Origin of the sequence: Mesorhizobium salmacidum (SeqCode) (assembly GCF_037179605.1) — a bacterium.
Lineage (GTDB): Bacteria > Pseudomonadota > Alphaproteobacteria > Rhizobiales > Rhizobiaceae > Mesorhizobium > Mesorhizobium salmacidum.
On the sequence record NZ_JAPYKS010000029.1, the window covers coordinates 1 to 48,895 of the forward strand.

Genomic DNA, 48,895 nt, shown 5'->3' on the forward strand with positions numbered 1-48,895 from the left:
AAGCGAGGCAAGCTCGGCGCGCTCATCGCACAGTCGCTGAGCGAGAACGCCAAGGCGGAGTTCCATGTGACCTCCAGCGCTGACGAAGGCACCCGGGTCACAATCGTGTTCAAGCGCTCTGCCGCCGCAGCCTAGACTGGATACTGAAATGGCGCTTCACCCACGCTGGACCGGCCAGCCTGCCGTAACCTATCCGCAGCAAGGTTGCGAGCCGGCGGAAGGCTCGCAACAGACCGTGGCTTTCCGCTCTTCCTCCAGCCCAGCATCCGCGCCTGCGGGGTTCGTGGGCGCTCCCGGTCCGCCAGGAAGCCGGGATAGAATTTGATGGTCTAACGTTGGACTTGGTCTCCTCCGCCAAAACCGGCGACAACGGGATGACCAAGACTGGGTTTCAAGGACGGCCCACTTCGACGCCCTGTGATGGCCCGGCAGGGTTCGTGCTTGGCGGCGGGTCGCACTGGGACGACACGATCGCAGCTCCCGCTCGGATCGCGTTTTCTCTCTATATCCGGGTCTTTCTCAACCGATATGCGACCAGAGATAGTCGGGACGGCAATCTTACATGCTGTTTCGGCTGGCGCTGTGCGGAGCGCTCATGATCTTCAGCCCCGCCGACCATCTCCAGGCCTACAGTCTGGTGGTCATGGTCCTGATCTGGCTTGGGTCGTTCTGGTGGGGTCGCGCGCGCGGCTATCCGGGTTCCGGCGCAGAATGCCCTTTTTCTTCGGCAATATCTCTTACGCCATCTATGTGCTTCACCGATGACGAATTACGGTTTGGCTGTTGCGCGCAACCTTCCGGATTAGGTGGCGGCGAAGCAATCGGATGTTGCGATTGTTCGCCTTATAGTACACGTCGAAGATCGATCCGAGAATGGGCACACTTCCCACCACAGTATCAAACAGCACGTTCCCCAGCATTCGGGCCACCAACAGGTTTCCGGCGCCGCACTTGCGGGCTCGCAGGACAATGTAGGCCGAGACCAACCCGGTTGCTGCATCCCCCAGTACTGGCACTAGGCCCACTAAGGCATCCAATCCAAACCGAATTGGCGTTCCCGGGAGGCGCCATCGTGAATCAAGCAGAACGGCCAACAAGTCGAGCTCAGCAATTGCATTCGCAGTCTGACGATCCACAATAGGCTGCTCGCTTGTCCATAGCTTGGCGGCTGGCCTTTCGCTTGATCCGATCTCCGCGATAGCGCACTGCCCCTTTCAAGTCCGCCTCCGCCATCTGATTAGCTTTGCGTCGGCCGGGAAGGCACGTCATCGAGCAGCGTCGGCTCGCCCGAGGCATTCGTTTGGTGATCAGCTGGCAGGTTGCCGTTTGGGGTCATCTGGTTAATGGCATCCGGCAGATCCCTCGTGATCCTCGCAATCAGCTCCTCGCGCGAAAGGCCAGTCTGCCTCGAAAGAGCTTCCAGCGTCTGCACGTCAATGGCCCTTTCCACCTCGTGAGGCTCGATCGGCTCGTTCGGCCCGGTGCCAACCCAAGAGTCCACTTTCGCGCCTGCACCTGCATTTCTAAAACGGTCGAGAAGATCGCCGAGCGCGGTGCCGGAAACGCCCTTGGACACCTGGTCCAAAATCCCACCTTGCGGATTGTTTGGATCGCGCTCTCCCGCCCCACGGATCATCTCTGCGATCTTGTCGCGGTTTTGATAAGCCAGGACTCCCAGCATAGCGATCGCAAGTCTTCCAAGATTTGCCACTCGTTCCTCCTCTGGTCTCGACTATGGAAAAGGTCGCGCGCTGCCAAAGGTTCCGCAATTGGCCAGCTATGATCTCAAGACGCTGCAGATCGATCCAGTTGTCCAGGGCATCGATTTGGTCGTGTCCGGTCACTCGCATGTGCCGAGGATGGAGACAGTGGATGGCGTGCTTTATTTGAATCCGGGCAGCGCTGGCCCACGACGGTTCAAGCTGCCCGTCACCCTTGCGACGGTCGACATTACTCGGGACAGCATACAGCTCTCGATGCGGAGCTTAGTAAGCGGCTGAACCAATTCAGCGCACACTTAATATACGTCCGCGCCTATATCCGACTGTCTCCTGGTGGATGCTGCGGACCGAAATTGATGTTGAAATTTCGGACGGAATTCTCTGCCTCTCGCGGCTCGTTCAAGAGGGCCGCCTAACTTCCCCCCGAGCCGGTGGCTCCATTCGTCTGCCGGGCGGACATCGTTCCACCGGGGTCCGCCCGTCCAAATTTCGCCTCCTCCCCGACCGCCTCCACCAGCTGCCTGAGAAAGTTCACCAGGGCAGTCTGCGGATCATCGACGTCGCCGACGACCGCCGAAATGCCCCAGTGTCCAAGCACCGCCTCCTCCACGGGGTTTCGGCTCGCCATGAAGATGAACGAGGGAGGACGATCTTTTTCATAGCCGGATCGATGCCAGGTTTGCCAAAGGCGGTGCAACAGCAACCGGATGTTCGGGTCGGAAAGGCTATAGCCTATGAAGAGGATCGTGCTGCCAAGTGCATCGGCACGAAACCGCACATCGAGTGGGGAATTAAAGGAAAGCCGATCGAGGTAGTCCGTTTCGGTCAGGACAAGCGACGAATCATCGTCGAAGTCGCCATGGAATTTCACGATGTGGGTGACCCCCTGCCGGGCTTGCGCTACATCGCGTGCATTGGCCACTTTGACGTATCGCTGACCGTATATTTCGAAAGCCAGTTCCAGGTTACGGTCGTAGTTCGTGGTATAGATAATGGGGAAATTGAGCATCACAATGAGGCGATGCAACTCCGATGTCTCAATGCGGTCCCTGGCGACCGACCAGTTTCTGTCCATCCAGCTGCGCAGTGGTCCGATGCTGCCGTGCCTTATCCGATAGTACTCGGCCAGAGTTTGAAAACGGTCGCGCCGCATCGAAAACTCCTCATCGATCCCAAGTTCTTTTGCCATCTGCTCGATCAGCTTTTCCCAGGACGGAAGCCCAACGCTGATCGACACACCCGCTCCGACAAACAGGATCGCGCTACCGCGGCCGATCGCTTTTGCCAGTGATGCGAGCCCATCGGTCATAGACAGGAGCCGATGCTGGATGAGGCGCTCCAAGCAGTTGCAGCCGTGGCAGAACGCATTGACATTCTCTTTCGGATCACTGTCATCGTTCGTGACCAAACCAGCAGAGCGACGCTGTGTTCCCACGGTGCGGTCCGAAACTTGCGGTCGGGGCTGTCGCGTCTCGTCTGTTGGAGCAGGGCAGCCGTGCCTTGAGTAGTGGGACGATTACGTCGCGCTGAAGGCACAACCCGGAAGCCAGCAGAGATGTGAGGTTCCGATCAGAGGATCGAGCTTGTCCGTGGCCGAGCACCTTGGCTGATTATTCCTGGGCAAAAATTCATAGCCATTAACAAATCTAAGTGCGGGCGAGTTCTGTTCCTGTACATTCGCGAGGAAAGGAGGCTGCGATGAGCCAAAAGCACCGCGATCTGGACTATCTCATCCAGCACTATATTGAGTGCAGGAGAGGCAAATCTTGGCCGCTTTCGGTATCGGCGGCCGTCGTCGCGATACGCACAGTTTTCCGGGGTTGCCTCGCTTCTGATTATGAACTGGCCACGCTCATTGCAAGAGCTGCGGTCAGCCGAGGCCAGATTGTCGATTTCGACCTCAATGAGCCTGCACAGGCGGCATAGCGCCAGCAGGACGCAGGTTACCTCGACAAATCCGCACGATGTGACAGAGAGAGAGGTGGCTCTTCGGATGTGATGCGGATAGCTCGTCAAGAAGACCCCACGCCGCCCGTCACGCGAATACGAACATGGTCTGTGCCAATTCGGTCAATAGCGCGGCTGCCCTGTTGCCGTGGCGCTCAGCAATTCAAGGCCGGCTGACCAAGTCAAAGGCAGTGGCAGGTCCTGACCAGCAAGAACACGCCCACTGCGTAAGGGATCAACAAAAGCACGACGGCCAACCAGTAACCAGGCTGAGCCATCGCCGCCAAATCTGATCGAAGCTGCTCCATTGGCTATCCAACGCAGGGCAGTTTTGCTTGTTCCCTGGCTGCGATCATCAGAGTCCGGCGGTCAAGCCGGCCCTTCCGGTCACTGGCGCGCTGCAGAAGAGGAAAGATATGCTCTCACCAAGAGCGCTGAGGGCACCTGCATTGGCAGACCACTCAAGGGCAGGCCAGCCCCGGCTGCTTCGCGCGCCTACTGTCGCTCCACGCATCAGGAACAAAGCAGCTCCTTGTTCGTTCGGTGCCCAAGAGCGGATCAGCTCCCATGTAGAAGGTGTTTCGAGGAGCCATGGACCGTCGCCAGTTTCCCTTACCAGCTCTGTGCCTCTTGATCCTGACGATTGTCGGGCTGGCACAAAACCCTGCGCGAGCCCAAGCGCCGTGTCCAGCCGACCACGAGAAGCTGCTCGCAGCCTTGAAGGCCAATGTCAAGGCAAGCGGGGGCCCGGCGAATGGCGGCTTCGAGACCAATGAATGGGCGGCCGTCGTCGCCCGCGACGGGACGGTCTGCGCCGTCGCCTTCAGTGGACCTACCGTCGATGCGCAATGGCCGGGCAGCCGGCTCATCGCCGCCGAGAAGGCGAATACAGCCAATGGGCTCAGCTTGGCGAACATGGCGCTCTCGACCGCGAACCTCTATGCAGGGGTGCAGCCGGGTGGCCCGCTGTTCGGGCTGCAGGCCACCAACCCCGTCAACCAGGCGGCAGCCTATCCCGGCGATGCCAAGACTTTCGGTAGCGCCCAAGATCCGCTGCTAGGCAAGCCGATCGGCGGCATTGTCGTTTTTGGCGGAGGCCTGGCTCTATACGACGGCAAAACGATCGTCGGTGCACTTGGCGTCAGTGGCGATTCCTCCTGCGCCGACCACAATGTCGCCTGGCGCGTTCGCGCGGCGCTCGGCCTCGACAAAGTTCCGGCGGGCGTCAATCCCAATCGTAAGGATGCCATTATCTATGATCTCGATCCCGGTGGCAAAAGCGCCTCCGGGTGGGGCCACCCGCTTTGTGCCGGGCATGAGGCCGATGTCGCGGCCGAACTTGGTTCTGGCGTCGGAGGCTCGACGCCGAAATGAAGCGAACAGCCCAACCTGTCGCGCCCTGCGTTGTCGCGGTATGCGCCAACCACTCGGCGGCACCGAGAAAACGTCTTGCGAGCATCTTTGCGACGCTGCTGCTGGCTTCCACTCCCTTACTGATGGCCGCTTCGGAAGCTCCGTCAACGCCGGCGATCTCGCCGCCGCCTTCCGCCGCGCCGCCTGACGACGGGCAATGGACGATGCCCGCCAAGAACTACGCGTCGACCCGCTACAGCGAGCTCACGGAAATCAACGAAGGCAATGCCAAGGACCTGCAGGTGGCCTTCACCTTCTCGACTGGCGTCAATAAGGGCCAGGAAGCGGCGCCGTTGGTCGTCGGCGGCACGATGTACATCGTGAGTCCCTTCCCCAACATCGTCTACGCGCTCGATCTCACCAAGCCGGGTGCGCCGATGAAATGGAAGTTCGAACCCAATCCGGAACCCGCGGCGCAAGGCGTTGCCTGTTGCGATGTCGTCAATCGCGGCGCCGCTTTCGCGGACGGACGCATCTTCTTCAACACACTGGACGGGCACACCATAGCGCTCGACGCGAACACCGGTCAGCCGATCTGGAACGCCCATATCGGCAACATCAACATCGGCGAGACCATCACCATGGCGCCCTTGGTGGTGAAAGGCAAAGTGCTGGTCGGCAATTCAGGCGGCGAGATGGGCGTCCGCGGCTGGGTCAAGGCGCTCGACGCCGGCGACGGTCACGTCGTCTGGACGGCCTTCGCCACCGGGCCGGACAAGGACGTGCTTATCGGCCCGGACTTCAAGCCGCATTACGACATGGACAAGGGCAAGGACCTTGGCGTCACGACATGGCCGCCGGAGGCCTGGAAGATCGGTGGCGGTAACATGTGGGGCTGGATTTCCTACGATCCGGATCTCAACCTGATCTTCCACGGCACCGGCAATCCTGGACCGTGGAACCCCGATCTGCGGCCCGGTGACAACAAATGGACGTCAGGCATCTTCGCCCGCGATCCCGATACCGGCGCGGCGAAATGGTTCTATCAGTGGAGCCCGCACGACCTCCACGACTATGATGGGATCAACGAGCAGGTCCTGCTCGACATGAACTGGCAGGGCAAGCCGCGCAAGGTGCTGGTCCGGCCTGAGCGCAACGGCTACCTCTACATCCTCGACCGGACCACGGGCGAAGTGCTGTCCGCGAAACCTTTCGGCCCTGTCAATTCCAGCAAGGGTGTCGATCTCAAGAGCGGCCGTCTGATCGAAAACCCGGACAAGAAGACCGGGACCGGCAAAGTCGTCCGCGACATCTGCCCAACCGCGTCGGGGCTCAAGGACTGGCAGCCTTCCGCCTTCTCGCCGAAGACCGGGCTGCTCTATATTCCGCATAACAATCTGTGCATGGATGAAGAAGGCGTCGAGGTGAACTACATCGCCGGCACCCCCTATGTCGGCATGAACGTGCGCATGATCCCTGGGCCCGGTGGCAACCGGGGCGCCTTCACCGCCTGGGACATCGCTGCGCAGAAGCCCGCCTGGAGCGTCAAGGAGAACTTCCCGGTGTGGAGCGGCGCGGTCGTGACGGCCGGCGATGTCGTCTTCTACGGGACAATGGAAGGTTGGTTCAAGGCGGTCAGCGCCAAGACTGGCGATCTGCTTTGGCAGTTCAAGACGGCGTCCGGCATCATTGGCCAGCCCATCACATATCGCGGTCCCGACGGACGTCAATATGTAGCGATCCTGTCGGGTGTCGGCGGCTGGGCCGGCGCGATCGTATCGGGCGATCTCGATCCGCGCGACGCCACCGCCGCGCTCGGTTTCGTCAACGCGATGAAGGACCTCAAGGAGGCCACAACGGCGGGAGGCACGCTTTATGTGTTCCGGCTGCCCTGAACACCGGGCCGCGCGCCTGGCGCTCGGCATGGCCGCGCTCGCCTTGCTGTTCTTGCCGGTGGGAGCCAATGCCCGTGAACTGAGGGTCTGCGCTGATCCGAACAACATGCCATTTTCCAACGCGGCCGGTCAGGGTTTCGAGAACAGGATCGTTGAGATCGTGGCCGCCGATCTCGGTGCCAAGCTGACCTACACCTGGTGGGCGCAGCGCCGCGGCTTCGTGCGCAACACACTGAAAGCCGGCCTTTGCGATCTCGTACCAGGCACGCCCGCCAACCTCGAAATGCTGCGCACCACCACACCCTATTATCGCTCATCCTATGTTTTCGTCACCCGCCAGGACGGTCCGGATGTGGCGTCCTTCAACGATCCGCAACTGCGCGCTATGCGGATCGGCGTGCAACTCATCGGCGACGACGGGGCCAATTCGCCCCCCGTTCAGGCGCTTGGCCGCCGTGGCATCGTCGGGCACCTCGTCGGCTACCCGGTCTATGGCGACTACTCCGCACCCAATCCCCCAGCGCGCATCGTTGAAGCGGTGGCGACCGGCGAGATCGATCTTGCCGTTGTCTGGGGCCCGCTCGCCGGCTACTTCGCCCAGAAGCAGAAAGTGCCGCTGCGCATCACGCCGGTCACCCCTCGCATCGACGGACCGCAGTTGCCCATGATCTACGACATCTCGATGGGCGTTAGGCGCGAGGACGATGCGCTACGTGGCGATGTGAATAGCGCGCTGGCCAGGCACAAGGCCGAGATCGACGCATTGCTGTCGCAATATGGCGTGCCGCGGCTCGACGGCTCGGGGGGTCCAGTGCGATGAGGCCGGGCACCGCCATGCTCCTGTTTGCGCTCCTGACGCTTGCGGCATGCCAGCGCGAGGAGCGGGACACGCGCCCGCAAAATTCGCTCGGATCGGGCGAGCAGCCGACGCCTGTGACCACATTGGAACCCGGCGGACAGCGGGCTTCCGCCAGCGATAACAAGGCGGCGAGTTTCGAGGCCAACGCCTTCCACCTCAGCGAAGGCAAGCGGCTGTTCAGCTGGTTCAACTGTTCAGGCTGTCATGCGAATGGCGGCGGCGGCATGGGGCCGGCTTTGATGGACCAGAAGTGGCTTTACGGCAGCTCGATCGAAAGCATCCACGCTACGATCCGCGATGGTCGGCCAAAAGGCATGCCGAGCTTCCGCGACAAGATCCCCGATGACCAGATTTGGGAGCTTGCCGCCTTTGTCCGCTCGCTGAGCGGCAATGCGCCCTCGTCCGCCGCCCCGCAGCGCAATGACGACATGATGCCACATCCGTCGGAAAACCGCCTGCCCGATGCCGCCACACTGGGGAAATCACCGTGAAACGCCTTGCGTCGACCGGGTTCGGCACGGCCTGCGTCTTGTTTCTGCAGGGATGCTCGGGATGGCAATCAGCGCTCGATCCGAAAGGTCCCGCTGCCAGTGAGCTGGCATGGCTCATTTGGTTTTTCACCGCGCTTTGCGCAGTGATCTGGGTCCTGGTGATGATCGCGCTTGCCGCGCCGCTGTTGATGCGGCCTCGCACACGTTCCGAGCCGCTCGCGCTCGACGCGGGCGCCGACCATCGCAAGTTGCGGGTCGTCGTGATCGCCGTCGGGCTGACTGCCGCGATCGTGGTCGGGCTGACCTTGCTGAGCTTCTTCGCCAACAGGACGCTGGCGGCGATCGGCTCGGACGCTGCGCTCACCATCCGCGTCACCGGCCACCAATGGTGGTGGGAGGTGCGCTACGAAGATGCCACGCCGAGCCGCATCCTGACCACGGCTAACGAGATCCACATTCCCGCCGGGGAGCCCGTGCGGCTTCTGCTGACCTCGACCGATGTTATCCACTCGTTCTGGATCCCGAGTTTGGCCGGCAAGCTCGACCTCATCCCCGGTCATATCAATGTACTTGATATCAGGGCCGACAAGCCCGGCGTCTATCGCGGCCAGTGCGCCGAGTTCTGCGGTGCGCAGCATGCTAATATGGGCACCTTTATCATCGCCGAGCCGCGGGCAAAGTTCGACGCCTGGTGGAACGACCAGTTGCAGCCGGCTGGGCCCCCGACGAACGGGGAGGCCAAAAATGGCGCGGACCTGTTCCTCAAGCGCCCCTGCGTGATGTGCCACAGGATCGGCGGCACTCCAGCGGGAGGAACCGTCGCGCCTGATCTCACGCATGTAGCCAGCCGGCAAACCATCGCTGCCGGTACCTTGATGATGAGCCGCGGCAATCTGGCGGCCTGGATAGCGGATCCGCAAGGCGTGAAGCCCGGCTCCCACATGCCGGTGGTGGAGCTCAACGGCGACGAACTCAACGCCATCGTCGCCTATCTCGAGGGTCTGAAATGAGCAGCGCGGATCTGACGAGCGAACGCGACCTGCCGCAACGGGAGACCGCCACCGAAGGCGACGTTGCTCCCGAGCATGACGGACCGCGTGATACCGGCATGGACGACGCCAGCCTGCACCGCTGGCTGGCGCGGGCATGGCGCACGCCGCCCGGCATCATCGGCGCTCTGTCGAGCGTCGATCACAAGGTGATCGCAAGGCGCTATCTGATCACGGCCTTCATCTTCCTATGCCTTGGCGGACTGAACGCGGTCGCCATGCGAATCCAACTCTCAGGGCCGCAGCGTGGGCTGATCGGGCCGGACCTCTACAACCAGCTGTTCACGATGCATGGCGTCACCATGATGTTCCTATTCGCCGTGCCTATCGTGCAGGCAACGGGAATCTATCTGGTGCCGCTGATGGTCGGCACCCGCAACATCGCCTTCCCGCGGCTCAATGCATTCGGCTATTGGGTCTATCTTTCGGGCGGCGTCTTTGCCTGGGTTTCATTCCTCCTCAACATGGCACCGGACGTCGGCTGGTTCGCCTATGTGCCTTTGTCCGGTCCCGAATTCTCTCCCGGCAAGCGCGCCGATGTCTGGGCGCAAATGATCACCTACACCGAAGTGTCCTCGCTTGCGGTCGCCGTTGCCACCATCGTGACCGTGTTCAAGCAACGCGCACCCGGCATGTCGCTGGACAAGATACCGCTTTATGTGTGGGCACTGCTGGTCACTTCGTTCGTCGTGGTCTTCGCGATGCCGGCAGTCATGATCACCTCGACCTTCCTCATTCTCGATCGGCTTGTCGGAACCCACATTTTCAATCCGGCGGAGGGCGGCGACGCCCTGCTGTTCCAGCATCTGTTCTGGTTCTTCGGCCATCCCGAGGTCTACATCATCTTCCTGCCGGCGACAGGCATGGTCTCCTCGATCATTCCCGCTTTTGCCCGGCGACCGGCGTTCGGGCATCTCGGGCTGGTCCTGTCCTTGATCGCGGTCGGTTTCCTGTCGTTCGGCCTCTGGGTGCACCATATGTTTGCGACGGGATTGCCGAAGTTAGGGGCGAGCTTCTTCACGGCGTCCAGCATGCTGATCGCCATACCCAATGGCCTGCAGATCTTCTGCTGGCTGGCGACTTTGTGGGATGGCAGACCGGTGATCCGCACGCCGCTGCTGTTCGTCTTCGGCTTCTTCTTCATCTTCGTCATCGGCGGGCTCACCGGCGTCATGCTCGCCTCGGTGCCGCTCGACCTGCAGGTGCACGACACCTATTTCGTCGTCGCCCACTTCCATTACGTGCTGATCGGCGGATCGGTATTCCCGCTGCTGGGCGCGGCCTATTTCTGGTTCCCCAAGATCACCGGCCGCATGATGAGCGAACGTCTCGGACGCTGGCATTTCTGGCTGGCCTTCATCGGCTTCAACGTGGCTTTCTTCCCGATGCATCTGGTCGGCCTGTGGGGAATGCCGCGCCGGGTCTACACCTATCCGGCGGAGCTTGGCTGGGGCAACATCAACCTGCTCATCAGCGCCGGCGCGGTGCTGTTCTTCCTAAGCTTCGTGCTGTTCACTTTCAACCTCGTGCACGGCGTATTGAAAGGCGTACCGGCCGGGGACAATCCCTGGGATGCCGGCACCCTGGAATGGGCAACGTCCTCGCCGCCTCCAAGCTATAATTTCACACGCATCCCGATCGTGACAAACGTTGAGCCGCTGTGGGCCGAACGAGACGCGCTTCCCGTCGCAACCGGCCTGCGCGTCGACGTGCGCGAGTTGCTCATCTCGACGGTGGCGGAAGCCCATCCCGACATCCGCGAGAAATCGGCGACGCCGTCAATCTGGCCCCTGCTTGCGGCGATCGCCGTGGGCGGCACTTTCCTCTACTCGATCTTCACGCCGTGGGCCGTCGTGTGGGGCGCCGTGCCGATCGCGGTCACGCTGGTCGGCTGGTTCTGGCCCAAAGGCGATCCGGAGGACGAGGAATGAACCAGCGACCCGTCGCCGACCTTTCCGGGCTTCCCACCTTTGGACATGGTCCGCGCAGCCCGACCTGGTGGGGCACGCTCGGCTTCATGGCGCTGGAGGGGACGGGCTTCGCGCTGGCGGCCGGCGCCTATCTCTACCTGGCAATGTCGTGGCCCAACTGGCGTCTGAGCGCCCCGGAGCCTAACCATTGGCCGGGAACGATCGTCACCCTCCTGCTGATCGCCAGCCTGGTGCCGAACCACATTCTCAATCGCTACGCCGAGCGTTGCGCCATTGTACCGGTGCGGATCGGCATGGTGGTGATGTCGCTGTTCGGTCTCGCCCCGCTTGTGGTGCGCTGGTTCGAGTTCCCGGCGCTGAATATCTATTGGGACACGAACGCGTACGGCTCGATGCTTTGGGTGCTGCTTGGACTGCACACCACCCACCTGATCACCGATGTCGGCGACACGATCGTGCTGACGGTGCTGATGTTCACACGCCATGGCTACAGCGGCCGGCGCTTCGGCGACGTAGGCGATAATGTCTTCTACTGGGATTTCGTGGTGCTCACCTGGATCCCGATCTACCTGCTCATCTACTGGGTACCGAGGCTAGGCTGATGCGCGCGCTGCGATTGGGAACGTCCTGGGGTGGCCTTCTGTCGGGGCCCTCGGCTTGGGCAATTTCGACGCAGCTGAATTACGCGCTTGTTCCGTGGCAATGCAATCGCCAGGTCCCGGTCGTGCTGCCGATCGCACTGCTGCTTGCCTTGCTTTCGCTTCTCGGCGGCATGCTTTCTTGGCGGGCAAAGCGGCAGGGGGGCGCGGCTTTCAAACCGGAGCGCACGCGCAGCACCGAACAATTCGTCGCCGATCTCGGCATTCTTGCGGCTTTGCTTTTTGCCCTCGTCATCCTCATGCAGGGGAGCGCCGCGCTCATCCTTGACGAGTGCCTGCGATGAGCTTCGAGGCTTTCCTCTCAACATCGATCTGCTATGGCGCCGGCGCGCCCGAAGCGGGATGGACACTTGCGTTTCCCATCACGCTCCCTCTGGCCACAATCGCGCTGATCTATGCGATCGGAGCGAGCCGGCTGTGGCGCCGCAGCAGCCGGGGCCGCCCCGAGCGGACGCGACAAGCTCTGTTGTTCGCCGCCGGCTGGGGCTTTCTGACGGGAGCGCTGGTCAGCCCGATCCATGCGCTTGGCGAACGGGTGTTTGCCGCCCACATGATCGAGCATGAACTGCTGATGGCGGTGGCGGCGCCGCTCCTTGTCGCCGCCTGCCCCGGCGCAGCCTTGATATGGGCATTGCCGGCGGCATTCCGCCGAGGAACGGGAATGCTCACGCACGGGAAGTTTCTCCAGGCGGTCTGGGCCGTTGCCAGCCGTCCGCTCAACGCAACCGCCATCCACGGTATCGCGATCTGGATCTGGCACGTCCCCGTCCTGTTCGAGGCAGCGCTTCAGCAGGGCGTCCTGCACTATGCCCAGCATGCGAGCTTCCTCGGCACAGCCCTGCTGTTCTGGTGGGTGATTCTGCGGCGTTCCGGCCGCCAGCAGGCCTATGGCAGCGCGATCATGCATCTCTTCTTCACCTCGCTGCACACCGGTCTGCTTGGCGTGCTGCTGCTGTTGTCGCCCAAACTCTGGTATCCGCAGAATGCCGCTGGCGCGGCGCTCTGGGGACTGACCCCGATCGAGGACCAGCAGCTCGCCGGCTTGGTGATGTGGGTTCCGGCTGGCCTGATCTATGGCGGAGCCGCCTTGCTGCTCGCGGGCCTTTGGATAAGCAAGAGCGGAATCAGGGAGGCCACCCATGGGCTCCGGCCTGGCTAAGATGACCGGCGGCGCGCTCGCCGCCATCCTGCTGCTGATCGCCGCCGTCGCCGGGGCGACCTTGTGGTCGGACCGGCGTGATCGTGTTCGCCACGAATCGGAGGTTGCGACCGGTGGCGTGGGCGCGCGCGCCATTCCGATCATGACCGCGAATGGCTGCTCGGGGTGCCATACAATCCCCGGCGTGCCGGGGGCACAAGGCCAGGTTGGTCCGAGCCTCGATTCCAGCCTTGCCGACCGGGTCTTTATCGGCGGGGTGCTGGCTAACAATCCGGAGAACCTGATCCGCTGGATACGAGAGGCCAGGGAGATCAATCCGCACACGGCGATGCCATCGACAAGGATTACGCAGCAGCAGGCGCGCGATATCGCCGCCTATCTTTATGCCCTCAGATGATTAGCCTTCGCCGCCGCGCCGGGACCACAAGCCACGACCGGGGTCATAGCCGACCACTGCCGCAAGGAAAAACCCGACGAGGCAAGCGAGAACGACGAGAGCCGAAACGGGATCGAAGCGCAGATAGAGGGCGAAGCGTATCAGCTCGACCGCCGAACTGAACGGGTTCCATGCGGCGATCATTGCCAGCACCGGCCCCGCCTCGGCGAGTCGCCATATCGGATAGAGAGCCGTCGAGGCGAAGAAGGTCGGGAAGATGACGAAGTTCATCACGCCGGCGAAGTTCTCCATCTGCGTCGAGATCGACGAAACCAGCAACCCAAACGCGCCGAGCATCAGGCCGGACAGGACGAGCGCCGGAAACACGGCCAGATAGCCTAGAACTGGGGGGCGCACGTCCCAATAGCGCGCGATCAGCAGGAACAGATAGACCAGCGGCAGACTGACGATGACGCTCGCAAGCAGCCGCGCGGCAAGCAGGTACCAGCGCGGAAGCGGTGCCGTCAGCAACAGGCGCATGCTGCCCATCTCGCGGTCGTAGACCATGGCCAGCGAACTTGCCATGGCATGGAAGAGCAGCATCATGGCCGCCAGTCCGGGGACGACATAGACTTCGTAGAGCACGTAGGTCTGGTAGGGCGGCGTGATCGACAGGCCAAGCACCGAGCGGAACCCGGCGGCGAAGATGGCGAGCCAGACCAACGGCCGTATGATCGCCGAGAGCAGCCGGCCACGCTGCCGCAGCGTTCGCAACATCTCCCGGCGCAGTATGCCTGTAAGGGCCCGCAGCGCGTGACGCCTTTTCATGCCGCCTCCGTCAGCACATCGAACGCATCGGCCATGCTGGCGACCGCAAGATCCGCCGCGACGCGGCCGGCCCCGCCAGCCCAACGCAGCCTGCCCTTATGCAGCACCACCAGGTCGTCGTCGGCCGACACCTCTTCCAGGAAATGCGTTGCCCAGAGAACGGCAATACCTCGTTTCCGGCAGAGCGCGCGCACATGCTGCTCGATCGCCCGGCGCCCAGGCACGTCGAGCCCGGTCGTCGGCTCGTCGAGCAGCAGGATGCGGGGCCGATGCATCAGGGCGCGCGCGATTTCGACACGTCGCCGCTGACCGCTCGACAGTGAACGGACCGGCTCGTCGCCCCGGTCAAGGACCTCCAGCCGTTCGAGTTCTTCGCGCAACCTCGTTTCGCAGATGCCGGCCGCCAGCCCGTGCAGGGCGCCGTGATAGCGCAGATTTTCGGCGGCGGTGAGATCGAGGTCGAGCGTCTGCTGCTGGAAGACAACACCCATCTGGGCAAGTGCGGCGGCCGGATCGGCCCGCATGGAGTGGCCGAACACATCGATCTGGCCGGATCGGGCATGATAGAGGCCGGTGACCAGCGAGAACAACGTCGTCTTGCCGGCGCCGTTGCGTCCGAGCAGTATGCACATTCTGCCTTCCGCGACCGAGAACGACACGGCGTCGAGAACCCGCCGCTGTCCGAAGCTGTGTCCGAGACCTTCGAGTGACAGCGCCTTCATGGGCCGATCACCACTCCCCAGGGGCCGCGTCCCACCGGCACCGACTTCACCACCGCCTCGTCTTCAAGATCGATGAACGAGATGTCCCCGGAATTGCCATTGGCGCTTACCAGACGCTTCTGGTCATCCGACAGCGCCACATGCCACGGGCGCTGGCCGACGAGGTAGAGGCGGCGCACGGCCAGCGTCCTGGTATCGACTTCGGCAATCCGGTTGGCCGGACCAAGCGCCACATAGGCAGTGGCGCCGTCGCGCGTCATTTCGATACCTACCGCCTGGACGCCCTCGCGGCGGATACCGGGAACCTGGAACTGGACCTTGCCAGCCTCAGCACGAGACGTAGTGTCGAAGACGGTCACGGTTCCGCGTATTTCGGAAGACACCCAAAGCTGCTTCCCATCCGGCGAGAACGACGCCGCGCGGGGACGGGTGTCGACCAGGAGGTTGTCTACGAGGTCGAGCGTGCCGGCGTCGATGAGGTGCACCATGCTGGTGGTCTCCGAGGTGCAGGCAACGTAATGGCCGTCGGCACTGACCGCCATACCCTCGGGTTCGACCCCGACGTCAACGGTACCGATCACCTTGGCGGACGCGATATCGACGACTGAGACCAGATTGTCATTCTCATTGGCGACGAACAGGCGTTTGCCGTCAGGATGCACGACAAAAAATTCCGGATCGACTCCTGAGGGGAGCTGGCCGGTCACCTGCCGTTTGGCGAGATCGACAATGTCGATCCGGTTGTCGTCGCCCACAGCCACGAAGAGCAGCTTCTTGTCGACCGAAAGCGCGATCCCGCGCGGGCGCCTTCCGACGTTGATGGCCGTGGAGAGGCTCATGCTGGCGCCCTCCACCACCGCCACTGTGTTGTCCTGCTCGTTCGATACGTAGATCGTCTCCGCTGCGGCAGGTCCGGCGATAATCAACACCGACAGCAGGATTGGGATCACGACCCGCATGCGCTCTCCTCGAGGTCGATGCCCAGCGTGTCGAGGGGCGTGCGCTGATGCAGGAAACCCGGTTGCGGTGAGCTGGAGACGAGCAGCCGCGGCCCCGCTATCAGGATGGGCTGCCGCATCTGGCCGTCCCATGACCGGAAGCTGAGCCCCTGCCCCTTGAAGCCGGCGAGAAGGAAGCCGTCACTGCGCAAATATGCCGTGATCGCCGAAGCATCGAGGCTGCGCAGGCGTGTTGCCGCTTCTCCGACGCTGCGCACGGCGAGCCAACCGGCGTAGTCGTAAGCCGTCATCCAGCGCCCGGCCTGCTTGCGGAACCGGTCTTGAAGTTGCGTTGCGCCCCATTCCTCGTTGACCGCGCTCCAGCCGGTCGCCACGATCCCCTGCGTCCCGGCGACCGGCCGTGGTAGCGCGGTTCGGCCCTCGAGATAGGCGCCGAACTCGTCCGCCTCGTCGGCGACGACCAGCACGTCGTAATCGCCGACCTGGGTGGCGGCCGGTATCTCGGTCTGAAGCGTGACATGTCCCGTGTCCGCACGACCATTGGCAGGCCGGAACGTCCAAGGCTTGTCGACCACGATCTCGGCGCCGAAGTGTGTCGCCGCGCGGCGCAACGCTGCAGCCAGCGCCTCGTCAGCAGGATGCGGGCCGACCAGCAGGAACCAGTGCTGCCAACGCTTCCAGATGAGATATTGCGCCAGGCCGTCGGCGAGCATGGCGCGACTTGGAACGGTATGCAGGAGGTTCTTGCGGCAGTGCTGCTGGCGGAGCGCATCGTCCGGCGCACGGCTGTTGAACAACAGCATCTTGTCTGCTCCGGGTGCTGCGAGAGCCTGGTTCAGCGTGGCCGCATCGAGGTCGGCCACGACGAAAGTGACGCCGCTCGCGGCAAGGCTGGCGATTGCTTCGATCGGCGCTTCGCCTGGCTTCAGCACGCGTTCTTCGAGCTGGAAATGCTGGCCGAGGAAGCGGCCGGTGCCGCCGTCATCGGCGATGCCCAGCCGGGCCCCCTGCAGGCCGTCATCGCTGACGGGCTGGTCAAGCGGTCCTAAAGGCAGGGGTGGCGTGCGCTCCTGGCCGATATAGCCGACCACCATGGTCTGCGGTGCGGCGGAGCCGGGGGCAGCGGCCAACAGGAGCAGCACGATCGACAGCACCAGTCTCATTCCGCCCCGCCTGCCTGCAAGCTGGCCGGGCCACGCCGTGAAGCCGGTCCACCACCCCGGGCAATCCCGACATCGCGCACGATAACTGCCGGCGAGCCTTCCAGAACGACGATGCGGTCTGCCAGCGACGAGACCTGGGCCAAATTGTGCGTGACAATAAGCGCGATGGGCGGCCGGGTATTGAAAACTTCACGCAGCAGGAGGCCCATCCTGTTCGCCGTCCCTTCGTCGAGCGAAGCGAAAGGTTCGTCGAGCAGCAACAGCGCGGGCTCGACGGCAAGCGCGCGGGCGAGCGCCACGCGCCGGGCCATCCCTCCGGAGAGACGCTGCGGATATTCGTTTGCGTGATCCTCAAGGCCTACGGCGGCAACCCACCTCGATGCCTCCTGCTCCCGCCCGGGGATCACGAGTTCGACATTGCGCAAGACGGTCAGCCAAGGGAGCAGACGCGGTGTCTGGAACATCATCCCGACAGGAAGCGCGCGTCCGTCCACCACGCCGCGGAATTCGCGGTCGGTGCCTGCGACGATCGAGAGCAGCGTCGATTTGCCAACTCCCGAGGGCCCAGCGATCACACAGACCTGGCCGTGCGGCACATCGAGAGCGAAGTCCCGGAACACGGTCCTACCCTGGCCCTGGCCAGGAATAGCGAAGGTCTTCATCTTTATCCTGATGGTCAGCATCAACGCCGCCACACGCCAAGTCGGCGTTCCAGAGGCCCGAGCAGGCCGTATTCGATGGCCAGCATCACCACTCCGAAGCTTATGGCATAGGCCAGGATGTGGGACACGTCGAAGTTCTGGAAATAGATCTGCAGCTGGAATCCAACCCCGTTGGAGCGGCCAAGCAATTCGGCGAGCAGCACGATCTTCCAGGTCAATGCCAGTCCGCTGCGCAGGGTGACGAGGAAAAACGGTGCCAATTGCGGGAGCACGATGTAGCGCAGCGACCTCGTGCCGCTGAAACGATAGACCTCGGCCATTTCCGTGAGGTCCTTGTCCAGCCGGCCGGCGCCCTCGCGAATGGTCACTGCCACATTGGGGATCTTGTTGAGCGCGACCGCGAACACAAGCGCGGTCTCGACCAGACCGAGCCAGACATAGATGAGGATGACGGTCACCAGCGCCGGCACGTTGAGCAGCAGAACGATCCATGGCTTCAACCAAAGATCAGCATCACGCGAGCGGCCGGCGGCATAGCCAAGCGCGGAGCCGACCACGATCGCGACGGAAAGGCTCACAATCACCCGCGTCAGCGAGACGCCGAGGTGAAAAGCGAGTTCGCCCTGCAGCGCCTCTTGCAAGAGGACGATGGTGACCTCCAAAGGGCTTGGCAACAGCCGGCTGGCCACCACCCATGCCGCCGCCTGCCAGATCAGAAGCATACCAAGCAGCGCCGCGACGCTCTGCCATCGCTGGGCATTGGCGGAAGCGGCCAAGCTGTTGCTCATGGATGCGGTCTCAAGCGGGTATGCTCCAAAAGATGCCGGGATCGAAGCCTTTCGCCTTGCCGACCAGAGCTTCACCGCCCAGATCGGCCAAAATTGAAAACAGGCGCGCCGCGTCGTCGCGCTCCTTCCTGCCGAAGCGGCGGGGGATTCCATCCCGATAGGCGTCGCGCAAGGCGGCCTGAAGCCGGACATCATCTGTTCCCAGTTGCGGCGCCAGCGCGTGCCATTCGCTGTCGGAAGTGGCGAGAAGCGACTTTGCGGCCATGACCGTTTTCAGGAAACCGGTAAGAACCGCAGGATCAGCACGCGCCCAGTCTTCATGGAAGACATAGCCGAGCATCGGCAGCTCGCCGGAAACGCCCAGCCCCTCCAGAATCTGTCCAACGTTCAGCAACCGCTGGGCTCCGGCGGCTTCGAGCTGGGCCGCGAAGTTCCAGAATGTCAGCAACCCGTTGAGCCGGCCTGCAAGGAATTCCTGTTCGAGCAAAGGCGGCGCTCCGAATACAGGCTGCACGCTCGCGGCGAGGTCGCGTCCCGACTGTCGAAGGTTAAGCGCACGCAGCAAGATCCAGCTCTTGTCGAGCGGGCCGCCCGCGACCCCGAGCCGTTTGCCATCGAAATCCGCTAGCCTGCGCACGGGGGAACCGGCGGGTACCTCAAGTGCGCCGACCGCGCGCGAATAGGGAACAAAAACAAGATCGGCGCCTTCCGCGCGCTGGCGCGTCACCCAGACCCAATCCGATACGATGACGTCGACGCTGCCGGCCAGCAACGCGGTCTTGCCGGCTTCCGTGCTGGCAAGACGCCGCACCTCGAGAGAGACGCCGTGCGAAATGTCCAGCCCATATCGTTGGACCACGTCGACTTCCCAGGCGGCCGTGCCAAATCCGAGCACGCCAAACCGGACAGGGCGGGATTGCCCAGACGCGGCTGCAGTGGGACCGGCCACGATTAAGGAGGAAAGCGCTGCAAGAACCGCGCGCCGCGATATAAGGGGCCAATCGGCTCGGGTGAGCCACTCACGTGGAGGATTCGAGATCAGCACGAGCGCACCCGGTGTGGCGGACCCCCCCTAACGCCGGGCTGGCAGGAATGTTCCTCCTGGTGCGCTGACCATCGGGTACGCCTGGGCCGCCAATAGGAGTCGGGATTTAGCGCGCTGGAGCAGGCGGCTGATTCAAGGCGGCGATGTGAGCTTGCCTTTTCATACGGTTTCGCTCGGCGCTTAGCAGCTCTTCCTCGCCCATAAGCCCGTTCAGGAAAAGCTTCAGGACATGGGACGCGAGTGTCTGTGCCTGCGGGCTGTCGAGAGGAATATCCCGCTCTTTGCAGGCGGTCCGACAGACGCGGGTGAGCATTTCCAGTTCGTCGGACATGACGACTTGACCCGGAAACAACATGGCTCCTCCGTCCCGCAGATGTGGATTGAACGTTGCAACATGACTCCGCCTGCCCCTTTGAGTCTTTAACAAATGATGTGAGCAGGCGCCTTGGTCGGAAATGGTACAGTCTTTTGGAATTCGAACTGCACACCGGCGAGCGATAAACGCAGCGCATTGGGTTTGGCGTTCTCCGGCAAATCCTCGTCCGCACCGCGCGGAAGGGCGGCCACGGCCGCCGGATGCACAGTGCTCCGGCTTCTTTAGATAAAGGCTCTGAAACGGTCGTACAAAGTCAATTAAGTTTCTTCTGCAACTAGGCTCAGGATGTGCCAGACGGCACAGATCAGCCGTATTCCCCGGTAGCAGGTGGTGTTCCTCGCGGGGATGGCCAGCGGGTGATCAGCCGGGATGCGAGACATCTTCTTGCGAGTTTTTCAAATCTGCCGGTGTTTAGTGTTCTTGCGCTACTCCACGCTGCATGGATGGTGACGTCGAATATGCGCAGCTTGGGCTGATTAGAGAAATACGATTGACGGAGGCTCAGCAGAAGGGAGATCGGATAGTCCTGCTTGAGTCCGAATTGATCAATGCGGCTGCTTCCAAAGGCAATCCAATTTGCTTAATGCGGGTCACCAGCTTCGTTGGCCAAAAGCTACGCTGGAACGCCTCGAACAATGCATAGCCTGGATGCCGAAACGGCTCTGACAGCGTCACCCAATCCATTGAATCCGTTCGGAGCTTTGCCATGCTGGCAAATCTGAGGCCGCGAATAGATGGCGGTTTCTGGAAATTCTCTGCAAATTCCAGACTGCCTTTATGCGATTTTTGGACGAACACACGGCGAACAGACCTCAACAGCTAGGTTATAAAGCGATCCTGATCAACGCTGGTCCTCCTCAATCCAAGCGACAAGGGCGGCTTTCGAGTCTCGCCCTTTTGACTACGACTTCGAGTTCACGGCCGAGTCGAAGCCGTCCAGCTCCTCGCCGATCTCGACGAGGGCCTTTCTGACTGTGTCCTCAACTTCCTGTCGTTTCTTCGGCGGCATCAGGCTCAGCCCCTTCAGCATCGCCTCGCGCCAGTGCTGCCCCCTACCCCACGCTTCCGAGAACGCTTTTGCAAGGTCATCCGTGCGACGGGTCGCCTCCAGTGCCTCGACGAGGAGGCTGGCCTGATGGACGTCTTTTTCGCGCTTGGCGACGCCGTTTGCATCTGATTTCCGGCGAGAGGCGACGATGAGCTTGTGAACTGCATAGCGTTCCGGCGACGGCACGGTTACAGGCACCCCTGACCGATGCAGCATCACGGTCCGGATGGGCTCGTGGATCAGGAAATCGAGGGAACGCAAGGACTGCGCCGAAGCTCCGCCCAGTGCTGGCATCGGACTGGCGTGGTCGGTGTAGTCACCGGATTCCCGGTTCGGTGTGAGGAACTCGACCTTGTATCTCGTTGCATTCTCGAATTGGGTCGTGTGTCCGGAATCCGATCTAAGCGGGGTCTCCCTGAAGGTTGGATCAATCTCTCTCAAGATTTCCAGGATCGGCGGCAGGGTGTCTTCGACTGACGACGAAATCAAGTAGTGCTGCGCGAAATCGGCATCGCCGGTTTGCAATGAAGCACCAGGCAATCTTACGCCGAGATGTCCCGCATACGTCTGGAAGGCAACCGTACCGACGAGCACGCCTCTTAGGCGGAAGATTCCTGCTGCTCCCATGGCTTCAACGACATCGCCAGTGAACCGGTCCGGTGCGGTCAGCCCTGCTTCGCGAGTCAGCGTAGAGACGAGTTTCCGTCGGCTACGGAGGTCTTCTTTGATCTCTTGGAAGGCTTCAACGCGTTTCGCGATCTCGGGATCCTCGGACGAGCCGACATACTTCCGCGTTTTCTTGGGTTGGGCTTCCTCAAAATACCAATAGACCCGCCCCTTCACCGGAACCCGGACGAAATTTCCCGCCGTGGAGAGGTCGGTTACGAACGATGCATCAAGGCAGCGCTGAACGAGTTCCGCATACATCGTGCGATAAACGGGATCGACCGTCTTCATGCGTCGGCTCCGTTATAAGAAAAATGCGTTTCTCTTATAACGACATGAGCTCAAGCGACGCAAGTGACGTTATAAGACAATTGCAGAGGTCTTATAACGCTGCCACATCGGCCAACCATCCAGGCGCGGCGATCGTGGTGCTTCGCCACGGAGAAGTTCCGTTTCCACGGCCCGGATGGCTTCGAGGTGGACTACGCCGGGCTTACCAACTACTTCAAGTCCATAGCATTCGACCATCGCTCGATCCCGCGGGGCATCATCATCGTCGAAGGTGACTATGTCGCCTGCCAAACCTGGATCGAGGGACGCTTTGCCCGCGAATTCACACAGTCGCCCGTCGGCCCCCCGCCTCCGAACGGCCGGCGTGTGACCTGGGATTTGTCCAACATTTTTCGTTTCGACGATGAAGGCCGGCTCATTGAGGAGTGGGTGCGGACCGATTACCCGGAGTTTCTTTCACGAACTTGGTGCGGAAGGCCGATAGGCCCGTGACACCGCGACGCTTCAAGCGATCTCCGCAACTACTCTGGCTCTTGCCCGGCCCGGCGACATTGTGCGGGCAAACTGAGAAGATGGTGGACGGAGGCAGGCAGTACGGATTCAGCTGAGAGCATGCCGAGGCGCGGATAAGGCGCGACAATGATGGCAACAAGGTCCAAGCTTCTCGGCGAAACTTAAGAAGTAGTCGCGCGTTGGACGCGATTAAGCCATTTCGTCTTGGGTACGGGGCGGGTGAGAGTGGTCATGCCAACGTCGCGTAAGGCAATGCAGGGGTCAACCGCTCATCAAGCGACGTCGCCAACGCGAGACCAAGCCAATTTAGCACTGCCCACTTTTCGGCCCGTCCAGCTCGCAACGCTCGTGGACGTCGTCCCTGCCGGCGACCGCTGGATCCACGAAATGAAATACGACGGCTATCGCATTCTTGTTGCGGTCGGCAGCGGCGAAGCGCGTGCCTACACGCGATCTGGCCTGGACTGGTCTCACCGTTTTCCGTCCATTCTTTCGGAGGCCCGCAAGCTCCAGGTCCGCTCTGCCCTGATTGACGGAGAGGCCGTCGTTGTCGATGCCGACGGACGATCAAACTTCCAGGCGCTTCAGAACGCATTAAAGGGTGCACCAGCCACTATCGACTTTTATGCGTTCGACCTCCTTCAACTCGACGGCGAAGATCTTACGAAGCATCCTCTCCTTGAACGCAAGGAAAAGCTCCAGAGGATTTTGCCCGCGAAGAACCCGGTGCTTCGTTATTCTGATCATATTCTGGGGCGCGGAGAAGAGCTGCTCGACCGCTTTTGCGCAGCCGGGCTCGAGGGGGTGGTTTCCAAGCTCGCCGATTCGCATTATGTGGCGGCCCGCGGCGGAAACTGGCTCAAGATCAAGTGCATCAACCGGCAGGAGTTCGTGATTGTCGGTTGGACGCCGTCCGAAAAGGTCCGCGCGTTCCGGTCATTGATCCTTGGAGTGCATGATGGCGGCAAGCTGCGTTATGCCGGAAAAGTCGGTACCGGCTTCGATACAGCTGAACTTTTCCGTCTCATGGAGATCATGGCACCGCTCGAGCAGAAGGCCGCGACCGTCGCGGCGCCGCGAGCCGAAGTTCGCGGAGCACACTGGCTTCGCCCCAAGCTGGTCGCGGAGATTGCCTTCACCGAGATGACTAACGAAGGAACGCTGAGACATCCGAGCTACCTCGGTCTGCGCGAAGACAAGAAGCCGGAGGCGGTCGTGCTGGAGACGGAACGTCGCACAGCCAAGCTGACCACGTCGCCGGCGAAGACCATCGCCATCAGCAACCGTGACCGCGTGATCTATCCGGAGTCGAATATCACCAAGGGTCAGCTCGCCGACCACTACGCGGCCGTCGCTGAGATCATGCTTCCTTGGGTTGGGAGTCGACCGATCAGTCTGGTTCGGTGTCCCCAAGGCCGGGCCAAGAAGTGCTTCTTCCAGAAGCATGATGCCGGGAGCTTTGGCGACAAAGTCCACCACGTCGGTATCACTGAAAAGGACGGCCACGAGGAGCCATACCTTTATGTCGACGATGCCGATGGGCTGATGACCTGCGTACAGATGGGAACGATCGAGCTGCATGGGTGGGGAGCTCGGATCGAGGATATCGAAAAGGCCGACCGCCTCGTTTTCGATCTCGACCCCGATGTGGGTCTCGATTTTGAAGCTGTCCGGGCCGCAGCTTTCCAGTTTCGTGATATTCTGAAATCATTGGGACTTACGACATTCCCGATGCTGACCGGAGGCAAAGGAGTGCATGTGATCGCGCCGCTCACCCCTCAGGCCGAGTGGCCGCAAGTGAAAGACTTCGCGCATCGCCTCGCGCAAGCGGTCGCTCAAAGCGATCCCTCTCACTTTACGGCCGGGTTGTCGAAGAAGCGCCGGAAGGGTCGCATCTTTGTGGACTATTTGCGCAACCAGCGTGGGGCGACCGCGATCATGCCCTACAGCGCAAGGTCCCGATCGGGCGCTCCGGTCGCGGCGCCGATCACCTGGGCGGAAATGAAGACGATTGATGCGCCCTCGCATTTCCACGTCGGCGACGCTTCTGAATTGAAGAAACGCGCAACCAGCAAATCTCTGGCGGGATGGGGGCGAGCCGACCAATCATTGCCTAATTTGTAGCCCCACTCCGCGAAGGCAGTAAGGCTGGTAACGGCTTCGTTGCCTTGGCCTGATTGGAACCTGCGAAGATTGGCCCCGTTTGCCTCGACCATGGCAAAAACCGATACCAGGACAGTCGCCAGCCTCCTAAGGGAATACGGACATCGCACGGCGCTGCGCGGGGACAACCCCTATCGCACCAAAGCATATCTGCGCGCTGCCGACAGTCTGGCTGCGTTGTCGCAGCCGCTCGACCGGATCATCGCCGCGGGCGCCCTCATCAGGATCCCGGGGATCGGTAACGCGATCGCAGATATTGTGCGCAAGCTCTATGAAACGGGCACGCATCCACGCCTTGAGAAGCTGCGCGACGAGGTGCCGGCAGGTGTGATGGAGCTTTTTACCGTACCAGGGCTTCGGCCCGACAAGATCCTGAAGCTTCATCAGGCGCTCGGCGTGAACTCGTTGGCTGAGCTCGAAGCCGCCGCAAAGGCAGATCGAATCCGGCCAGTCAAAGGCCTCGGTGCTTCGCTTCAGACAAAAATTCTGCAGAACCTCCCTATCGCGCGAAGCGGCGAAACACAGCTTCACCTGCACAAGGCCGCCGCTCTTCTTGAGCATGCGATCATGTCGGTGAAGCAAGAGCATCCCGAGTTTTCGCGCGTGGAAATTGCCGGTGATTTCCGGCGCGGTTGCGAACTGGTCACCGACCTCGCACTGGTCGCAATGGGGAAGAAGCGGACCGCGATCGAGCAGTCCACCCTCACACTTGTGGTCACAGACAAGAAGCACTTTGGCGCGAGCCTTCTCGAAGCAACCGGTTCGGCCGCCCATCTTGAGCAGTTGAAGATGTACGCGACCGAGAGAGGGTTCGCCCTCAAACCCGACGGGCTCTATCGCGGCAGAAAGCTGATCGCAGCAGCGACAGAGGAGGAAATCTACGAAGCGTTGGACCTGCAGTTCATCGAACCCGAACTGCGCGAAGGCAGGGACGAGATTGAGCGGGCAGCGAGCCAGCAGCTACCACCCCTCGTCCGGGACGGAGATCTGCATGGCATCCTGCATTCTCACACGACCGCATCCGATGGCACCGAAACGCTTGAGGCAATGGCTGAAGCGACACGTAAGCGCGGGTTTGAATACTTTGGTGTCGCCGACCATTCGCAGTCTGCCCACTACGCGGGCGGGCTCACACTGCAGGAGATCACTGAACAGCACCGCGACGCGGATCGGCTGAACACGAAGTACGGTGGTAAATTCCGTGTCCTGAAGGGCATCGAGGCAGACATCCTGGCCGACGGCTCGCTTGATTATCCGGACCACGTCTTGAAGCAGTTTGATTTCGTTGTCGCGAGCGTGCACAGCCGCTTCAAGTTGCCTAAGAAAGAGCAGACAGAGCGTATCATTGAGGCAATCGCGAATCCCCTCACGACAATTATCGGGCACATGACCGGTCGCCAGTTGTTGCGTCGTCCCGGCTATGACCTGGACGTCGCCAAGGTCCTCAGAGCGTGCGCAAAATATGGCGTCGCTATCGAAATCAATGCGCATCCGTGGCGGCTCGATCTCGACTGGCGGTGGCATCAACAGGCGCTCGACTACGGCTGCATCTTCAGCATCAATCCGGACGCTCATTCAATCCGCGAACTCGACCACATGCATTGGGGTGTCGAGATGGCCCGCAAGGGAGGAGTGCCCAGGACGCGGGTTCTTAATGCGCTGACTTTGGCAGCTCTGCTTGCGCACCTTTCAAAGCGCAAGTCCGGGTCAAAAACCGGCGGCAAGCGCCGCTCGCCTGCGCGGAAAGCTGTCGCACGAGGCCCGAGTTCCTAGCGGCCCCAAACAGGCACCAGTTCTCAATTAGTCGCTGCCTGGTGTGGATCGCTCGGAGCGCCGGGAACGCGATGAAGGAGCCTCATAACGCAACCCCTTTCTTGTGGCGGTCAACATGCCCCTCGCAGTTTAAGCGAGATCACGCAGAGGCGCTCTGCTTTTCGGCGTTTAGACCGGCGTTTTACGTTTTGGATGCGAGGAACCAGTGGACCAGGTTCGGGATCGTCTTGGTTGGGGAAGAAGGCCCGTGCAAAGTCGTAAGCCCGTCAAGGCCGAGCTTGTCAATCGGATCGAGGCGGTTCGGCTGTACTTCATCGCCACAGGCGGAGCTATGCACCGGCTCGAAATCCAACCGGAGGTCCTGGCGTTCCGGATATGAGCTGAACGTGACGTTGCCCCAGTTTCTATCCAGTTCTGAGTTCGTTCCCGGCGTTGGGTATGCCCTGCTGGGCGGGTGGAGCCACGGGCGCTGGCGCGGAGCCGTTGGCGTAGCGCAGCGCGTGACCGTCGCGGGGTGAAGGTGCTGGCGAACTGGCCAACTCGGAGTCCCGTTCGGATCCAAAATATGAGAGAGCCAGCTTGGGGACCGGGCGCCGCGCGAAACGCCGCCAGGAATGCTCGCCTGCGGGCCCAGGGATGGCTCTCTTCCCGAAGTAGCCGCGCTACCCCTGTCGCCAACGTAGCATCAGGTTCTGCATGAGCCATCAGTCTATATCGTTAGGACCATGGACCTACTCCCGGAACCTAGGGCCGTTGTTTTCGTTGGTCGAAAGGGCGTTGGCAGCTACCGACGTCACCAACCAGGCAACAGGAGGAATTTCACAATGATGCGGAAGATCCTAACTACGATAGCGACGGCGGCTCTCATGTCGACAGCGCTCTGCACGGCCGGTGCACAGGCCGCAAATACCAGCAAGCCTGCTACCCAGACGGAGGCTGTTGCCCCGGTCACCGATGGCAAACTCGTCTCGAAGATCATGGGAGCCGCGGTCTATGACAGCAGCGCCGATGACGCGACGAAGATCGGCGATGTTAATGACATTGTCCTGGACAAGGACGGGAACGCCAAACTCGTCGTCATTGGCGTCGGCGGTTTCCTTGGTGTGGGCGAAAAAAATGTGGCCTACGACTTCAACAAGCTTGAATGGATCAACAAGAAGGGCGATCGCTGGTTGGTCGCAAAGACGACCAAGGATGAGCTTAAAGCTCAGCCCAATTTCGATACGAAGGCTTACGATACTGCGGCAGTCCCAACGGCCCAGCCGACCAACAGCACCGCCGACAGCCAAGCGGCTAATGGCAAAACCGATACGACTGCGACGGCCTCGATCGACAAGTCGACCTTGACCGAAATGCCGTCAGACAAAATCAGTGCGGCAAATCTGATCGGAACCAACGTCTATGGCGCAGATGATGCGAAGGTCGGCGAGATCGGCGACGTTATCCTGACCGGTGACAAGAAGGTCGACTCGATAATCGTTGATGTAGGCGGCTTTCTGGGCATCGGCGAAAAGGAGGTCGCCGTCGGTATGGAGAACCTCAAGTTCATGACCGACAAAAACGGCAACCGTTACCTCTATACGAACTTCACTAAGGACCAGCTGGAGGCGCAGACTGCCTACGACAAGGCAACTTACGCACAAAACCGCGACAAGCAGCGTATCATCGTCAATAAGTAAAAAAGTCATCTCGAAGCGTTCGCCTTCGGGCGGGCGCTTCGGCAGCCAAATAGCAGGAGCGGACGTGAAATTAGCCGACGAGGTCCGTCATAGCTCTGAAGATATCAGCGACCTCGTTCTGTCTGATGTCGTATCCGTGCTTCATCGACGAGTTTAAGGTCAGCCACCAGCTCGATCTTCCTTACATTGCTGGGTAAAGCAGCGATGCAATGAAAATTTACGTCGACCGACACCTGCCGCGCACCATCAGATGGAGAGGCGAGGACGTGCGCCTGGAACCGTTTCTGGTGTGCCACGAAATTGTTGAAAAGCTCTCTTGAACGAGTTGCGCCTTCATTATCTGCACGCTCATCAAATCGCTTCGCGCGTCGAAAGAGACGCGGTCAGAGGGTGGCCTGACCTGGCGGCACTACCAAAGCGTCATTAAGAGCCATGAGAAAGCGATCGATGACGAACAGCTTCGCTGCGTATCCGGGATTAGATCTCACGCCTTACAAGGATCTGAAGGATTACCCGTTGCTCCGACGTTTGGTCCAAGCATCGAAGCAACTCGTTGCATGGCATGGTCCAAGGCACCGAGACAGCGGGAAATCGGAGCAGCCGCTTGTCAAATTTTCTCGCCAGTGGAACTTCCCGACGGGCTGCAGGTTCGCCTGCATAGGGACGACTGAGGCTACTTCGGCCTGTTGCAGGCGAAGGCCTCGCCAATAGGAGATGGCCATGAAACATCAGACACTTGCGGAACTGCATGGCGTCGCGGAAGTCGAAGCATCCTTTCCGGCTATGACGCGGCGCCAGCGTTTGGAACACTGGGCCATGCTGCTCGAGCGAAATCCCGAGCGGTGCCTCGCCGCCTTCCCCGGGACGGAATACATGACCTTGGACGTGCGCGACAAAACCCAGTCCCTCGGCTCCGCGCTCAGCATCGCTTTCGCCGATCCAACTTTGCGGGCTGAAGGGCTGAAGAACGATACGTATGGCGAAGCGAAACGCTTCTTCGAGCTTACGGATTGGCAGTTGCACGCTGTCGTCTGCCATTGCCATGTCGGCGGGACGATGAAAGCCGGATGGGCTGCCGTTCAAGTTCGATCTGCCATCAACAAAGAAGGCAAGCTTTTCAGCAAACTGCGTGAAGCGATTGCCCATTGGCCGGTATTCCGCATTTTAACTCACGCGAGGGAGTAAGAGGCCCGAGCAAGCTGAAATAGGCAGTGACCGGAAAAGGTCCAAGCACAGGAACGACGGTATATTTGGAACCTGACATCGCTGCCTGTGACAATAACGGGCGAGCATCAAGTACGGACATGCCCGGGCGAAAGCCGGCAAATGGCATGATGAAGGGCGTCGGTTCCGACCGGTTCCATTCTCATCGGACCGGGCTTCCTATCGCTTGCTTGGACTGAACTCTTCGCGCTCACCGTGCGTGAATGGGAGAGCTGGTCAAAACGACTTGGCGAAAACATAACGTTCACGCAACGCGGCTACTCCGTCATCTCCGAGCGGGAGAAAAGCGAAGCGATGCTCCTGGAAGGCCTGAAGGTTCAGCAGAGCTTCTGGGCGAGGTCCGCATACTGCGCCATTGGGCGGGGGGCCGCGTCGACGCCATGCCGCTTTCCCCGAGCCGAGTATCCATCGCCAGCGCGGGGTGATGGGCCTGGGGCCATCTCCGTCGCGACCAGCCTATCCTGCTTGAAAGGCCGTCCAGCGGCAGCTTTTCGATGAAGTCGGGCCTGACCGTGCGCGGGCCGATAACGTGCGAGTTCGACCAGTGTCGGACCCACAACCGCAAAAGTCCTCCGCGAGCCTCGGCCCATGCGCTGTGAGATCGGAGCCATCATGTCTCCACGCATGAGCGGCAAACTAACCCTACGAGTTCATATGCAAGGCGTGGCATCACAACCGGGACGCTCCAGATTCAATTCGCTTCAGCAAATGCCGGGGCTAAACATCTAAAGTTGTGAATGCGCCCTGCTGGCCATCCAGTCCGTGACCTTCTCGCTCAATGGACGCGATTGCCATTCGGCAAAACTGATCTCCCTTGATCGCTTGAGGTCTTCGTTGAACAAGTCGATTTGCGTGCGCGCAAAATCCCGGCCGAAGACGTTCAGAGAGGCTTCGTCGTTCAGCCGCAAAGACCGCTCGTCCAGGTTGGTTGAACCAAAGCTCGCCCATACATCGTCAACGATCAGGAGTTTAGGGTGGTACATGGTGGGCTGGAACTCATAAATCCGAACTCCGGCCTTGAGCAAATCACCCCAGAAATAGCGAGAGCCTTTTCGAACGATGGGAACATCTGTCAGGCCGCTGGGACAGATTACATCAACCGCCACCCCTCTTTTTCTGGCGTCCAATATTTGCTGCAAGGCAATCTCATCGGGGACGAAATAGGCCATCCCTATCCGAAGGTGTTCTTTGGCGGCGGCTATCGCAGCCAACATCATCAGCTCCATGCCTTCGGAGCCATTTGGCTGTGAAGATAGCACCAGTTGAGCACTCAGTGCTCCCGCTGCTTCCGGTGGCGGGTAGAACTTCTCTCCCTGCAAAGTCTCGCCCGCGGTCTCGAGCCAGTTCTCAGCGAAGGCTGCCTGGAAGGCGGATACAGCAGGGCCCTCGATCTGGTAGTGGGTGTCGCGCCATTCATCAGGGTTGCGGGCGTCCCCCAGCCAGTTGTCTGCGATACCCACCCCGCCGGTAAAGGCGAACCGTCCGTCAACGATCAGCAGCTTCCGATGCGTCCGGTTATTCACCCGGTCAAGCGTGTACCAGTAGATAGGCCGGTAGCGCTGAAACCGCACGCCCGCGCTTGTCATGATGTGGATGAGATCCTCGTCGAATGGCAGACTGCCGACCCAGTCCACCAGCACACGAACCTCGACGCCCTCCCGCGCTTTCGCGGCCAAGGCATTGGCGAACTCGTAGCCGACCGTTCCGGACCAATAGATGTAAGTTTCCATGTCGATGGTCGACCGAGCCGCATGGATGGCCTGCAGCATCGCTGGGAAGATCTCATCTCCATTGACCAGCGTTTGCACAGCGTTTGCCTCGAATACCTGTCCTTGCGAATAAGCGGCCATGCTTCGCGCGAATTGTGGATCGGTCGCGTCAAAACGATGCGGCACAATCGATCGCAGGACACGCGGTTCGGCTGTGAGGTTTATGGCCACCAGGGTGAAGAGACACGTGGCAATTGCCACCGCGACATACTTGAGAGCGTCGAGGCAACGGGCGAACCTGCGTCCGGTCGGGACCGCATTTCTGAAAGCCGACAATGCACCGAAACTTTTAGGCCGCACTTTGGTCCCCTTTGACCTGCCAAGAACTATTGAAATTGATGCGGGTTCCCCCCTTAAGTTCGAGACGAGCAAGTGGGCACTATTGTAGAGGATGAACCTCGCCGCCAGCATCGTTCATGAGCAGCGTCCTGATTGCGTCTGCGGTTGCCGCCGAGCGGCCCCAGCAGGCTGCCTGATGCCCGGCCGCGGCATACACCCGATGGGTTTGATCGCCGCCAGGTTGAGGCTTTGGCCGGCTACCGCGTGCCGGAACCCGACCTTGCCGGTTTCATCGGCAACGATCCCAAGACTCTGCGCAAGGACATCGATAGGAACTTCATCACCTCAGACCAAGGCCAACGCCAGGTTGCCGAGAACCTCTTTCGCAAGGCCACCGGTGAAGGCCGCGAGGCAGTGACGGCCGCGATCTTCTCGTTGAAGTCGCGGGCCCGCTGCAGGGAAACGATGCTCTGACCGATACCCGAGGCATAGGCGGCGAGATTGCCCAGGAGGGCTTCGACATCAACTTTGGGATGGTCTTGCGCGGCTTCCCGGCCTGGCTGGCAAACCCCGCCTTTGAGCAGATGATATTTGAAGGCCTGGACGATCTGGAAGCACGCTTCTTCGCGCCTCAGCCGCCTAGGGGGCGATGCTCGAGCGCTTCCAGGCGAAGGCCGGCTCACTGGCGCCAGCCGCGGTGCGGGAGATTTTCGAGACGTTTGCGCACCCGAAAGTGCCTGTCCGCGTGCCGCGCGTGTCCAGAGCCTGATCACACCTCCGTTGCCGGCAACTGCGGGCTCAATCGAGATTATGAAACGGGTGCCGCCGACCTTACGCTCCGCCCAACGCGTGAAACGCAGAACCGGGTAGCAGTAGGCGAAATAAATTAGGGCGATCACCCCGCTGCTGCAGGAGGGCCGCGTCCTCGTGGAAGGAACGCCAGAGGAGATCAAGGCCAATGCAAAGGTGCAGGAAGCGTATCTCGGCGGGATCCACGAGGAGGTAGCATGAGCCTGCTCGAGGTCGCCGGGCTGAACAGCTACTACGGTGACAGCCACATTCTATTCGACGTGTCGTTGCGTGTTGAAAAGCACCAGGTGATCGCGCTTCTTGGCAGGAACGGCGCCGGCAAGTCGACGACGCTGAAGAGCCTGATGGGTGTTGTGAGCCCGCGTACGGGCAGTATCAAGCTGGATGGTGAGGAACTGGCCGGCAGGAAGGCACACAGCATAGCTCGACGCGGAATGCAGCTGGTCCACGAAGATCGCCGCATCTTCGGCAGCTTGACCGTTGAAGACAACATCATCCTGGCTGGATTGGCCGCCGACAACAGATGGCCGCTCGAGCGTATATACGAGATGTTCCCACGGCTGAAAGAGCGCCGCGGCAGCCGGGGTACCGATCTTTCGGGCGGCGAACAGCAGATGCTGGCGATCGCCCGCGCTCTTGTTCGGGACCCGAAAATCGTCCTGCTCGACGAGCCGTTCGAGGGCCTTGCACCTGTCATCGTACAGAATCTCGTTCGCACCTGCCGCGACCTAGCCGAGGCCGGCCACACCCTCGTTCTGGTCGAACAGAACCTGGCTGCAACGCTGTCGTTGGCAAAGCGCGTCTACATCATCAACAACGGTCATATCGTCCACGAAGGCCCTGCCGCGGAGATCAAGGCGCAGCCCGAACTCTTGCAACGCTATGTCGGTGTTTAGCTGGGGCGATCTGGTGTTCCTGGTCGTCCCGCGACCGCAGGCGCGCGACTGGAATCAGGTCCCGCAACCCGGACCACGCAGCGCCGTTGCACCCGGCAGACCCTCACAAGCAGCCTCTGCGAGCAGCTGCTGAGTGGGGAGAGCTCGCCAGGCCCACACGACATCCGTCGCGCTCGGCGTGACGGATCAGCTTGGGACAGGTCGCTGCGCTGGTTGAACGCGTCACCCTTGATTGTTGTCGTTCACGCTCAACTGGGCGCTGCGCTCAGTTCGCAAACGGTGCATGGCGGTCTGGTGGACAGGCACGCGCCGCACGCCCGGTGCAGCCCGGGTGCAACCGAGTGGCATCTCTTTTCAGTCGTGGTGACAGCACAGCGCCTTCAGCAGCCGAGAACCCCAGAACGCCGTCGACTTGTTCACCGGCTGCTGCGGTCGCGTCTAGCCGAACCCGCGCTTTCGGCGGTCAGACCCATTCGTCTGATGAGCCACGGCATGGTCAAGCCTTGGACAAAGATGGAAAAGGCAACGACTGCGAATGCGACAACGATTATTTGACTGCGCTCGGCGATGTTTTCAGGAAGTGCGAGCGCCAGGGCCAGAGCAAGCGCGCCGCGCAGACCGCCCCAGACCAAAATGTGCTGGTAGCTTGCATCCACCTTGAGGGGCGTCGCAGCAAGGAGGGCACAGAAAGGATAAATGGCCAAGGTCCGACCAACCAGCACGAGCATGACAGCGACCGCCGAGGTGCCTGCGAATATCCCAAACGGCTGATGGGCTTCATGGCCGCCGATCAGGATGAACACGATCGAATTTGCCAGGAAGGCCGCGTACTCCCAGAACGCCAGAACGTGACTTCTGGCATTGGCGGAAATAGCGCCTTTCCAGCCGACGTTGCCGACAATCAAGCCTGCGGTGAGAGTAGCCAGCACGCCCGACATGCCAAGATCCTCCGCAAGCAGAAACGAACCATAGGCCGCGATGGTCGTCAGGGTAATTTCAACGAGATGGTCTTCGGTCCGGCCGGCGATCACAAGGAGCACAGCTGCCACGGCCGCGCCGGAGGCAATCCCACCCGCGACCGTCCAGAGCAGCGACCCAGCAATGCTCAGGGACGTCGCTTCGGCGCCTGCCGCGATTGTCGCGAGGATTCCGAAGCCAACCGCGGCTGCGCCGTCATTGAGCAGACTTTCTGATTCGACAAGCAGAGCGAGGCGGGGCTGAACCTTCATCTCCTTGAACGCCGCGATAACCGACACCGGATCGGTCGCCGCTATCAGCACGCCGAACAGCCCGGCACCGATCCAAGTCCATCCGAGCAGCAAATGCATGCCAGCCGCAACCACTGCGGCGGCAATCGCGACCCCGGGAAACGTGAGCAGAATGGTGACCGGCAGATTCACCCGAAAATAACGCCACTCGATCGCAAGTGCCGCCTGGAAGATCAGCGGTGGCAAAAACACCGTGAAAATCAGATCCCGACTGAGGGGGAGTTCGGCAACGCCGGGCATGAAGCCAAGGGCGACACCTGCCGCAACAAGCCCGACGCTGTAAGGAAGTTGCAGCCGTCTGGAGATCATCGCCACCAAAGAAGCGGTGAGCAGGATCATCCCCAGGGTGAGGATTGAAAGATCGTTCATGGCGGCCTCAGGTTTGGTCTGATCAGGTCAACTAGGGCCCTGAGGCTCCACTGGAACCGCCGGTGCGACGAAGTTCGCGTAATCCGAAGCGGCGATGTGCCGAGAGCAGGCCCGGATGGACTTCCCACGCGCTCCGGCCGATCTGGTCGCGCCAATATGTTCCTGATCACAAACTCGTCGGAGACGGAACAATGCGGGGTAAAGCAAAATAGGCCGCCTACGCAATGCTTCGTGACCGATGGTTTGAAGACGTTGCCAGGCTATCTGCTCTCGGTGAGTTGACCTCAGGCCGCCGGGCTGGTGTCGTGCTAGACTAACGGCGACGGCGTGTACTCCGGATCCTGGGGCTTGCGTCTCCGCCCTTCCCGCACCCTCAGCTTCACAGGCGCAGAAGTTTGACGACACTCAGTGGGACAATGGTTCGCAGCGCGATACGCGCGTGGTGCTCACCTCCGCCTCCGCATCTCTAGCAGGCTCTTGTCCGTTATGGTGTTTCGTCGCGCTGCATTTTGCGGCTGACACTTGTGCGGCCTCGCTGGAATTGCAAGGCGCTGTGCCCGAACATCGCTCCGAGCGCGGCCCAGAGAAGGGTGCTGAACGTAAGCGGACTGGCGAGCCATTCCAGCATGGGCACGGCGTCGCCCGGCCAAGCGTAGGCGAGATAGCCGAGTGCAGTCGACAGGGCGACCCCAGCAGCGACAGCGAATCCCGGTTCCAAAATCGATCTCGTCACAACGCATCAGGGAACGCTAAGAAAAGGGGCCGATCAAGAGCGATAATGCGATCGTGCAATCTTATCCATCAAACGCTCCCATGCGCAAATGTGAATTGCTGCCTGAGCGCCATCCGATTATCTGCTGCCTGTGAACATCTCGAAACTCATGATCTGGATAATGCTAGCGGTGTTGCTGGCCATCGTCATTTACCTGTTCGTTCAGGCGGACGCATCTGACTGGTCGCAGCGACCTTAACCTTTGCCGGGAATGGGCGTCGTGGACGTCATCGTGAGCTGCAGGAGAAGGGCAAGATTCTAAGGAGTCTTAAACTGAGACAGCATTCACAAGGATTGCACTTGGTGCGTTTGGTGAGCCCATTTTTTCGAAGATTTCAGGCATAGTTGATGGTCCTGCGCCGCCACCTCAGTAGCCCTTTAAAGAGTTCCGAGGGTTGTCACCACTCGGGGTGTCTCTGAACCCGTTTTCACTGATCAGATTGCGGGCATCGTTGTTCGGTGCTGGAGATTTCGTTGTCGGCGACGCCGTGGGAACAAGCGCGCGGCAATCTGTATCGGGCCTACGCATTAGGTCGCGCCGGAAGTGGCGCGTCCTACATAAGACGCGATTATAGATGCGCCGATCTCCGGGACGACGCGCGGGCAGTTCCTGCCCCGCAGTGTGGCTGCCGCCAAGGCATTCCGCTCAGGCGGTCAAACCATGCTTGACGCCTGCCTCGACATGCCGGCGCAGCACGGTCTGCGCCGTGACCACATCCCGGGTCAACGCTGCATCCAGCAACTGTCGGTGTTCGTCGGCGGCGATTTGCCCACGAAAAGTCAGCGAAATCATCTGATACCGCAAATATTTGTCAAAAATCGCGGCATGCGTTTCCATAAGCGCACGGGACCCGCAGGCGGAGATCAGCGACTGGTGGAACTCCCAGTCGTAGCGTTTCCAGTCCTTGGTGACCGACCGGTCTCCGCTAATCATCCTGATTTCCATCTGGTGTAGCTTGTGGTGGGCCGACACCACCTTGCCCTCCCATTCCACATCGCCGGCGCCGAATGACAATTCCATCGCGTGGCATTCGAGCAATTGACGCAACGCAGCAATTTCCTTGAGGTCCCCTGGCGAGACCGGCGCAACTTCGAAGCCCCGCTGTCCTTCTGCAACGACGAGCCCATCGGAAGCCAGGCGGTTTAGTATTTCCCGCAGGGTTGAGACGCTGGCTCCATAGAGGCCCTTCAGTCTTTCCAGCTTGAGCTTCTCGCCGGGAACAAGTCGGCCAAAGATTATATCGGCCCGTATCTGCCGATAGGCCGTATCCGATATCGTGGCGTCGGACGCGTTCGCAAGCATTTGACAGGAATATCATAAGTTTCTCGAAATACCATACATCGGGGCCACCGTCCTGAGGACTTCGAAGCTCCTCACGCTCGCAAGGATGCTGTCCAGCGCGACCGCGGGGGATGCGAGCGACTGCTCTCCAATGTGAGGCGAATTGTCATACAAAACTCCGAATATCTGACGTCCTGCGCTACGTGGGTTGAAGGAGGAAGGTTGTCGTGCGATGCTCGATGCGTGAGGACTGGGCGTGACGTCGCCCGACATGCAATTCAGGGAGGAAAAGCATGACCACTATCACGATCGATCGCCGCAGGTTTCTCCGCACAACCGCTTTCGCCGTAGCCGGTGCCATGTACGCCTCACGCGTCAACCGCGCCCTGGCGCAGGACAAGATCACACTGAGGCTATCGTCACCGGCGACACCGGGCGACCAGCGTGCGGTGGCGCTGACCAGTGTGTTCGCCCCCTCAGTCAGCGCCTTCGCCACGTTTGAGCCGCACTGGAACGCCGAACTGTTCAAGCAAGGCACCGAGCTGGAAGCAATTGCGCGCGGCAACCTCGAAATGTCGATCACCTCGGCGCAGGAATTGGCATCGCTCTATCCCGAATGGGGTATTTTTACCGCTGGCTATCTTCATCGCGACGCCGAACATCAGAAGAAGGTTTTCGCGGCTGACTTCATGGGGCCGATGAAAAAGAAGGTGGAAAATGAGCTCGGCGTCAAGCTCTTGACGGTGATGTATCTCGGCCGCCGCCAATTGAACCTCCGCATCGACAAGGAAATCAAGACCCCGGACGATTTGGCCGGCGTCAAGCTCAGAATGCCCGGTACCGATGCCTGGCAGTTTCTTGGCAAGGCGCTCGGCGCCAATCCGGTGCCAGTGGCGTTTACCGAAATCTACACAGCCCTTCAGACCGGCGCGATCGACGGCCAGGACAATCCGCTGCCGTCCGACAAGGACTCCAAATTCTATGAGGTCACCAAGCAGATTTGCCTGACCAGTCACCTCGTGGATCTGAACTACCTCGCCTTTTCGAAAAAGGTCTGGGACGGGCTTGCACCCGATCAGCAGGCGGCGGTGCAGAAGGCGGCTGACGATGCAGCCGAGTCCGGACGGCAAAAGCAGCTGAAGCTGGAATCGGAACTCGAGCAGTTCTTCAAGGACAAGGGTTTGAAAGTCTACGCACCCGACGTCGACGCCTTCCGCAAACATGTGCAGAAGGCCTATCTGGACTCCGACTTCGCCAAGGACTGGCCGGAAGGCATGGTCGACAAGATCAACGCCCTCTGAGCCGGGAAAGACCGATGTCCGCAACCATCCGCTGGTTGCAGGCGCGGGCCGATAACGTGGCGGTGGCGCTTCTCGCCGCCATGTTCATCGCCTTCATCCTGCAGATATTCACGCGCTACGTGATCAACGATCCGCTCGGATGGACACTGGAAGTGTGCCTGACGACCTGGCTGTGGCTGGTGTTCTGGAGTTCGGCATTCGTGCTCACCGAGCGCGACCACGTCACGTTCGACCTGTTCTACCTGATTGCCAGCCGCCGGACCCAGCGCGTTTTCGCGCTGATCTCGGCGGCGGCGATTGTCGCTGGTTTCTTGGCGGCGTTGCCGGCAACATACGACTACCTCGCCTTCTACAAGATCAAAAAAAGTGCCACGCTGCGCATCCGGCTCGACGTCGTGTTCAGCGTCTATGGGCTGTTCGCCGTTGCCGTGATCGTGCGCTACGCGCTGCGCCTATGGCAACTTGCCCGCGGCGGCGCGCCCGAGCCGCATGACGAAGCGACGCCGCTGTGACCGCCGCTTTCTCTCTTTGCCTGCTGGCGCTGTTCGTCCTCGCTGGGATTGGCACGCCAGTCGCCTATTCCATGATCGTGGCGGCGATCGTCTATCTTGCAGTCAAAGGTCAGGACCTGGGGCTTGCCGCCGAGCAGATCATCCAGGGGCTCTATGACGGCTTCATCATCTTGGCCGTACCGCTATTCATCGTCGCCGCCAACATCATGAACGCTGGCACGATCAGCGAGCGGCTGCTGGCCTTCTGCGTGGCGATCGTAGGGCGCCTGCGCGGCGGACTCGGGCATGTCAATGTCGTCGCCAATCTGATCTTTTCCGGCATGTCGGGTTCGGCAGTTGCTGATGCGGCCGGCCTCGGCAAGATCATCATCGAGATGATGACCAGGGACGGCCGCTATCCGCGCGGCTACGCCGCCGCCATCACCGCCGCCGCTTCGACGATTGGGCCGATCATCCCGCCGTCGATCCCGATGGTGATGTACGCGCTGGTTTCGGATGCCTCGATCGGTTTCCTGTTCCTCGGCGGCATTCTGCCTGGGCTGCTGATGGGCGCGGTGCTGATGGGCCTCAACGCGTGGGTCGCCCGCAAGCGCGATTTCGCGGTCGAGGAAGCCGTGCCTCTGCGAGCCTTGCCGAAGGTGACTCTCAATGCATTTCCGGCGCTGCTTATGCCGGTCATCCTGCTCTACGGCATCTATGGCGGCGCGACGACGCCGACCGAAGCGGCAGCCGTCGCGGCCGCCTATGCGCTGGTACTGGCCGGCGTGTTTTATCGTGCGCTGAGCTGGCGGAAGCTTTATGGCATCCTTTCAGAAAGCGCACGCTCGTCCGCTGCCGTTGGCCTGGTCATCGGCGGCGCCCTGATCTTCAATTACATCGTCGCCAGCGAAAACATTCCGGCCCACATGGCAGCCTCGCTGCAGGGACTGCACATATCCCCACTCGCTTTCATGTTCATAGTCAACGTGCTGCTGCTGCTGCTTGGTTGTCTGCTCGACGCTTCGACGATCATACTGGTCATCGTACCGCTGTTCATTCCGACCTGCCGGCTGCTCGGGATCGACCTTGTGCATTTCGGCGTCGTGGTGGTGGTCAACACCATGATCGGGCTGATTACGCCACCCTATGGGGTCGTGCTGTTCGTCATCAATGCGACGACGCGCATTCCGCTGCGCGAAATCATCAGCGAGATCTGGCTATTCATCGGCGTGCTGGTCTTTGCGCTACTGCTAATGATGCTGTTTCCGGAAATCGTGCTGTGGTTGCCGAGGCAGTTCGGATACCAGGGATGAGCACGGCTCCGCACGATCGCCGAAGTGCCGGCCTCACCGACCCGGTCAGGCTTGGGTTGATCGGCGACAACATAAAGCGCTCGCGTTCGCCGGACCTGCATCGTCTCGCCGGCCGCCTCAGCAGCCTGGACGTCAGCTATGACCTCTTCATCCCGCGCGAGATGGGTAAGGACTTCGACGCCGTGTTCGACGCCTGCCGCGACGCCGGTCTTCGCGGCATCAATGTTACCTATCCATACAAGGAGATGGTGGTCTCCAGGCTGTGCATACACGACGACCTGATCAGACGCATCGGTTCGGTCAACACAGTGGTGTTCGACCCGCATTGCGCGCGGGGCTACAACACCGACCATACGGGTTTCGTCGCCGCCTATCGCGCAGTCTTCGACGACATGGCGCCGGGCAAGGTCGTCCTGATCGGAGCCGGAGGAGTCGGCAAGGCCGTGGCCTTCGGACTACTGGCCCTCGGGGCTGATGGCCTGACCATCATCGACAGAGATGCCGGCAAAGCGCGGTCACTAGCCGCCGCGATCGCGACCGCCTCGAAGGGCGCTGTCGCAACGTCCTCCGGCGTCGACGTCGGTCCGGCGATGGACGGCGCGGGAGGCATCGTCAATTGCACGCCGCTCGGCATGCACGGACATCCGGGCTCTCCGGCGCGGCTGGAATTGCTGCGGGAGCTGCGCTGGGCATTCGACGCCGTCTACACGCCGGTCGACACGCAGTTCAAACAGCAGGCGGAGGCGGCGGGCATCAAGGTTCTCAGCGGTTTCGAGCTGTTCTTTCACCAAGGTGTCGAAGCCTTCCGTATCTTCACCGGGCGGACGCCAGCCGATCTTGGATCGTTGCGCCGAATGCTCCTCGAAATCCCGCCAATTGATCAAGGATAATACCTGTGTCCGAAGACCATCACATGCGCAAGAAGATCGGCCTCAGCGCGGCGCTGACAACACCGTTTGAGCAAAGTGGCGCAATCGACTGGCCCCGCTTCGTCGCACACGCTGGACACTTGCTGGGGCAAGGTATGCGGGTGGTAACCGCCTTCGGCACGACCGGCGAAGGCATATCAATTTCGGCCTCGGTCCGCGCGACCCTCTACGAGAGAACGGCCGCGGCCGGCATCGACGCCGGCAGCCTGATCGAATGTGTCTACGGGCCGTCGTCCGAGGACGCAGGCGACCACGTCCGGCGATCGCTTGAGGCTGGTTGCGGCGGCATCCTGCTGACGCCCCCCTTCTATTTCAAGCAGCCAACGGAGGAAGGCATCTATCGCTGGATCAGTGAGGTGCTGGAGCGCTCCGGCGTGGCCGCCCGCGACGTCATCCTCTACAACATCCCGGGCCTTACCGGTGTCCGTATCGGCCCGAAACTGGTCGCGCGCCTGCGCGTCGCCTTTCCGCAGGCCATCGCCGGCGTCAAGGACTCCAGCGGCGACTGGGAGCAGACAGTGGCGCTGCTTGCCGAGCATCGCGACCTCGCCATACTCGTAGGCCATGAAGGCCATCTGGCGAGAGCGGTCAGGCAAGGCGCCAGCGGGGCGATCAGCGGGGTGGCCAATTTCGCGCCGGCGCTGCTGGCGAAACTCGTGCGCGGTGAGGACGATCCCTTGATCGATCACTTGCTTGGCAAGCTCCTGAAGCTGCCCGTCGTGCCAGCGGTCAAGGCGGTTCTGGCCCAACGAACCGGTGACGCCGTATGGTTGCGCGTTCGCGCTCCACTCGAGGCACTCGAAGAAACAAGCGACCTGCAGGCCTGCATGGAAATAGCAGCGATGGTTTAGGAAGAGCCATCTGGCGAAACGCCAACGATGACCCTCCCTCTACGGCATCCGTCGGCGCTTATCCTGGAGAAGTCCCGTGAACAACAACGCGGAGGAAATCATACGTGCAACTTCAGCGCTTATATAGAATGTGCGGATTGCAGCGCACCTGAGGTAGCAAGGATCCACTCAGGCGTGAACTCGTCGGGCTGTTCAGACTTGGCTGACCGAGTGTTAACCGGCCGACGCCCAAGATCAATCCGCCTCCCGATTGCCGTATCCATGGAAGAAGGATTGGATTTCCTCCATGTCGACGCGGCCGTCGCCGTTTTCGTCTACCGCATTGAATATGCGGTCTACAAAGTCCTCGATTTCGCTCTGTGAGACCGATCCATCGCCGTCGGCATCCACGATGGCAAACATCATTCGCATCGCTGCGCCATGCATCATTCTGGCTCCCGTGCGGCCGCCACCTTCGGCCATCCGGTCTCGTTCACGCGGTCCCATTCTGTAGCCCCGGCTTCCGCGGTCGCCACTTTCACGGTCTGGCTGGGAGCGCCCATCTGCGTGCGACCTTTCCTGCATCATCTCGTTCATCATCTGGCGCATCATTGTCCTCATCGAATCCTGGGGCTGTCCTGTGCCGTCGGACGGCCGTTCGGGGCCATGATCCTCTGCTTTGACAGCGGGCACCGGCGTTCCGCTGGACTGGGCCAATGCTGGCAATGCGCATACGGCAAGGGCCCCGGCGATTGCCGTCGCTTTTATTGCTCCCGTCATCTTGCTCTCCTTTCGGATGTTCGGACCGGTGCCGGCATCTCAACCAAACCTGCTGCTCCGTTTATAGTTCCTCGCGACGCGCAAAAGACCGCTTCGGAGAAAGCGGCACGCCTGCTCACAAGCTTTTTGGGGCTTCTATTTTTGGGGACAAACGACAAAGAGTGCGGCCGTGTACCGAAAACAGTGGATGGCCGCACACATTGGGAGGCTTCAGGAAGAAGGCGCCGTCTGCAACGTTCAGGTCCACCTTCCGCTGGATTCATAGGCCCGCGACCGCCAGCAAATGGGGTAGCGACATTCGATCATCGCCTCAGCCATGATAGCTGGTGGCACGAAATAGACGGAGGGTAAGATAGCGCGGCCACGTATGGGCAACGTCTTTTAGTCCCCAACAATTCCGCGCGAGCGGACTGTCAGTTTTCGGCCCCAAATGGATGCTCTAATATATCGCGAACATTCTCGCGAGCTCGGTGCTGTCTTTCGTCCGCGAATGCCCTGTGTCTCGGTCCGTCATGCCGACGCCATGCAAGTCAGACGGCGTAGAGATCCGTCTCCTCCCAGGAAGGGCCGCCCTCGTGGACTACCAGACGTAGGCAGGCTCAAGTTGAAGAAGTTGTTAACCCGACCGCTCGCCACCGGTGTCGGCCAAGCTATACTCATACACCGCCCACCGCCGCCTCGTTTTCATCAACGACGCGGAACCAATGGTCCTGCAGGGCCCGTGGCGAGACCTTTCGACCTGCGACCATTTCGGCGGCCTTCATAGGATCGCCTCCCGCGACGGTACGAGAGGACACGTCCCTGTAGAGCTCTTCTATCTGGTAAACAGCCATTATATGTCACCGGCCCCTGAGCGCCTTCGCCCCTAGCCCGTGGCGCGGTCGTTCCCGTGTCTGGCAATGAGATCCCTTACCGTTGGGGAGTGATGCCGGCCTTCTGGGCGAAATATTCGGCTTCGTTATCCTCCTCCGCCGACACGCGGCCGCGATCGTGAAAATCGCGCTTCACTCTTGTCGTCTGTCATTGCCTTTCCTCGCTGAGTTCTGGTTTTGGCCACTTGCGGCTGACGTCTTGGCGTCTTTCGAATGCGCGGCCATAGCCGGACCAGCGCCGGTCGCCTTTCGCATGTCGCCGCTGGCCTTCGCCGGCGATGATTTCCGGCTGAACAAGCCTGCGAAGTACTTACCGAAGAAACTCATGCTCCATCCTCCGCGACGGCCTAGCAAGGCTTGGCGATAGTCGATTCCCATCGTTCAACTCCCAGGACGATCGACGGTTCCTTTGACCAAAGCTCGTATCGGGCTTGAAAGCTATTTCAGCTCATGCCTCAACGGGCCGTCCCGGCATGCGCTGCGGTGCAAACGCTCTCAAGCAGCTCTCTCAGCGAGGATCAGCCGCCGTCCTTGCCCTCAAGGGCTGCGTGGGGCGGCCCTGCTTCCGTGCCCAGTGCTCGGACATCCTCCTCTCCGCTGATGCAGCAGGGGCTGGAGCGCCCCTGTATCTTAGGGACGGTCCCTCGTTCGACGGAGGGCGTTGGTCGAATGTCTGCCATATTTGGGGTAGACGCTGGGGTACTTGGGAGAAAGCTAATGCCGGCACTCACATTGGCCGTGGAGATTGCAGACGCGGTAGCAGCGGCAAAGAAGCGGCGACAATTTTCGTTTGACCTGAAATCCAAGGCACAGGAACTTGCGAAGGCTCACCCCGATGCGGAAGCGAGCGTCGGTGATGTGACAGATGTCCTCGAAGAGGAGAGCCTGGCCGCTGGCGTCACACCCGTATCAGAGCCATAGCCGTTAGCTTGCCACGCAAAACTGATTGAGATCAACTTTTACGTATGCTGGCCAGTATGTGGGAGCCGATTGTCAGCGCGCCGTTTTCCAAGATGCTGGAACTCGCAGTTCTGGACCGAGAAGGCGCGCACTCGCTGGTTTTTCCCGTGTGAGCGGGCCGAATTTGGATGGAGGCATGGCCTCAGCGGGGTGCCAGTCGATATCCAACCCCACGCATTGGCGCGATCGGGTTGAGGAGGGGCGCCCGAAGCCGCGATTATTCCGGTCCGAGCGTCACTGAAAGTCTCTGCCAAAGCTCTCACGCTCGGGAGACGCGTTTCCCTTGAATGTCCTGCAGGTCTAGTTTGTCGAGCTTCTGTTGTTCCTGGTCCAATGGGCCCTGAATCACCCGTTTCTTCAAAGCCTTGAAGCGGTTTACGTTGCGTTGCGCGATACCGATCCATGAGGGTGTCTCGCTCCTGTATCCGCCCCGGGGTGTCCCCTTGGCAAGCTAGCAGGAAAAAATCGTTCCTGACGAGTAGGGACAAGCGTCTTGGCGGTCTGGCACCCTGAGAGCCGCGCGGCAACCGGGCAGATAGCCGCTCAGAGCGGCGTTCACTTGTGTGCTTGCGCGCATGACGAGGGGAAAAGTCAGAGAGGCGGGCGCACCATTCGGTCCCTCCAGGCGTCCGTCGAACACAGCGGGAAGTCGTCAGCCTGGCTGAACTCTATGGGCTTGGGAGCAACAAGCTTGAGCCGCACCTGGTCTCGGGAACGTCCCGATGGACGATCTAACGGGCCGTTCTGGTGGCCGTAGACGAGAACCGCTTTCCAGCTTTGGGTTGTCGAATATGAAGATCACAAAATATTTCGCCGGGAACGTCGCTTGACTCTGTCGGTTCTGGTTGTTCGGGGAAGTCGAAACGCGATCCTCGAATTTCGCTAGCTTTGAACAATGGGCGAACGCCGTTCTGTTTGGAACAGCAAGCCAACCGAAGGAGAGACATTGATGGTGAAGAACAGTTCGTCCGGCGCTGCGAACGGCCTGGAAAGCCTGTTCGTGGGTGGCCTGAAAGACATCTACTATGCGGAAAAGAAAATTCTAAAGACGCTGCCGAAGATGGCCAAAGCGGCGCAATCGGAAGAGGTGAGCGCAGCCTTCGAAAAGCATCGCACCGAGACGGAAGGTCAGATCGACCGGCTCGAGCAAGTTTTTGAAATGCTAGGCAAGCAGGCCCGGGGCAAGACGTGTCCCGCGATCGACGGCATCATCGAAGAAGGTTCGGAAATCCTCGAGGAATACAAGAACGAGCCGGCACTCGACGCGGGCCTCGTGGCGGCCGCCCAGTCGGTCGAGCACTATGAAATAGCGCGCTACGGCACGCTGATTGCGTGGGCGGAGCAACTGGGCCTGAAAGATGCCCTGCCCTTGCTGCGCCAGACTCTCAAGGAAGAATCCGCCACCGATGAGACCCTAACTAAGCTCGGCGAAAGCGGTGCGAACGAGCGGGCCTTGCAGGCGGCCGCCTGAGACGCCTCGCATACGCTCGGTTCGCGTGCCAAAAAGGCCAACTGGCGATGCGGCCTCAGTCTCCCGACCGAGGCCGCGGTTTTCTGGGTTACCAACCGCAAATGTTGTGCGAAGAACGGTCAGCGCGCAGTCTTTTCTATGTTCGCGAAACCCTTTGCCGAGAACCTCTTTCGCAAGGCCACCGTGAAGGCCGCGAGGCAGTGACGGCCGCGATCTTCTGGTTGAAGTCGCGGGCCCGCTGCAAGGAAGCGATGGTCCACGAACATGTGGGCCAACCTTTGTGCGCCATTCTGCGCCAATTCGTTGACCTGCGAGGCGAAATGAAGCTGAACAGAGCCAGCGCTGCGAAGGCGCCAAGCACGCTCAATACGACAGCCGCGACCCGGGGCATGCCGGCCCGTTTTAGCGAGGAAACCATCGGGGCGAGTGCGAAGGTCAACAGTAGGGCAATCGCTATCGGCAGGAAAACCTCGCGCCCGAAATACAGAGCGGCTACGGTCACTACGACCGTCGCGACGGTCGGCAACGCGGTGCGCCGATGTGCTACCGAAAGGGTACTTTGCAGTCCGGAGAAGGGATATCTGCCGTTACGATCGATCCCCACAATAACCCCTCCACCTTGCCCTTCAGTGACAGGGCGCCTGGTCAGTTGGCCTGCAACGTTAGCAGAGACTAATGGTTGCAGTGGGTTTTTGCGAATATGCAAGGTTCGAATCCATAACCCAATGCGAACTTGGACGCGTACCGGTGCAGGAGTGTAATTGTTCCGTCCAAGACGAGGATGCCGCGAATCGACGGTCCTGCATCAAACGGCTTCGCGGGTTGGCAATTGCCCCGGACAACCGGGGCGTCCGGTCGTTTTGAATTGCGACGTTTGCGAAGGGGTCATCGAATCCTCACCACTCACCACTCACCGATTGCCATTAAGGGCGACGTAGGCGACACTTGCATCCAGGATGGAAAGCAATGCATGACGTGAAGTAGACATTGTTCAGTCTCCCCTTCAACTTCAGCGATAGCTAAATTAACACAAGAGAAGATGGACGCGTCACAGGGAGATATGGGGAAACCGCGTGACGGTGAACCTAGGTATTCCCGTCACCAGCGATGCCGCTGTTGTCAGGCTGGTAACCGCGCCATCGATGAACACGACATCGGCTCATCGTGACATGGGATATGCCAGCGAACCTTCGGCGGTATCCCAACCTCCAGGCTGTGTTCTGCATCGGCGCGGAGACCAGTTTGCGAGGTCCTCTATCCCTCCAGTTGTGAAGCTCGTTCGCATGGTAGATGAGGACATTATCAGGCCGGGCGGTCGAAGAGTTTGTCCGCGGCGTGGGGGCGAGCCGGACGAGCCAATCAGCCGTACCGCAGGAAACCAGACCTTCACACAGGCACCGATTTGCGCGATCAACAGAAGCCTTCCTCACACGGTGCATCCATAATGAACGTCATCGCAGTCAGTCTCGTATCGCTCGTTCTGGCAATCGCGTGCGTTCTCGTCCACTACGAGGCTTTCAAAATGGTCGCGAGCTCGGCCCGGTCAACCGAGATCGGCGGATTTCCGAGCCGAGGACGATTGCTGATCGTTATTTTTGGAGCGCTTGCCGCGCATACCGTCGAGATTACGCTCTACGGTTTCGTCTTCTGGGGCCTCCATAGCTACGGCCTGTTAGGCGGAATCGTCGGAAAAATCTCCGATGGCTGGATCGACTTCCTGTATTTCTCCATCACAAACTATACAACGCTGGGAGTCGGTGATGTCAGGGCCGAGGGTCCGATGCGACTGATTGCCTCTTCAGAAGCGCTCACCGGACTGTTAAGCTGGACAGCCTCGTTCACCTACCTCTCTATGGAGAATTTTTGGAAGAGGAGGTAGAGCCGGAGATCGCCGGCCTGTCTTGGATGTGAGGTCTACGATAGAGACACCGACCACAGAAGGCATGCCGATGTTCCGGCCTCTCGTTCCCAGGCCGGCCATCGGGCAAAGGAGCGCCCCAAGTCTGAAAATCTCAAGCTTCTCGCCCTAAGAGAGCCGTACCTTTGACCGCACTGATCGCATGTGAATATCCGCGACGGACCTGATCCAGGCCGGAGCAGTTCGCGGAGTTCCAGGGTCTGGCTGACCAGGAGTCTGCGACAGCCTCCCTGATACGCCTTGGGCTTGTGGATCATCAGGCGCTTGGGAAGATGCTCGGGATAGACCTCGAGGAGCGTGATCTTCACTTCCGGTTTGCACCGGTTGCAGTCGAACTTCAGCTTCAGCGGGTCGACCCCACCGCGGAGCTACTCAGCATGTCGCCTCCTGGTCGGCCAGCCGGGGGCTTCATCGCCGAGCCTGCATACGAACGACCCGCCTCAAGAGCCCTTTCAAAAAAATTTCGTGGCGGCTGCAACCAATCCAAGTCTGTGAAGTTTGCAAGACTTGTGACCGTGATAGAGGGTTGACCTTGACTGCTTTCCTACCTGTGCAGATTACGTTTGTGAACTTTAAAACGAGGGCCATCTCGTCGGTGTCCGAAGCCAGAGCGGCAATGAATGGGGCTGGAAGAACAAGGAAATGCATTCCTATCGACAGGCATCGCGTTTGCTCGAAGAGGCCCAGGCGGGTACTTGCCGGCAATCCATCGCGTTCGAGGCCTTCGTCAAAGCCGCAAGAGATCAGGACATGGCTATTTCAGGTCAGCCAAGCAAGGGCCTCAGCCTCCTAGACGAGCTGGCAAGCTCGATCTATGATCAGGATCGCCAGCCGCCGTACTCGGTTTGAGCAGCGCGCCGCAGCGAGTCCAGCCTGCAAATGGAAGCCCGCGCCCCTCGGCAGAAAAGCCGGGCCGACCAAGTTTGGCCCTTGGCCAACAGCGCGAAGGGACATGGGGAGAGCGCTGCGTTTGCCCGAACTTGTATTCGATCAGGCCTTCCCGAGCATTGCAAAAAAGCCCGCCACCTTTCGGACGCGGGAGGATCTGGACTGTGCTGGGATCAACCAGCATAGGTCAACGAATGGCCACAGCGTTCGTTGCGGAGGGATTGACCCAGCAGATGCGCCACTTTTGGGTTCTTTGATGGCCTGCTACCCGGATCACCCCAAAAACAGAGCGCCCGCCTCAATCTGGCCAATGACGACTTACTCGCATCGGCAAACTCCTCTTGGCATGACTGGCGA

Annotated in this window: 44 protein-coding genes and 2 pseudogenes; 30 read left to right on the plus strand and 16 right to left on the minus strand. The window is 60.7% G+C overall.

Going from position 1 to position 48,895, the window contains the following annotated elements:
• Positions 1 to 135, plus strand: a pseudogene (locus tag O7A60_RS27380) (histidine kinase); the annotation flags it as partial.
• A 620-nt stretch (positions 136 to 755) separates the two neighbouring features.
• On the opposite strand, the gene O7A60_RS27385 reads toward O7A60_RS27380, so the two are convergent.
• Positions 756 to 1,136 (minus strand): DUF4112 domain-containing protein, encoded by a 381-nt coding sequence (locus tag O7A60_RS27385; RefSeq protein ID WP_337108852.1) that lies wholly within the window; start codon positions 1,134 to 1,136, stop codon positions 756 to 758.
• A 101-nt stretch (positions 1,137 to 1,237) separates the two neighbouring features.
• Entirely contained in the window at positions 1,238 to 1,711 is a 474-nt protein-coding gene (locus O7A60_RS27390; RefSeq protein ID WP_027145380.1) for a YidB family protein, read from the minus strand.
• 58 nt (positions 1,712 to 1,769) lie between these two features.
• On the opposite strand from O7A60_RS27390, the gene O7A60_RS27395 reads away from it, so the two are divergent.
• Positions 1,770 to 2,000 (plus strand): metallophosphoesterase family protein, encoded by a 231-nt coding sequence (locus tag O7A60_RS27395; protein WP_415926864.1) that lies wholly within the window; start codon positions 1,770 to 1,772, stop codon positions 1,998 to 2,000.
• Between the two features lie 133 nt (positions 2,001 to 2,133).
• On the opposite strand, the gene O7A60_RS27400 is transcribed toward O7A60_RS27395, so the two are convergent.
• Positions 2,134 to 3,030: an SIR2 family NAD-dependent protein deacylase gene (locus tag O7A60_RS27400; protein ID WP_337108885.1), complete on the minus strand. Its 897-nt coding sequence runs from the start codon at positions 3,028 to 3,030 to the stop codon at positions 2,134 to 2,136.
• Positions 3,031 to 3,419: 389 nt separating this feature from the next.
• On the opposite strand from O7A60_RS27400, the gene O7A60_RS27405 reads away from it, so the two are divergent.
• From O7A60_RS27405 to O7A60_RS27455, 11 genes are all read left to right on the plus strand, one after another.
• Positions 3,420 to 3,647, plus strand: a complete 228-nt coding sequence (locus O7A60_RS27405; protein ID WP_027145379.1) for a hypothetical protein — start codon at positions 3,420 to 3,422, stop codon at positions 3,645 to 3,647.
• 612 nt (positions 3,648 to 4,259) lie between these two features.
• A complete protein-coding gene (locus O7A60_RS27410; protein WP_337108853.1) occupies positions 4,260 to 5,042 on the plus strand; it encodes a heme-binding protein in 783 nt (260 codons plus the stop codon).
• Positions 5,043 to 5,164: 122 nt separating this feature from the next.
• Complete coding sequence (locus O7A60_RS27415; RefSeq protein WP_337108886.1) at positions 5,165 to 6,916, plus strand: methanol/ethanol family PQQ-dependent dehydrogenase; 1,752 nt, start codon at positions 5,165 to 5,167, stop codon at positions 6,914 to 6,916.
• Positions 6,897 to 7,736, plus strand: a complete 840-nt coding sequence (locus O7A60_RS27420) for a substrate-binding domain-containing protein (RefSeq protein WP_337108854.1) — start codon at positions 6,897 to 6,899, stop codon at positions 7,734 to 7,736. Before O7A60_RS27415 ends, O7A60_RS27420 begins: the two co-directional genes overlap by 20 nt.
• Positions 7,733 to 8,266, plus strand: a complete 534-nt coding sequence (locus O7A60_RS27425) for a c-type cytochrome (protein WP_027145375.1) — start codon at positions 7,733 to 7,735, stop codon at positions 8,264 to 8,266. Before O7A60_RS27420 ends, O7A60_RS27425 begins: the two co-directional genes overlap by 4 nt.
• Positions 8,263 to 9,276 carry a cytochrome c oxidase subunit II gene (gene coxB, locus O7A60_RS27430; protein ID WP_337108855.1) on the plus strand — a complete coding sequence of 338 codons (1,014 nt, stop codon included), beginning with the start codon at positions 8,263 to 8,265 and terminating at the stop codon, positions 9,274 to 9,276. Before O7A60_RS27425 ends, coxB begins: the two co-directional genes overlap by 4 nt.
• A complete protein-coding gene (ctaD, locus tag O7A60_RS27435) occupies positions 9,273 to 11,246 on the plus strand; it encodes a cytochrome c oxidase subunit I (RefSeq protein WP_337108856.1) in 1,974 nt (657 codons plus the stop codon). Before coxB ends, ctaD begins: the two co-directional genes overlap by 4 nt.
• Positions 11,243 to 11,848 (plus strand): cytochrome c oxidase subunit 3, encoded by a 606-nt coding sequence (locus O7A60_RS27440; protein WP_027145372.1) that lies wholly within the window; start codon positions 11,243 to 11,245, stop codon positions 11,846 to 11,848. Before ctaD ends, O7A60_RS27440 begins: the two co-directional genes overlap by 4 nt.
• Entirely contained in the window at positions 11,848 to 12,189 is a 342-nt protein-coding gene (locus O7A60_RS27445; protein WP_337108857.1) for a hypothetical protein, read from the plus strand. The genes O7A60_RS27440 and O7A60_RS27445 overlap by 1 nt, the downstream gene beginning before the upstream one ends.
• Complete coding sequence (locus O7A60_RS27450; RefSeq protein ID WP_337108858.1) at positions 12,186 to 13,064, plus strand: cytochrome c oxidase assembly protein; 879 nt, start codon at positions 12,186 to 12,188, stop codon at positions 13,062 to 13,064. The genes O7A60_RS27445 and O7A60_RS27450 overlap by 4 nt, the downstream gene beginning before the upstream one ends.
• On the plus strand, positions 13,045 to 13,461 hold the full coding sequence (locus tag O7A60_RS27455; protein ID WP_051442773.1) for a c-type cytochrome: 417 nt from the start codon (positions 13,045 to 13,047) through the stop codon (positions 13,459 to 13,461). Before O7A60_RS27450 ends, O7A60_RS27455 begins: the two co-directional genes overlap by 20 nt.
• Here O7A60_RS27455 and O7A60_RS27460 read toward each other — a convergent pair whose 3' ends face one another.
• From O7A60_RS27460 to O7A60_RS27500, 9 genes are all read right to left on the minus strand, one after another.
• A complete protein-coding gene (locus O7A60_RS27460; protein WP_337108859.1) occupies positions 13,462 to 14,268 on the minus strand; it encodes an ABC transporter permease in 807 nt (268 codons plus the stop codon).
• Complete coding sequence (locus O7A60_RS27465; protein WP_337108860.1) at positions 14,265 to 14,990, minus strand: ATP-binding cassette domain-containing protein; 726 nt, start codon at positions 14,988 to 14,990, stop codon at positions 14,265 to 14,267. The genes O7A60_RS27460 and O7A60_RS27465 overlap by 4 nt, the downstream gene beginning before the upstream one ends.
• Entirely contained in the window at positions 14,987 to 15,949 is a 963-nt protein-coding gene (locus O7A60_RS27470) for a PQQ-dependent catabolism-associated beta-propeller protein (RefSeq protein ID WP_337108861.1), read from the minus strand. Before O7A60_RS27470 ends, O7A60_RS27465 begins: the two co-directional genes overlap by 4 nt.
• On the minus strand, positions 15,937 to 17,112 hold the full coding sequence (locus tag O7A60_RS27475) for an ABC transporter substrate-binding protein (protein WP_337108862.1): 1,176 nt from the start codon (positions 17,110 to 17,112) through the stop codon (positions 15,937 to 15,939). The genes O7A60_RS27470 and O7A60_RS27475 overlap by 13 nt, the downstream gene beginning before the upstream one ends.
• On the minus strand, positions 17,109 to 17,795 hold the full coding sequence (locus O7A60_RS27480) for an ABC transporter ATP-binding protein (RefSeq protein WP_337108863.1): 687 nt from the start codon (positions 17,793 to 17,795) through the stop codon (positions 17,109 to 17,111). Before O7A60_RS27480 ends, O7A60_RS27475 begins: the two co-directional genes overlap by 4 nt.
• Positions 17,795 to 18,562, minus strand: coding sequence for an ABC transporter permease (locus O7A60_RS27485; protein ID WP_337108864.1), 768 nt, complete (start codon positions 18,560 to 18,562; stop codon positions 17,795 to 17,797). The genes O7A60_RS27480 and O7A60_RS27485 overlap by 1 nt, the downstream gene beginning before the upstream one ends.
• A 10-nt stretch (positions 18,563 to 18,572) precedes the next feature.
• Entirely contained in the window at positions 18,573 to 19,607 is a 1,035-nt protein-coding gene (locus O7A60_RS27490; RefSeq protein ID WP_337108865.1) for an ABC transporter substrate-binding protein, read from the minus strand.
• A gap of 106 nt (positions 19,608 to 19,713) precedes the next feature.
• On the minus strand, positions 19,714 to 19,938 hold the full coding sequence (locus O7A60_RS27495) for a hypothetical protein (RefSeq protein WP_337108866.1): 225 nt from the start codon (positions 19,936 to 19,938) through the stop codon (positions 19,714 to 19,716).
• 946 nt (positions 19,939 to 20,884) lie between these two features.
• On the minus strand, positions 20,885 to 21,988 hold the full coding sequence (locus tag O7A60_RS27500; protein WP_337108867.1) for a nucleotidyltransferase family protein: 1,104 nt from the start codon (positions 21,986 to 21,988) through the stop codon (positions 20,885 to 20,887).
• Positions 21,989 to 22,105: 117 nt separating this feature from the next.
• Between O7A60_RS27500 and O7A60_RS27505 the strand changes: the two genes are divergently transcribed.
• From O7A60_RS27505 to O7A60_RS27525, 5 genes are all read left to right on the plus strand, one after another.
• Positions 22,106 to 22,480 carry an ester cyclase gene (locus O7A60_RS27505; RefSeq protein WP_337108887.1) on the plus strand — a complete coding sequence of 125 codons (375 nt, stop codon included), beginning with the start codon at positions 22,106 to 22,108 and terminating at the stop codon, positions 22,478 to 22,480.
• Between the two features lie 273 nt (positions 22,481 to 22,753).
• Complete coding sequence (gene ligD / locus O7A60_RS27510; protein WP_337108888.1) at positions 22,754 to 24,625, plus strand: DNA ligase D; 1,872 nt, start codon at positions 22,754 to 22,756, stop codon at positions 24,623 to 24,625.
• Between the two features lie 90 nt (positions 24,626 to 24,715).
• Positions 24,716 to 26,437 carry a PHP domain-containing protein gene (locus O7A60_RS27515; RefSeq protein ID WP_337108889.1) on the plus strand — a complete coding sequence of 574 codons (1,722 nt, stop codon included), beginning with the start codon at positions 24,716 to 24,718 and terminating at the stop codon, positions 26,435 to 26,437.
• Between the two features lie 866 nt (positions 26,438 to 27,303).
• Positions 27,304 to 28,116: a PRC-barrel domain-containing protein gene (locus tag O7A60_RS27520; protein WP_337108868.1), complete on the plus strand. Its 813-nt coding sequence runs from the start codon at positions 27,304 to 27,306 to the stop codon at positions 28,114 to 28,116.
• 720 nt (positions 28,117 to 28,836) lie between these two features.
• Positions 28,837 to 29,301, plus strand: a complete 465-nt coding sequence (locus tag O7A60_RS27525; protein WP_337108869.1) for a hypothetical protein — start codon at positions 28,837 to 28,839, stop codon at positions 29,299 to 29,301.
• Positions 29,302 to 30,065: 764 nt separating this feature from the next.
• Here O7A60_RS27525 and O7A60_RS27530 read toward each other — a convergent pair.
• The gene (locus O7A60_RS27530; RefSeq protein ID WP_337108870.1) at positions 30,066 to 31,409 is read right to left on the minus strand and encodes a phospholipase D-like domain-containing protein; all 1,344 of its coding nucleotides are present in this window, start codon (positions 31,407 to 31,409) and stop codon (positions 30,066 to 30,068) included.
• Between the two features lie 228 nt (positions 31,410 to 31,637).
• Here O7A60_RS27530 and O7A60_RS27535 point away from each other — a divergent pair, with 228 nt between their 5' ends.
• The 3 genes and pseudogenes from O7A60_RS27535 (at position 31,638) to O7A60_RS27545 (ending at position 33,094) form a co-directional block, all read left to right on the plus strand.
• Positions 31,638 to 31,862, plus strand: a complete 225-nt coding sequence (locus tag O7A60_RS27535) for a hypothetical protein (protein WP_337108871.1) — start codon at positions 31,638 to 31,640, stop codon at positions 31,860 to 31,862.
• Between the two features lie 429 nt (positions 31,863 to 32,291).
• Positions 32,292 to 32,399: pseudogene (locus O7A60_RS27540) on the plus strand (ABC transporter ATP-binding protein C-terminal domain-containing protein); the annotation flags it as partial.
• The gene (locus tag O7A60_RS27545) at positions 32,396 to 33,094 is read left to right on the plus strand and encodes an ABC transporter ATP-binding protein (protein ID WP_337108872.1); all 699 of its coding nucleotides are present in this window, start codon (positions 32,396 to 32,398) and stop codon (positions 33,092 to 33,094) included. The pseudogene O7A60_RS27540 and the gene O7A60_RS27545, both read left to right, overlap by 4 nt.
• Positions 33,095 to 33,510: 416 nt before the next feature.
• Here O7A60_RS27545 and O7A60_RS27550 read toward each other — a convergent pair whose 3' ends face one another.
• Both O7A60_RS27550 and O7A60_RS27555 read right to left on the minus strand, forming a co-directional pair.
• On the minus strand, positions 33,511 to 34,731 hold the full coding sequence (locus O7A60_RS27550) for a cation:proton antiporter (protein WP_337108873.1): 1,221 nt from the start codon (positions 34,729 to 34,731) through the stop codon (positions 33,511 to 33,513).
• Positions 34,732 to 36,149: 1,418 nt separating this feature from the next.
• Complete coding sequence (locus O7A60_RS27555; RefSeq protein WP_337108874.1) at positions 36,150 to 36,806, minus strand: GntR family transcriptional regulator; 657 nt, start codon at positions 36,804 to 36,806, stop codon at positions 36,150 to 36,152.
• A gap of 272 nt (positions 36,807 to 37,078) precedes the next feature.
• Here O7A60_RS27555 and O7A60_RS27560 point away from each other — a divergent pair, with 272 nt between their 5' ends.
• From O7A60_RS27560 to O7A60_RS27580, 5 genes are read left to right on the plus strand one after another with little or no spacing between them, the layout of a single operon-like run.
• Complete coding sequence (locus tag O7A60_RS27560) at positions 37,079 to 38,086, plus strand: sialic acid TRAP transporter substrate-binding protein SiaP (protein ID WP_337108875.1); 1,008 nt, start codon at positions 37,079 to 37,081, stop codon at positions 38,084 to 38,086.
• 14 nt (positions 38,087 to 38,100) lie between these two features.
• Positions 38,101 to 38,598, plus strand: coding sequence for a TRAP transporter small permease (locus O7A60_RS27565; RefSeq protein WP_337108876.1), 498 nt, complete (start codon positions 38,101 to 38,103; stop codon positions 38,596 to 38,598).
• Positions 38,595 to 39,890 carry a TRAP transporter large permease gene (locus O7A60_RS27570; RefSeq protein ID WP_337108877.1) on the plus strand — a complete coding sequence of 432 codons (1,296 nt, stop codon included), beginning with the start codon at positions 38,595 to 38,597 and terminating at the stop codon, positions 39,888 to 39,890. Before O7A60_RS27565 ends, O7A60_RS27570 begins: the two co-directional genes overlap by 4 nt.
• The gene (locus O7A60_RS27575; protein ID WP_337108878.1) at positions 39,887 to 40,780 is read left to right on the plus strand and encodes a shikimate dehydrogenase family protein; all 894 of its coding nucleotides are present in this window, start codon (positions 39,887 to 39,889) and stop codon (positions 40,778 to 40,780) included. Before O7A60_RS27570 ends, O7A60_RS27575 begins: the two co-directional genes overlap by 4 nt.
• 5 nt (positions 40,781 to 40,785) lie before the next feature.
• A complete protein-coding gene (locus O7A60_RS27580) occupies positions 40,786 to 41,670 on the plus strand; it encodes a dihydrodipicolinate synthase family protein (protein ID WP_337108879.1) in 885 nt (294 codons plus the stop codon).
• Between the two features lie 234 nt (positions 41,671 to 41,904).
• Here O7A60_RS27580 and O7A60_RS27585 read toward each other — a convergent pair whose 3' ends face one another.
• Positions 41,905 to 42,429, minus strand: coding sequence for an EF-hand domain-containing protein (locus O7A60_RS27585; protein WP_337108880.1), 525 nt, complete (start codon positions 42,427 to 42,429; stop codon positions 41,905 to 41,907).
• Positions 42,430 to 44,018: 1,589 nt separating this feature from the next.
• Between O7A60_RS27585 and O7A60_RS27590 the strand changes: the two genes are divergently transcribed.
• From O7A60_RS27590 to O7A60_RS27610, 4 genes are all read left to right on the plus strand, one after another.
• Positions 44,019 to 44,222 (plus strand): hypothetical protein, encoded by a 204-nt coding sequence (locus O7A60_RS27590; protein ID WP_337108881.1) that lies wholly within the window; start codon positions 44,019 to 44,021, stop codon positions 44,220 to 44,222.
• A 988-nt stretch (positions 44,223 to 45,210) separates the two neighbouring features.
• The gene (locus tag O7A60_RS27595) at positions 45,211 to 45,732 is read left to right on the plus strand and encodes a YciE/YciF ferroxidase family protein (RefSeq protein WP_337108882.1); all 522 of its coding nucleotides are present in this window, start codon (positions 45,211 to 45,213) and stop codon (positions 45,730 to 45,732) included.
• Positions 45,733 to 47,176: 1,444 nt separating this feature from the next.
• Positions 47,177 to 47,611: an ion channel gene (locus O7A60_RS27605; protein ID WP_337108883.1), complete on the plus strand. Its 435-nt coding sequence runs from the start codon at positions 47,177 to 47,179 to the stop codon at positions 47,609 to 47,611.
• 681 nt (positions 47,612 to 48,292) lie between these two features.
• Positions 48,293 to 48,499 carry a hypothetical protein gene (locus O7A60_RS27610; RefSeq protein WP_337108884.1) on the plus strand — a complete coding sequence of 69 codons (207 nt, stop codon included), beginning with the start codon at positions 48,293 to 48,295 and terminating at the stop codon, positions 48,497 to 48,499.
• Positions 48,500 to 48,895 lie beyond the last annotated feature (396 nt).

Bases quoted from the DNA above. Each gene is read 5' to 3' on its own strand.
- O7A60_RS27400 (WP_337108885.1), bottom strand. From the start codon at position 3,030: ATGACCGATGGGCTCGCATCACTGGCAAAAGCGATCGGCCGCGGTAGC.
- O7A60_RS27405 (WP_027145379.1), top strand. From the start codon at position 3,420: ATGAGCCAAAAGCACCGCGATCTGGACTATCTCATCCAGCACTATATT.
- O7A60_RS27410 (WP_337108853.1), top strand. From the start codon at position 4,260: ATGGACCGTCGCCAGTTTCCCTTACCAGCTCTGTGCCTCTTGATCCTG.
- O7A60_RS27415 (WP_337108886.1), top strand. From the start codon at position 5,165: ATGGCCGCTTCGGAAGCTCCGTCAACGCCGGCGATCTCGCCGCCGCCT.
- O7A60_RS27420 (WP_337108854.1), top strand. From the start codon at position 6,897: ATGTGTTCCGGCTGCCCTGAACACCGGGCCGCGCGCCTGGCGCTCGGC.
- O7A60_RS27425 (WP_027145375.1), top strand. From the start codon at position 7,733: ATGAGGCCGGGCACCGCCATGCTCCTGTTTGCGCTCCTGACGCTTGCG.
- ctaD (WP_337108856.1), top strand. From the start codon at position 9,273: ATGAGCAGCGCGGATCTGACGAGCGAACGCGACCTGCCGCAACGGGAG.
- O7A60_RS27440 (WP_027145372.1), top strand. From the start codon at position 11,243: ATGAACCAGCGACCCGTCGCCGACCTTTCCGGGCTTCCCACCTTTGGA.
- O7A60_RS27445 (WP_337108857.1), top strand. From the start codon at position 11,848: ATGCGCGCGCTGCGATTGGGAACGTCCTGGGGTGGCCTTCTGTCGGGG.
- O7A60_RS27450 (WP_337108858.1), top strand. From the start codon at position 12,186: ATGAGCTTCGAGGCTTTCCTCTCAACATCGATCTGCTATGGCGCCGGC.
- O7A60_RS27455 (WP_051442773.1), top strand. From the start codon at position 13,045: ATGGGCTCCGGCCTGGCTAAGATGACCGGCGGCGCGCTCGCCGCCATC.
- O7A60_RS27460 (WP_337108859.1), bottom strand. From the start codon at position 14,268: ATGAAAAGGCGTCACGCGCTGCGGGCCCTTACAGGCATACTGCGCCGG.
- O7A60_RS27465 (WP_337108860.1), bottom strand. From the start codon at position 14,990: ATGAAGGCGCTGTCACTCGAAGGTCTCGGACACAGCTTCGGACAGCGG.
- O7A60_RS27470 (WP_337108861.1), bottom strand. From the start codon at position 15,949: ATGCGGGTCGTGATCCCAATCCTGCTGTCGGTGTTGATTATCGCCGGA.
- O7A60_RS27475 (WP_337108862.1), bottom strand. From the start codon at position 17,112: ATGAGACTGGTGCTGTCGATCGTGCTGCTCCTGTTGGCCGCTGCCCCC.
- O7A60_RS27480 (WP_337108863.1), bottom strand. From the start codon at position 17,795: ATGCTGACCATCAGGATAAAGATGAAGACCTTCGCTATTCCTGGCCAG.
- O7A60_RS27485 (WP_337108864.1), bottom strand. From the start codon at position 18,562: ATGAGCAACAGCTTGGCCGCTTCCGCCAATGCCCAGCGATGGCAGAGC.
- O7A60_RS27495 (WP_337108866.1), bottom strand. From the start codon at position 19,938: ATGTCCGACGAACTGGAAATGCTCACCCGCGTCTGTCGGACCGCCTGC.
- O7A60_RS27500 (WP_337108867.1), bottom strand. From the start codon at position 21,988: ATGAAGACGGTCGATCCCGTTTATCGCACGATGTATGCGGAACTCGTT.
- ligD (WP_337108888.1), top strand. From the start codon at position 22,754: ATGCAGGGGTCAACCGCTCATCAAGCGACGTCGCCAACGCGAGACCAA.
- O7A60_RS27515 (WP_337108889.1), top strand. From the start codon at position 24,716: ATGGCAAAAACCGATACCAGGACAGTCGCCAGCCTCCTAAGGGAATAC.
- O7A60_RS27520 (WP_337108868.1), top strand. From the start codon at position 27,304: ATGTCGACAGCGCTCTGCACGGCCGGTGCACAGGCCGCAAATACCAGC.
- O7A60_RS27525 (WP_337108869.1), top strand. From the start codon at position 28,837: ATGAAACATCAGACACTTGCGGAACTGCATGGCGTCGCGGAAGTCGAA.
- O7A60_RS27545 (WP_337108872.1), top strand. From the start codon at position 32,396: ATGAGCCTGCTCGAGGTCGCCGGGCTGAACAGCTACTACGGTGACAGC.
- O7A60_RS27550 (WP_337108873.1), bottom strand. From the start codon at position 34,731: ATGAACGATCTTTCAATCCTCACCCTGGGGATGATCCTGCTCACCGCT.
- O7A60_RS27555 (WP_337108874.1), bottom strand. From the start codon at position 36,806: ATGCTTGCGAACGCGTCCGACGCCACGATATCGGATACGGCCTATCGG.
- O7A60_RS27560 (WP_337108875.1), top strand. From the start codon at position 37,079: ATGACCACTATCACGATCGATCGCCGCAGGTTTCTCCGCACAACCGCT.
- O7A60_RS27565 (WP_337108876.1), top strand. From the start codon at position 38,101: ATGTCCGCAACCATCCGCTGGTTGCAGGCGCGGGCCGATAACGTGGCG.
- O7A60_RS27575 (WP_337108878.1), top strand. From the start codon at position 39,887: ATGAGCACGGCTCCGCACGATCGCCGAAGTGCCGGCCTCACCGACCCG.
- O7A60_RS27585 (WP_337108880.1), bottom strand. From the start codon at position 42,429: ATGACGGGAGCAATAAAAGCGACGGCAATCGCCGGGGCCCTTGCCGTA.
- O7A60_RS27590 (WP_337108881.1), top strand. From the start codon at position 44,019: ATGCCGGCACTCACATTGGCCGTGGAGATTGCAGACGCGGTAGCAGCG.
- O7A60_RS27595 (WP_337108882.1), top strand. From the start codon at position 45,211: ATGGTGAAGAACAGTTCGTCCGGCGCTGCGAACGGCCTGGAAAGCCTG.
- O7A60_RS27605 (WP_337108883.1), top strand. From the start codon at position 47,177: ATGAACGTCATCGCAGTCAGTCTCGTATCGCTCGTTCTGGCAATCGCG.
- O7A60_RS27610 (WP_337108884.1), top strand. From the start codon at position 48,293: ATGCATTCCTATCGACAGGCATCGCGTTTGCTCGAAGAGGCCCAGGCG.